Source organism: Chryseobacterium pennae, assembly GCF_003385515.1.
GTDB classification, from domain to species: domain Bacteria; phylum Bacteroidota; class Bacteroidia; order Flavobacteriales; family Weeksellaceae; genus Chryseobacterium; species Chryseobacterium pennae.
On record NZ_QNVT01000006.1, the window covers coordinates 1 to 57671 of the forward strand.

Sequence of the window (57671 nt, forward strand, 5' to 3'; positions counted from 1 at the left end):
CCAAAAAATCAGGTAACAATAATTTTAATAGCTCGTCGGGAATATGCATCCTCAAAGTTAATCTCTTATTTGTTCCTCCACAACTTTTAGCACTGATCCGTAATCTAGAGAGAAAAAACATTTATATTTTAGTTCTTTTAAATTGCATTCTGATTTTTCTGAATCAGGCATAAACTCGAGGATTAATACAAATCTATATTTTTCATTGAAGAAGCAGATTATTTTTCTTCGTAAAGAAAGATGATTCAAATGTTTTATTTTAGAGAGCTAAGAAGTGCTATTTTATAACTGTAGAAGTTTTGTGGCTATGAATTTGCTTGGCAAGAGTCAATAAAATTGATTCCATTCCTTTTTTCCTTAAGAATATGAGATAAGACGCTAATAAACTTTGCATCAAATTAAATTCCATACAAACAATATTATCCGGCAACTTTTAAGACTGATTCATAACCATCATAAAAATTTTCGTTAAATTCGTGTAAAATAATTTTTGATGAATATTCTTTTATTAGAAGACGACCTCATTCTTTCTGCGGAGCTTTGTCGGTTTTTGGAATCCAATAATTTTACCTGCGATAAAATTTATGACGGAGAAACCTTTCTTCGCCAGATAAAAAATAATTCCTACGATCTGTATCTGCTTGATATTAATGTTCCCAAAATAAACGGGCTGGATGTCTGTCAGACGATCCGTTCTTTTGATAAAAGCACCCCCATCATTATCATTTCCGCTTATGGAGATATTTCGGATAAGAAGGATGCCTTTACCCGTCTTGCAGATGATTATCTGGTAAAGCCTTTCCAGTTTGAAGAGCTTCTTTTAAGAATTAATTCTTTATTGAGACGGAAAATGCCATCTGATACTTCCGATCAGGATATTATCAGAATAGACGACCTTATTATCAATAAAACAGAACAGAAAGTGTATCGTGGCGGAAATGAAATCACCCTTACTTTAAAAGAATTCCAATTGTTGGCGTATCTGGCAGAAGCACAGGGAAGAACTGTTTCCAAGCAACAGATCACTGAGCACGTATGGGAGCATAATTTTAATACCAATACCAATACGGTGGAAGTGTACATCAATTTCCTAAGAAAAAAGATCGATAAAGACTTTAAAATAAAACTCATTCATACCCGCTCTGGTTTCGGATATTACTTAAGCCCACTATAAATGTCCTTAAAAAGAAAGATAGCTTTAACGATCAGTATCGCCTTTTCATTGCTTTTTGGAATGGTGATGGCTGTCATTTATTTATCTTTTAATGATTTCAGGCGAGATGAGTTTAAAGAAAGATTCAGACAAAGACTGGAATTTACCACGCATTTTATTTCAAAGTCCAAAGATTTTGAAGAAGAAGCACCTATTTTTTTCAATGAAAACTCAGATAATATTCTCCTTAATGAAAAGATCTTAATTTTCAATGAGCAAAAAGAATTGATCTACAGTACCATTAAAGATCGGAATGTTACCTGGGATACTACTATGCTTAAGGAACTGGATAAGAAGAAAATTATTTATACAGAAAAAACAGTTCCGGAGATTTATGCAGCACTGAGAAATATTAATGGGGAGGATTATTATATTCTTACCAGTGCCTTTGATACCAATGGAAAATCGAAGCTGAAGTATCTGAAATACCTCTTGATTGCTGCCTATGCAATGAGTACACTTCTTATTGGTTTTTTCAGCTATTATTTTGTAGAAAAATTCCTTCGTCCTTTGGAAGATCTGAATCAGGAAATTTCAGAAGTCACGGCTCATAAATTAACGACTCAGATTCCCGTGCAGGAATCTAATGATGAAGTGAACGTTCTTGCAAAATCGTTCAATACAATGATCGTAAGACTTAATGATGTATTCCAGTCGCAAAAAGATTTTACGGCAAGTGCTTCCCATGAGATTCGGACTCCTATCACAAGAATGGCTTTTCAATTGGAAAACCTGATTAAATTTGAAGAACATTCTCCGAAAACATTATCTTCTCTGCAGCAGATCCAGCGGGATGTTTATCAATTATCTGATCTGACGAATTCACTGTTGTTACTTACAAAGTTTGATAAAGAAAACATTCAGAGCATTTATGAAGATGTCAGAGTTGATGAAGTTATTTTTGAAGCATTTGATGCAGTTGAGAAAAGTTATCCTGATCTTAAGCTGGATTTTCTGATTACCGAAGATCCTTCTGAAAATGCTTTTCTTACCATCAGTGGGATTCAATCGTTATTGGTGATTGTTTTTATTAATTTATTCAAGAACGCTGCTGTATATTCTGATACTACTGAAGTAAAGGTTTTGATAACCGAGACCAGTGATCATCTGAGTGTTGATGTAACTTCTCATGGAGACACTATATCAGAAGAAGAACAATCCAAATTATTTGAAGCCTTTACAAGAGGAAATAACGCCCAGAATATTTCCGGTTCCGGCTTAGGGCTGAGAATTGTTAAACGAATTCTGGAATATCATGATGCGGAAATTATTTATTCATCTCCAACGGAATATATGAATACCTTCACAGTGATCTTTAAAAAATAAATTTTAAGGATAGGCTGTTATCCCAAAACAGTTGCAAATTTTTGTTAAACTTCAGATTAAAATTTCAAATAAAAATTCAATACCTGGAGAAAAATTTTCCTTTTAATTTTATTTAACCTTGTCGGAAATGACCTGTTTAAAGTGATTTTAATATTTTTTTAAGGCTCATTTAAGTTTCTTTTAATCGCATCCAAGCAATTTTGTAATTTAAAATAAAAAATAATGAACAGAATTGCAGTGCTGTGTCTGGCCGTTTCCTCATTCATGGCGGCACAACAGCAAATGTCTCTTTTGGAATGCGAAGAAGCCTTTCAGAAGAACAATCTCCAGCTGCTCGCCGAACAATACAACATCAATATGGCTGATGCTGATATTCTGCAGGCTAAAATCTGGGAATTGCCACAATTGAGTGGACAGTTTAATGCTTATAATCCTCAGGATAAAAAATTTTTTGATATAGGGCATTCAAAGGGAGCAGGAATTACCCAATTAATTTATATGGGCGGTAAAAAGAAAAATGAAATTGCCTTTGCAAAATCAAATAAAGAACTTGCCCAGCTTCAGTTTTCTCAGCTTCTTGTTGACCTGAGGGCCCAGCTCCGGACTGCTTATTTTAATCTTTATTACGAAAAATTAAAGCTTGAGAATACCGATAAGCAACTAGAGTATATGAATGACCTGTTAAGTGCCTATCGTGTACAGTCTGCAAAAGGGAATGTATCCCTTAAAGATGCGGTAAGACTTCAGAGTCTTGTGATCCAGCTGAATCATGACAAGCTTGAAATCAATAAAAATATTCTTGGCTTTGAGCAGAACTTAAAAGTTCTTACAGGAATTTCAGAAGACATAGAGCCTTTGATCCCTGAATCTGAAGCTAAAGAAGCATTAGGAGCCCAGCCTTTTGGAGGTGAAGAAGAACTGAAAAGTAAGGCATTGGAAAATAATGCGGATTATCGATATAACTTAAAATTAATTGATAACAGCAAACTGTACGCCCAGTGGCAGAAATCATTGAATGTGCCGGATCTTAATGTGGGAGCAGCATGGGATCAGGCAGGAGGAACCTTTAATAATGAAGCCAATCTGACATTGGGAATTCCTTTGCCCTTATGGAGAGCGAATCAGGGAAATGTAGAAAAAGCCAACTATGCAATCCAGCAGAATCAAAAAAATGCAGATTTTCAGAAACTCACTCTTGAAACTAAAGTACAGGCGGCTTATAAAACCTGGAAAGCACAATACGATCAGCTTTTGGATATAAAAACAACGGATCTGCAGAATATGGATCTGGTCTATAACGGGATGATGACCAATTTCAGAAAAGGAAATGTAAACCTTATCGAATTTACAGACTTTATGGACAGCTACCGGGAAACTGCTCTTCAGATCTATGATATGAAAAACGAAATTATGCAGGCGGCGGAACAACTTAACCAATTAGTACAAACGAAAATCTTCTATTAAACAATGAAAACTTATATTATTCCAGTATTGATGGTCTTATCGCTAATGGCCTGCTCAAAAAAAGAGGAAGAAAAAAATAACCAGGCCAAAAAAGGTTTTGAACTCAGCAATACCATGCTGAATTCCATTTCCCTGGCAAAGGTTGAACAGAAGAATATAGAAGATGAATATAGCTTTTACGGGAAGATCTCTGCAGACAAAAACAGTTATATAGATGTCTATCCATTGGTAGGTGGAAATGTGATGAGTGTAAACGTAGAACTTGGGGATTATGTGAAAAAAGGACAGGTACTGGCCACCATCAGAAGTACGGAGCTTGCAGAAATTCAAAAAGATGTCAGCGATTCTAAAACAGATCTTGTCGTCGCAAAAAATAATCTTAGGGTTGCTAAAGAGCTCTATGAAGGGAAACTGAATACCGAAAGAGATGTGCTGGAAGCAAAAAGCCAGCTGCAGAAAGCTCAGGACCAGCTACAGAGAGCTACAGCCGTAAGTACTGTCTATAACGTAAAATCAGGAAATATATACAGCGTGGTAGCGCCAATCAACGGATATATTGTTCAGAAGAGTATCAATAAAGATATGCAGCTGAGAAGTGACCGAAGCGAAAATATCTTCGATGTGGCTAATACAACCAATGTATGGGCGATCATGAACGTTAACGAGTCCGATATTGACAAAATAAGCCTTGGAATGAAAGCTCAGGTATCTACACTCTCTTACCCGGATAAGGTTTTTGATGGAAAAATTGATAAAATATTTAAAATCATTGATCCGCAAACCAATGCCATGCAGGCAAGAGTAGTACTGGATAATGCCAATGGACTGTTGATCCCGGACAGTAAAGCCACCATAAAAGTTTCCAGTCTGGAAAGCAATACAATGCTGACTGTACCTTCCAAAGCAGTAATTTTTGATGATAACAAAAGTTTTGTTGTGGTTTTTAAATCCAGAACAGATGTGAAGGTGAGAGAAGTGAAAGTACAGAAACAGGTAGGTGATGTTACTTATATTGTGGATGGCCTTAAAGAAGGAGAAGAAGTAATAACCAACAACCAATTGTTGATATACCGTTCTCTGAACAGCTGAAAATTGTAATGATTTAAAATAAATTCTCTCAACGGCTTTTTTAGGTCATCAATGTATCTATCATGAATAAATTCATAAAAAATATAATCGCTTTTTCATTAAAAAATAAAGCATTTACCTTTATCTGGGTTGCTATTTTGGCGATTGCCGGGTTTATAAGTTTCAAAAATATGCCTATTGAAGCTTTCCCGGATGTTACCAATACTCAGATTGTAATCATTACCCAATGGAACGGACGTAGTGCAGAAGAAGTAGAACGTTTTGTTACTACTCCCATAGAATTGGCGATGAGCCCGGTTCAGAAGAAAACCAGTGTGAGAAGTACCACTATGTTTGGTCTTTCCATTGTTAAGATTCTGTTTGATGATGGGGTGGATGATACTTTTGCCAGAAATCAGGTCAATAACCAATTAAGAACCATTAGCCTTCCTGATGAGGTAGATCCAGAAGTACAGCCACCCTACGGGCCAACCGGAGAAATTTTCAGATACACCCTGGAAAGTAAAACAAAAGATTCCCGAAAACTGCTTACCCTGCAAAACTGGGTGATAGACCGCGCTTTGAGAGGAGTTCCCGGAGTAGCGGATATCAATGTTTTTGGAGGACAGGACAAAGTATTTGAATTAAGTATTGATCCCAGAGCACTGGATAAATATAATCTGACACCTCTTCAGGTATATGATGCTGTTACCAAGAGCAATCTGAATGTCGGAGGAGATGTCATTGAAAAAAACGGACAGGCGTATGTCGTAAGAGGAATAGGGTTGGTAAAATCTATTGCAGATATCGGAAATATCACCATTCAGAATGATAGTGGAAACCCAGTTCTGGTAAAAAATGTAGCAGAAGTACATGAAAGCTCTATGCCTAGAGTAGGGCAGGCGGCCTTGAATACTCATGATGATACTGTAGAAGGAATTGTTGTGATGAGAAAAGGAGAGAACCCAAGAGAAGTTCTGATAGGGGTAAAAGCTAAAATTAATGAACTGAACGAGAAAATCCTGCCGAAAGATGTAAAAATGGTGACTTTCTACGATAGGGATAACCTGATGGATTTTACGACTAAAACGGTAATGCATAACCTGATTGAAGGGATTATATTGGTAACGGTGATCGTTTTGATCTTTATGGCAGACTGGAGAACGACATTGATTGTTTCCATTATTATTCCTCTATCCCTATTATTTGCGTTTTTATGTTTAAAACTGGCAGGAATGAGTGCCAATCTGCTTTCTCTGGGAGCTGTAGACTTTGGAATTATCATTGACGGAGCTGTCGTCATGGTAGAAGGACTCTTTGTAATGCTCGACCATAAAGCACATAAATACGGAAAGGAGAAATTCAATAAATTAGCGAAAGGAGGCTGGATTAAGCAGACGGGTACAGGTTTGGGTAAAGCAATTTTCTTCTCAAAGCTGATTATTATTACCTCTCTGATTCCCATTTTCTCATTCCAGAAAGTGGAAGGTAAGATGTTCTCACCTTTAGCCTTTACTTTAGGGTTTGCATTGATAGGAGCATTGATATTTACTTTAACACTCGTTCCTGTACTTTCCCATATTCTTTTAAATAAAAATGTAAAAGAAAAAAATAATCCGTTTGTGAATTTCTGGGACAGAATCGTTTTGAAAGGTTTTAATTTAACCTTTAAGCATAAAAGAACGAGTATGATCGTAGCCATCTCATTTCTGGCAGTTACCTTATTCTCCGGGAAATTTTTAGGAACAGAATTCCTGCCTCAGCTGAATGAAGGTTCACTTTGGATCACTGCCGAAATGCCAATGAGTTCATCATTAAAAGAGTCGCTGAAAACTGCAGATCTTTTGAAAAAGGATATCATGAGTTTCTCTGAAGTAACAGATGTACTGGCACAGACGGGGAGAAGTAATGACGGGACAGATCCGAACGGATTCGGTTTCGTACAGTTTGCTGTAAACCTTAAACCAAGAGAAGAATGGAAACGGAAGATCACTTATGATGAGCTCATCAATGAAATAGACCAGAAGCTGAGAAACTATCAAGGGATCACGTTCAATTATTCCCAGCCAATTTCAGATAATGTGGCAGAAGCAGTAGCTGGTTTTAAAGCTGAGAACGGAATTAAAATTTATGGAGATAATTTAGAAACCTTAGACAAATTAGCGAATGAGGTTTTAGCAAAAATTAAAGACGTTGAAGGAGTAAAAGATCCGGGTATTATTAAAAATATCGGTCAGCCTGAGGTAAGTGTGGTACTGGACAGAGATAAAATGGCAGCTTATGGAGTAATGCCAGCTGATGCACAGGCGGTACTGGAAATGGCCTTTGGAGGAAAAACGGCTTCTGAAATGTTTGATGGAGAAAGAAAATTCCCGATCCGTCTTCGTTACTCCCAGGAATACAGAACCAATGAGAATGATATTGCCGCTTTGATGGTTCCTACTCAGGACGGAGCAAAAATTCCTTTAAAAGAAATCAGTACTATCGTTAAAGATAATGGAGCTGCATTTATCTACAGGGATAATATTAAAAGATATATCGGAGTGAAATTCTCAATCAGGGATCGTGATTTGGGAAGTACCATCGCTGATGCTCAGAAAAAAGTGGCAGCGGTTGAACTTCCGGATGGATATTCCTTAGGCTGGACAGGACAGTTTGAAAACCAGCAGCGTGCTTCACACCGATTGGCCCAGGTGGTTCCGGTAAGTATTCTGATGATCTTCTTCCTTTTATTTATCCTTTTTGGAAATATGAAAGATTCTCTTCTGGTTTTAGCGAATGTTCCATTTGCTCTGATTGGAGGGATTATTGCCCTACATGTTACCGGAATGAATTTTGGAATTTCCGCAGGAGTAGGAATGATCGCTCTTCTGGGAATCTGTATACAGAACGGAGTTATTTTGATTACAGAATTCCATCAGAATGTTAAAAACGGACTGGATATAGATAATGCGATATTAAGTGGAGTAAAATCCAGAACCAGACCAGTCATTATGACCGCTCTGATGGCGTCTATAGGATTAATGCCGGCAGCCTTATCTACGGGTATCGGATCAGAATCTCAAAAACCTTTAGCCATTGTGATTATTGGCGGATTGATAACTGCCACAGTACTTACCCTGCTTATTTTTCCGATCATTTTCTGGATTTTCAACAGGACGAAAAAGCTCAGTCAAATTTAGATTATCTTTCATTTATATTAGTAAGAAGTGCGGAAAACAAAGTTTTCCGCACTTCTGCATTATTGAAATAAAATAGGATGAGTTTAAGTTTAAAATCCTAATCCCACTGTGAAAGCTTTTATGGTATTTGGATAATCTGAAACTGAAGTAGCGGCTCCGGTTGTTGTATTAATAGAGTAAATTTTTGTAGATGAACCTATTGATGCTGCTAAATAGGCCTTTTGGCTCATGCTTCCAATATCGAAACCATTAGCATTTGTAATATTAATTCCTAAAGAGCCTGTTTCTACTAAATTTCCGTTATTAGGAGGGTTTTGCTGATATAATTTATCTGTATTGTGATCAATGACAAATAGAGTAGTAGCAGTACTTCCCGCAAAATTATTAGTATAAGCAGCTGCGCTTATAAGGGGACTTCCTGGATTTAATGCAAGATCTACAGCAGCAACTGTTCCGTCGTTAGGATTTAGGCGAAGATTCTGTCCTGTGTTGCTTACTACCCTTATTCTGTCCACGGTAGGATTGAAATCGAAACCAAAATCTGTTCCGGAAAGCAAAGTAGAAAAAGATGAAGTGCCTACAGCTGTAGCAGCACCTGTTCCCAAATTGATGGTGTAAATTCTACTTGAACTTCCCAATGCATACAATTGTCCGTTTACAGGGCGGAAATCTATTCCTAAAATATTTTCACCACTTTGTAATCCAGCCACCGTCTTGGAAACAGGCATTGGACTGTTTGGATTGAAAATTTGGAGATTATTAGAATTGTCAATGGCATAGGCTACCGGTTCTGTAGGAATGGCAATATCGATAAGAGCTTGCTGAAGAAAGCCTACAAATGTTGCTTTTCCATTATTAAGATCCAGAACATGCAATTTATCACTGAAAGCTAATAGAGCAGTACTGTTATCAAATTTAATATCAAAAGCAGCCTGCCCTGTAAAAGTGGTTCCCACGCTTCCCACTTCCACTAAAGTTCCATTGTTGGGAGGATCTTGTTTGTATAATTTTCCTAATACCGGATCAATATCATAGAGTATAGTTGAAGTAGTTCCTGCTTTACTGTTTGTGTAAGCTAATCCTGTTATTGAGGGACCTCCTGTTCCGTTAATATTAGTATCAGTAGCGGCAGTAGCTCCTGTTTCCGGATGTATACGCAGATTTTGTCCGGTATTACTCACCAGACGAATTCTGTCAACAGTAGGATTGAAATCAATTGAAGCTATTGTCCCCGAAATCAAAGGAGTAAATGCTGTTGAACTTACAGGTCTTGCTGAAGCATTGGATGTATTGATTATATATAATTTGCTGGCATTTGATAATGCATATAATTCTCCTGTTGCAGGCCTGAAATCTATGCTTAACAATTTTTCTCCTGATACAACACCTGTTACAGCTGTTTTGGAGGTGAAGGTTTTCGGATTATTAGAATTAAAATAAACAAGCTCATTCATTGCTGTTATTCCGTATACCATAAGATTGGGACTCTGAGGGATGTTTTCTGACATATGGTTTTCATCTGAATTATCACACGAAAAAAAAGTTGTAATGACAAACAGAGCCAAGTAGAAGTGTAATAGTTTTCTCATAATATTAATATTAGTTGTTGTTTTTATATGTACGAGAAAAAGATAAACATGGATTTATTGGTAGACATACTTAAGTTTTTTGCCCATATATTGTATTCATAATTAGTAAGATAGTTTATATTTTTAATAAAACATTTCTAAGGATTTTTTTCAATCCGGAAAAATGTGTAAATTTGCAGTCTCAATACGTTGAAATATAAGGTTTGTCCTTCATTGGATAAGAATATTGAAAGTTTTTTGAATAAAAAGTTTTTGGTATTTAAAAATTCATTATATTTGCACACCGAAAATTTGAAAAACAATAAATAAATAATTTTAAATCATGGCAAAGGAAACGTTTAATCGTAACAAACCACACTTGAACATTGGTACTATTGGTCACGTTGACCATGGTAAAACTACTCTTACAGCTGCTATTTCTGCTGTATTAGCTAGCAAAGGTCTTGCTGAGAAAAAAGACTTCTCTGCAATTGACTCTGCTCCAGAAGAAAAAGAAAGAGGTATTACTATCAATACTGCTCACATCGAATACGAAACTGAAAAAAGACACTATGCTCACGTTGACTGTCCAGGTCACGCCGACTATGTTAAGAACATGGTAACTGGTGCTGCTCAAATGGATGGAGCTATCGTAGTATGTGCTGCAACTGATGGTCCTATGCCTCAGACTAGAGAACATATCCTACTTTGCCGTCAGGTAAACGTACCTAGAATCGTTGTTTTCATGAACAAAGTTGACATGGTAGACGATCCTGAATTGTTAGAGCTTGTTGAAATGGAACTTAGAGACTTATTGTCTACTTATGAATTTGATGGTGATAACTCTCCAGTAATTCAAGGTTCTGCTCTAGGTGCTCTTACAGCTGCAACTGCATCTCCTGCTAACACAGAAGACAAGTGGTTCAAAAGTGTAGAAGAATTAATGGATGCTGTTGATACTTGGATCGAGCAACCACCAAGAGATACTGAAAAGCCATTCTTGATGCCAATCGAAGACGTATTCTCTATTACAGGTAGAGGTACTGTTGCAACTGGTAGAATCGAGGCTGGTGTTATCAACACTGGAGATCCAGTTGATATCGTAGGTATGGGTGATGAAAAATTAACTTCTACTATTACAGGAGTTGAGATGTTCAGAAAGATCCTTGATAGAGGTGAAGCTGGAGATAACGTAGGTCTATTGTTGAGAGGTATTGAAAAAACTGACATCAAGAGAGGTATGGTTATCGCTAAGAAAGATTCTGTGAAGCCACACAAAAAATTCAAAGCATCTGTTTATATCCTTTCTAAAGAAGAAGGTGGACGTCACACTCCATTCCACAACAAATACCGTCCTCAGTTCTATGTAAGAACTACTGACGTTACAGGTGAAATCTTCTTACCAGAAGGTGTAGAAATGGTAATGCCTGGTGATAACTTAGAGATCACTGTAGAATTGTTACAACCAATCGCTCTTAACGTAGGTCTTAGATTTGCGATCAGAGAAGGTGGTAGAACAGTTGGTTCAGGTCAGGTTACTGAAATCGTAGACTAATCATCTTAAAATAAATTAAGCTTCCGAAAGGAAACTCTCGGAAGCTTTTTTAACTACGGGCATCGTCCAATGGTAGGATACCGGTCTCCAAAACCGTTGATCAGGGTTCGAATCCTTGTGCCCGTGCAAATATAAATTATGAGTTCATTTGTCGATTTTTTAAAAGGTTCTTATAACGAATTCAGACATAAAGTTGAATGGCCAAAATGGGCTGACCTTCAGTCGTCTACAATTGTAGTGACTATTGCGACAGTGATCTTGGCTTTATTTACTTTTGGAGTTGATGAATTGTTTTCAAAAGCAATCAGCAACATCATTGGAATGCTAATCAACTTGTTCAACTAATTAAAGTATTTTCCCATAATGAGCGAATTGAAATGGTATGTGCTGAAAGCAATCAGCGGACAGGAAAATAAAGTGAAAAACTATATTGAGACAGAAATCAAACGTTTAGGGTTTGAGCAGTACGTTACTCAGGTGGTTATTCCTATGGAAAAGGTTATTCAAATTAGAAACGGTAAGAAAGTTCCTAAAGAAAAGCCTTACTATCCTGGATACTTGATGATTGAAGCTGAACTGATGGGAGAAATTCCTCACGTTATCAAAAACATCCCTGGAGTTATTTCTTTCTTAAGTCTAACAAAAGGTGGAGATCCTGTTCCAATGAGAAAATCTGAGGTGAACAGAATGCTTGGAAGAATGGATGAACTTTCAGAATTCGCAAGCGATGTTGAGATTCCATATGTAGTAGGTGAAAACGTAAAAGTGATCGATGGTCCTTTCAACGGATTCAATGGTACAGTTGAGAAGATTCTTGAAGATAAAAAGAAAATTGAAGTTTCTGTATTGATCTTCGGTAGAAAAACTCCAATGGAGCTTAGCTACATGCAAGTAGAAAAAGTATAATAATTACTTACACAATATAAAAAAGACTGCTTTTAAGCGGTCTTTTTTCATTTTATAACATCCCCATTTAAGGATCAGAAATATAATTGTTAATAAGGATTGAATGCTTTCGTAATTAAAGATCAGTCTTTACTCATTATTTCTGAGAAACTGTAATAATTGGCTATTAGCTCTGGATTATCGGATACTTGATATAACTTTCAATAGAAGCGGAGATCCTAGCCTGCCTATCAGATAAAGCATTCCATCCATTAGTCTGACAAAACCCGATATTGATCCATTTAATGAATAATATGGAGCCAATTTTAAAGCCTTTCAACTATTCTTTTCCCTAAAATATTTCGATATTAATAAGAAACTATCATTTTTTACCTGTTTAATTTTGTTTTTTATAAATTTTAATTAATTATTTTATTGAAAATATAAAATCTGATTCACGTTAGCTGTTTCTATTAAGGACTTTACCAGAATTCAATACTCACTTTTATGGGATAACAGGTAGTTTTTCCTTTATTTAAAGGTGTTTCCAAAGGTTAATTCTCTTTTGATGGCATACTTCTTGTAAGTTATTCATCAATCAGCCCATAAAACTTATTGTTTTTCTCATACGTGCACTGTTTACAGATGCGCAGTATATTTTGTGTTTTAAACCGAAAATCTTAAATGTGATTCATGAGATGTGGGAGGAATGGAAATCTTAGCAAACACATAACGCACAATGACAAAAATTACTTCGATGATCCTTTTATTAGGTTCAACAGTATTATTAAATGCTCAAGTTGGTATAAATACTTCAAACCCGGAAAAGGAGCTTACGGTGAACGGTACGATGAAAACTTCAGGTATTGTTTTCAAAAAGCCAATGGAAAAATTGGGGACTGATGAAAATTATACTTTTATTATCAAATCTCCTGCTCCTGAAAATAAAATAACGGCGTACAATGATTCTTTTGTACCCAATTCGCCGGCACCCATCAATATTATACAGTTTAAAATTACCTGTGATCCTTCAGATAAAGACTGGGTAAAAGAGTTTGATACCAAAATTAATTCTAAAAAATTTCTGGTAGTAATCTCTTCCTTCGGATTTACCCAGCCTGTAAGAACCAATACCGCAGACTGGCTGACTCCGGTTCCTCAGATCTTTGCTTATTCAACAGGCACTACCTGGAAATTAAAAGCTGACTATGAAGGTTTTTCTCCCACGTCTACATTGCCAACAGGAGAATGGACGCTTAATTTATTGGTATATGACAGATCTTACGCAAAAGAATTTAACTCAACTCAATCCCTTAGAAACTCTACAACAGGTGCCGCTGCCGCTCCTTTAATTCAATAAAATACGACAATGAAAAAAATGATAACATTATTCTTTGTGACTATTGCTTCATTGGGAGTAAAGGCACAAATCGGAATTAATACTGCCAACCCAAAGGGAGTTTTGGATGTAGAAGGAGAAACTTTAGTAGAATCTTATCTTATCGATACTGAAAATGTAACGGCAAGAGGGAACTATTTACTGCTTACCCGTTCTAAGGATTCTTCTCCTGTAGGGAAAGTGAAGCTGCTTGATATTACACTTCGTAATGTAGCTCCGGTAAATATGTATAATGTAGTGCTGAAAAACGTAAAGCAGGACGAAGTAATTAACCTTAATACAGGGCTGGATGCAGATAAATATGTTGTAGCTATTACTGGTGCTGTTTTCACCGATGCCGTTTCTGCTACTACAACCTCTACTTCAAGACTGTACGGGGCGTATTCTACAGAAGTAACCAAAATACAAAAAAACGGGAAAAATTATCAGGCCGTTAATCTTAGTTTTAAGGGAGCGGGTACTGTATCTGCACAAAACGGGACATGGACACTTACCTTAAATGTATTTGAAAAATCTCTGGTAAAAGACTGGGGAACATTTGCCGGTTCTGTATCAGCTTCGGCGTCTTTTACCGGAGTATCTACCAACACGCCTCTAGGGCTTCAATAATAAAACATGATAAAACAAATTTATATTACAATGATGATAGGACTGGGAATCTTTCTGAATGCCCAGACCGGAAAAGTAGGAATCAAGACAGATAACCCTACAGAGACACTTGATGTAAACGGAAAGACTCATACCAATTCTTTATATCTCAGAAATCCGGGAGAACCTACCATGACAGGGGGAAGTTTTCTGGCCACATCAGAAAATGCATTACAGCTATATGATCCGAATCTGGAAAGCAGCGGATTATTCAATTATATCAAGCTTACGCTGACAGGAGTTTCGGGACAAGGAATTGCTGATTATGATACAAAAATTGATGCCAATAACTTTCTGGTTGTACTTCATAACTATTCTTTCAAGCTTAGCAATGGAAATACGAATGTAATGCTTGATTATGGTGATAACGGAGTTAATGACAACAAACAGGGATCACCTGATGTAACTGCGTTCAAAAGTAATGGAACATGGCATATCAAAGCAAGATTTACTGATAGCAGAATTATTGCCAACACTTCTGCGGGACCATCAAGAACTTATAATGATTTCACTGTTGATCTTTATCTGATGGCCTATAAAAGATTGATTACAAAGCATAATATCAATGAGGTTAATGCTAATCTTGGTGGAACTGATGGTTCTGCTCAAACAATTAATAAACCATCAGGTTTTTAATACAATAAAAACTTAGTTGATTAAGAAACCAGACTTTTGAATAAGAGTCTGGTTTTTTATTTTGATATTTTTACAGTTATATAAGGAATGTTTTGTCAATTTGTTAGGTGTAGTTGAATATTGTTTATTGCTTTTTCAAATGATTTTATAATTTTATATGGAATTATATTGAAATGGGAAAACGAATACCTTCTATATTATCATTACTGTTTTCAGTAGCGCTGTGTTTGGGGCAGAACAGAAAAGAGTATGAGCAATATATGAATACTGCCAATGGGCTGAAATTTAAAGATTGGAAAAAGGCAGAGTTTAATATACAGCAGGCAAGAAAGAAAGTTGATGAACGTGATTTAGGAGACTTTTATATCGAAGCTGCAAAAATTTACAGTGATGTAAATTATTTTGATCTGACTCTGGATTATTCCAACAAAGCTTATCATCTGTTTTTGGATAAAGATGAAGAGAAAATGGCTAAAATAGATGGTATTTTTGCTTATACTTACTCACAGCTTAATGATACCAGGCGGGCTATTTCTTATTACAAGAAACTTTTAGGATTTTATCAGAAGCAAAAACAGGAAACAGAAACCATTAAGCTTCTTAATAATTTGGGAAATGCTTATCTGGTGTTATCCAAACTGGATTCATCAAGATATTACTTTGAAAAAGCATTGGTGGCTTTTAAAACATATAATAATCCTGTTATCAAAGCATTTGTCTTCTCAAATTTGGGGAAACTTAATTTTCTGGAAGGTAACAATGCTAAAGCAGAGGAGTATCTTTTAGAAGCAGAAGCTATTGTGAAAATTAATAAGATTGAAGATCATAAATCCAACTATCAGGTTAATTATAACCTTGCCAATTTCTATATTGAAACAGAAAATCCTGAAAAAGCCTTACAGTATGCCGGAAATGTGGGAAACCATATCGTCCCCAATGCCATCAGCTTTGATAATACAAATTATTTAAGAACTTTATATAAGGCTTACCAACTCAATAAGGACTATAAAAACTCTGTAGAAACTTTTAAAAAATATGATTCTATACGGGAATTGCTGAACGTAGAGGAAAAAGCAGTGAATGTAGAGCGTTTAAAAGTAAGACATGATTATGAACTGCAGAAAAGAATGGACAAAATAGAGCAGGATAGAAAGAATATGCTGTATGTCGTGATGGTCATTATTCTTCTGCTGGTCGTAGCAATCAGTATTTTGCTGCTTATTAATTTCAGAAACAAGGCTGAAAAACTCCGCTTAGAAAAGAAGCTGATTGAAAACCGTGAGAAGCAGCTGGAAATAGATAATCAGATGAAAGAAAAAATGTTGGTATATAAATCTATGGAACAATCTAAAATAGAAGAAATTTTTAAATCTCTTCTGGAACAGGTCAATGTTTTGAAAACTAAGCTTAAAGACAGTGAGATCAATGAGGTTTCCAGGATTATCAACAAAATTAAGCTGAATACTAAACACGACTCATGGGGAGATTTTGAATACCATTTCCTGAATATCCATGAATCGTTTTACGAAAATCTGGATCGCAAACATCCTGGGCTGACCAACTACGATAAACGGCTGGCAGCTATGCTGAAGCTTAAATTGTCTACAAAAGAAATTTCAAATCTGCTGAATGTAACCCCAAAAACAATTGAAAATTCGAGAACACGCCTGAGGAAAAAAATGAATCTGACCAATACCAAAGAAGACCTTGCTCAATATTTAAATGAATTATAATGTGTTGATATTTAACATCTTGTTATTGTGTGTGTGGAAATGATGTGGTGTTTTTTTCCTTATAAGTGGTAATTGTGTGTGGTATTTTTATACAGGTTGGGTGGCAATGCATTCCTTTGTCTCCTATTTAAAACAATACCACTATGAAAAAGTTACTTATTTTTTTTATTGCTCTTTCAATATATTCTCCAGGAAAGGCACAATGGAATCCTGTATTGGATCAGAATTTTTTGGTAGCGAACGGAGGAGGATCTTCCTTTGCTGCCACTACAAGTGATGGGAAAACTTACATCGGATACTGGAAACGGGTTTCTGCACCGGTAAACTATGAATTATGGGTCCAGATTCTGGATCAGGCCGGAAATAAACAGCTGGGGCCGGAAGGAATCAAAGTAAGTGACCAGATTCCGATGAGTACCTATACTGTTATGGAAAGAACGGCAGTAGACTCGTCAGATAATCTGTATATTGGAGTTACAGGAACAGGAGGTGGAAATCCGGGTTATGTTTTTAAAATTACACCACAGGGAACTTCCATATGGCCAAACGGGATCAGTCTTGGGGAAGGATATCTTCCGACTATCCTGCCATTGCCTGAAGGAGATATTATTGTCGGATATTTTCCACCTAGCCAGAAGCATACTAAAGTACAAAGATTTAATGCTTCAGGGCAGCCGGTATGGACGAGTCCGGCTCAGATTGTTTCTGATGATAATACTAAGAATACAGTCCCGGCTGATCTTTTTAAACTCAAAGGAGATGAATGTGAAATTATTTTCCACAAACAAATGTCTTTTGGAACCACAAGTTACCTGTTCGCTCAAAAGTTAAACCTTATCAACGGAGGGCTATTATGGGATACAGCTAAACAGATCACGACTAAATCTACAGCCTATAATGCAAAATATAGCGGAGTCGTAGATAGTAATGTGGTATACTACGGATACAGTACTGGTGAAAATATGCGATTTGACGGGTATCTTCAAAGAATAAATCCTGATAGTAGCCTTCCATGGGGTATTTTTGGGGTAGACTTTGATACTCATCAGACTTATTTAGAAAAAGATATGAAAATTGCTTTTACACCAGGGTCTTCTTATATATGGTCCATTGCCAATTACAGTTCTTCATCTCAGGGAGACAATGGTGAATTTGTACAGAAGTTTGATAAAAATACCGGAGCAAGATTATTTACTGATAATGCAAAGCAGGTTTTTGCTGTGGATGATATGTCTATGTTCCATTATGATGGGCTGCAGCTGGTAAATGATAAGCCTTATTTTGTTGTACAGAAAAAAGTAGGAACTGCGCTCAATATATCTTTAAATGCTGTTCTACTGGATAGCAATGGCGATTTTGAATGGCCACAACATTATCTTCCTGTAGCAACTTTTGAGGCTTCTAAAGGATATATTTCCGTATTAAAACCTATTAATGGGCAGGGAGTAATTGTATTTCAGGAAACCAAAAATACCGAGACTAACTTGTCAGGTATCTATGCACAGAATCTGATGTTACCTAATGGTACGATGGGAACTCATGAAATTTCCAATAATAATTCCAATATCAAATTATATCCGAATCCTGCAGTGGATTTTATTCATATTGATGGAATGAAAGATCAGAATTTTAGTATTTATAGTGCTGTTGGACAATTGATAAAATCAGGACGTATGAAGCAGGGAGAAATTGATGTTAAAAATCTTATAAAAGGAATCTATCACGTAAAGGTAAAAGAAAAAAACATAAAATTTATCAAGAAGTAAGGATTCTATAATTGTAATAATAAGATTAAAGAAGAAGTCTTTGTATCAGCAGAATGTTTCGTGGAAAAGAAAGAAGATCAGGAGAGGCAGAGCTCTCGGATATTATTTTTTTGTCTAAACTTTTTAAAAATCAGCAATATCCGTTTGTAGTTTCAAAAATATTTTATACTTTTGCAGTCCAAAAAGCAGACTTATCATAAGTGAGTGCGATAATCTGCTGAATAATAAATGCTTCCAAACTCATTAATTATTCAAATTTAAAAAACAAACAATGGCTAAGAAAGTCTTTAAAATGGTAAAGCTTCAGGTGAAAGGTGGCGCAGCTAACCCTTCTCCACCAGTAGGTCCAGCATTGGGTTCTGCAGGTGTGAACATCATGGAGTTTTGTAAGCAATTTAACGGAAGAACCCAAGATAAGCCAGGGCAAGTTTTACCTGTAGTAATTACAGTATACGAAGACAAATCTTTTGAATTCGTTATTAAAACTCCACCTGCAGCGATCCAGTTAATGGATGCAGCTAAAATCAAGGGAGGTTCTGGTGAACCAAACAGAAACAAAGTAGGTTCTGTAAATTGGGAACAAGTAAAGAAAATCGCTGAAGATAAAATGGCGGATCTTAACTGTTTTACAATGGATTCTGCTGTTTCTATGGTTGCAGGTACTGCAAGATCTATGGGATTAAGAGTAACAGGAACTAAACCAACTTTTAACGCTTAATACTATTAGAAAATGGCAAAATTGACTAAAAAGCAAAAGGAAGCTTTAAGCAAAGTAGAAAAAGGAAGAATCTATAACCTTGAAGAAGGTTCAGCTCTTGTAAAAGAAGTGAACACTACAAAGTTTGATGCTTCAGTAGATATCGCTGTAAGATTAGGTGTAGACCCAAGAAAAGCAAACCAAATGGTAAGAGGTGTTGTGTCTCTTCCTCACGGTACTGGTAAAGATGTTAAAGTATTAGCTCTTGTAACTCCAGATAAAGAAGCAGAAGCTAAAGCTGCTGGTGCTGACTATGTAGGTCTTGACGAATATTTACAAAAAATTAAAGATGGTTGGACAGATGTTGACGTTATCGTTACTATGCCAGCTGTAATGGGTAAATTAGGTCCATTAGGTAGAGTATTAGGTCCAAGAGGTTTAATGCCAAACCCTAAATCAGGAACTGTAACAATGGAAATTGGTAAAGCAGTAACTGAAGTAAAAGCTGGTAAAATTGACTTTAAAGTAGACAAATACGGTATTATCCACGCTGGTATTGGTAAAGTATCTTTCGATGCTGCTAAAATCAAGGAAAATGCTCAGGAATTGATCTCTACTTTGATCAAAATGAAGCCAACTGCTGCTAAAGGAACTTATGTGAAGTCTATCTATTTGTCTTCTACAATGAGCCCAGGTATTGCAATTGATACTAAATCTGTTAACTAATAATAATCCTTAAGACAATGACAAAAGACCAAAAAGTTGTAGCAATACAAGAGATCAAAGATTTGCTTCAGGATGCAAAAGTAGTATACGTAGCAGATTTAGACGGTTTGAACGCTGGTAAATCTTCAGAATTCAGAAGACAGGCTTTCAAGCAAAATATTAAAGTGAAAGTTGTTAAAAATACACTTTTACAAAAAGCAATGGAACAAATCGAAGGAGTAGATTACTCTGAAATGTTCCCATCTTTCAAAGGAAACTCAGCATTAATGGTTGCTGATACAGCAAACGCTCCTGCGAAACTTATCCAAGGATTCAGAAAGAAAGAAGAAAAGCCAGCTTTAAAGTCTGCTTTTGTTCAAGAAGCTTTCTATATTGGTGACAACAACCTAGACGTGTTAGCTAATATCAAGTCTAGAGAAGAAATGATCGGTGAAATCATCGGATTACTTCAGTCTCCAATCCAGAGAGTTGTTTCTGCTCTTCAAAACAAACCTGAAACTGTAGAAGCTAAAGCTGAAGAAGCTGCTCCTGTAGTAGAAGAAACTCCTGCTGCTGAAGCTCCAGAAGCTGCTGCAGAAAGCACTGAAGAAACAAGTGCTGAATAATTATACTCAAAAAATTAAATAAATAATCAACAAAAACATTACAACAATGTCAGATTTAAAAAATTTAGCTGAAACGCTAGTAAACCTAACTGTAAAAGACGTAAACGAATTAGCTACTATCCTTAAGGATGAGTACGGAATTGAGCCAGCTGCTGCTGCTGTAGTAGTTGCTGCAGGTGGTGCAGGTGAAGCTGCTGAAGAAAAGACTGAATTCGACGTAATTCTTAAGTCTGCAGGTGCTTCTAAATTAGCTATCGTTAAATTAGTAAAAGATTTAACTGGTGCTGGTCTTAAAGAAGCTAAAGATATCGTAGATGGTGCTCCTTCTGCAATCAAAGAAGGTGTTTCTAAAGACGAAGCTGAAGCTCTTAAGAAGCAATTAGAAGAAGCTGGTGCTGAAGTAGAATTGAAATAATTTCAATTTTATTATAAATATAAGAAGCCTGAGCATTTGCTCAGGCTTTTTTTTGATCTTATCTGAATGTATTTTACGCTTTATCTATATGTGTATTGCAATATTATTGATGCCTATAGTTTAATATTTTATTATGGATGATTATTTCGTAAAAATTAGCATAATAAAATGATTTAATTATGTTAAATGAATATTTTTGTTGTATTTTTTTTTATTAAAACATTGTTTTAATTGAAAAAATACTATATTTGCATCAACGAAAACACAACATAATTGGATAGAAATTATTTTCTTTGCTATGGTCAAATAGCAGTTCTATTGCTGCTGTCGACTATAGGAAGACTAAATGCGAGGATTATATCTTCTACGGTGAGCAAGCCTGAACTGTTACATCGTGCGGATATAACCGATTCTGATTTTTACCTGCATTTATCTGATACTTTTTCACAGGAATCAATCAATTCTGTGAGTTGCAGACCTGCCCATCATTTAAAAATTAATGATAACTTTCAAGATGCTGTTTTATCCGGCAATATTCCATTTGTAAATGACCAGAACTTTGTGTTATTCTCTGTGAAGAATTTAAAGTTTACTTCTGGCTGGAATAAATGGAGGTGGCCCAATCCGGTCCATCATACCAATCCTATCGCAATATTTGAAATGGTAAAGACTTTTGATATGAACTCTTTTAAATTAGTCGATGGTTTTAAGTTTATTATTAAAATTCCTGATAAACTTACCGTCATTACTATACCGTAGTACTTCTGAAATTTTTACGATCCCCAGCCGGAATTCTCATTATTCATTTATATTATTTTAAATGAAGGGCTAAAGGATTGTCTTTTTATACCAAAATAAACACAACAAATATCAACTAAGAATGAAAAGCAAATTATTCACATTAGCACTTCTATCTGTCGGAGTTTCTATTTTCGCACAGGTAGGGATTAATAGTCCACAACCGCAAGCGAGCCTTGATGTGGTGGGTTTTCCATCGGATAAAAATAAACTGGATGGTATTATTGCTCCTAGAATTACTGGAGTACAGCTGAATGCTAAAAGCTATACAACTGCCCAGACTGGAGCGATTGTATATGTAACTTCAGCTGAAACTGCACCTACAGGACAAACTGTAGATGTTATAACGCCTGGTTACTATTATTTCGATGGAACAAAATGGGGGAATTTAAATGCCAATTGGCGTACTGTAGGAAACAGTGGTACAGTAGCGACTTCCTCAACGTTAGGAACAGATATTTCCGGAGGGAATTATCTTGGAACAAGTGATGGGCAGAGTCTGGTACTGGCCACTCAAAAAAATGTAAAAGGAATCCTTGATGTAAACGGAACACTGCAAGGTGGAAACTCTAATAATGCAACCGGAGCTTATGCTGCTTTTTCATGGGGGTCAAATAATACGACTAATTCAACCTCTTCGAATATTGCACTAGGAAGAAATAATACAGCTACTGCCATCAATGCTAATTTTCCAGCGGTAGCCATTGGTGCTAATAACTCAGCTACGAGTGGTGCTAAAATTATTGGAAACTCTAATACTGCAGTAGGAGCTAATCATCTTGTATTTGGAAATACAAATACTGTTACAGGTACAGCAGGGCTTACATTGGGGAATTTGCATACCAATAAAGGAGGAATTGCTATAGGGAGTGGCAATACAGTAGATTTAAACAGTATGGCCGTTGGTTCTGCAAGTTCGGCTACCGGAGGGCAGGCTCTGGCTATTGGTTTTTCTGGAACAGCAGGCTCTGGGCAAACGGTATTTGCTAATAAATCACATGCTTTTTTTAATGTAACGAACGGAACGGATACAATTGTAGGAATTAACATGGTGCCTACTGCTGACACCGCAACAGGAGCGGCACTTCAGCTGAAAGGTATTGCTACATCCGCAACTACCTGTTCAGGTAAAGAAGAAGGAGCAATCCGGTACAATTCTACAGCGAGAGTACATGAAGGATGTAATGGTACATCATGGAAAGCTTTATACTAATTCATAATAAACACAAACCTTATAAAATTAAAAAATGACCAAAAAATTATTCAAGAAACTGACCGCAGTGCTCATGACATTAGTGATGTCAGCTGTAGCATTTGCACAGCAGGGCTACGAGCCGATCCGCGGGATGGGCGTAGAAGCAAAACCGGTAAATAACTCCGGAATCTGTTTAGCATGTTATAACGGAAGTATGAATCCGGTGGTAGATGCTAATCTGGATAATAGTGTAAATATGGGAAACTTTGCTTCTTTGATAAGTGGCAACGGAATTTCCGTAAAAAACAAAAATACAGCTTACCCGGCAGGATATATTACCGGATTTAATGTGGATCTTGGGACAAGCTTTATTACGATTGATCTTTTAAGTTCTTTAAGAATCAGCACCTATAGAAACGGAGTGCTTCAGGAAACTACTTCCAGCAGTACCCTTTTATCGGTGCCGGCATTCGGAGGAAGCAAGAACAGAATCTTTTTACATTTTAAAACTTCTAAGGAGTTTGATGAAGTGAGATTGTATCAGACCAATGTTCTTTCTGTATTCAGTGCTATGAATGTGTATTATGCATTTGCATTTGATCCTGCAAGAGTACCTGTTGATAACAATGGTATTTGTGATGATATCATTGCAGGAAGTGGGGTGGACGGTAATGTATCAGGAAGCAGTAGTTTTCTTGCTCCGCTTTCTTACGTTCAGAACAAAGAAAATATAGGGGATGGAAATAAAAATTCATTTGGAAAAGTTGTTCTTCCAATTGGATTGTTAGGATCTTACTCAGTAGGAGTTTTAGATAAAAACCAGGTATACCCTGCAGGAAACAGAACAGGATTTGTCATTGAGCCTGATGATCAGGGGAAATTACTAAGCGCTGAATTTTTAAAGAATATCACTATTGAAACGTACTTATTCGGACAGCTTCAGGATTCTAAGCAGTTGTCTGATGGTGGTGGTTTGATTAATATTAAAGTTCTTGGATACGGTTCTGGAAAACAGAAAGTAACTTTAACAACTACTAAGCCTTTTAATGAAGTAAGATTAAAAATTACTCAGACGGTAGGATTTAATCTTGGAGCACTTAAAGTGTATTATGCTTTTGAAGAGCCGATCTCTTGTGAATGTGATGATAAAATTCAGACCAGTGGATCAGCAGTACCAGGAAATCTGGTAACGGGATCAAGCTGGACATCAGGGCCTGGATTCCTTGGTCTTATTTTGGCTAAAATGACAAATCCTGAAGCAATTGTGGATAACAATCCTTCTAATTATGCTACAGCAACAATTCCGGCTGCATCTATCTTCAGTATCTTCTCTGCATATGCTACAGTAAGCAGTAATACGACACTTCCTGCGAATACGATGGCTGGATTTACAGTGGAAAAAGCTGGAAACCTTCTTGGAGTAAGCGTACTGGAAAATATTACAGTAACATTATATAATGGGAATACTGTAACAGACAACTTTACAAGTTCAGGAAGTCTTATCAGTGGAAATTTCTTTACAACGAATTCCAATAAATTTTATGTAGGAGGAAAGGCTACAAAACCTTTTAACAGAATGAAAATTACTTTCAATAGCGGTACAGCAGTTCGTATTCCTCAAAACTATTACATCTATAATGCATTTGCAAGCAAAGATGATGATAATGATGGAGTGCCAAACTGTTTCGATCGTTGTCCTAACGGTGATGACAGTATTGATAATAATGGTAACGGTATTCCTGACTGTGCTGAAGGATGTACAGTGGTAAATGATAAATCGCCTACACTGGATACAGATGGTGACGGTATTGTAGATGCATGTGATTTTGATTCCGATAATGATGGTATTCCTGATTCAATGGAAGACTTTGATAAAAACGGAAAATTTGAAGATGATGATATGGAGGGTGATGTTCTGATTACGCCAATATTAGGAGATTCTGTGCCAAACTATCGTGATCTGGATTCTGATAATGACGGAATTTTAGATCTGTTTGAATCAGGTATTCCAACTTCAGTAATTGACCAGATTGATGCAGACCATAATGGTATTATTGACAGTGGTGTTGCAGTAGGGAAAAATGGTTTGGCAGATATCCTGGAAACTTATCCGGATTCCGGAACTTTAAAATACCCAATCAAAAATACAGATGGTGATAATCTACCTGACTTCCTGGATGTTACTTCTAACGGTTCAGACTTCGATCTGTATCAGATAGGAAAAGGTAACCTTGATACAATGGGCGGCGGATTTATCTCTACGATTAATGATGGTGATAAAGATGGTATTCAGGCTGTAGTAGATACAGATCTTGTGAAAAGAGGAGCGCCAAAGTCTCCACTTTCACCATATGCTTCATTGTTGAAAAATGCACAGACAGCTTCTGCAAAAATAGCAGGAAAGTCAGAAATAACACAAGCAGCTAATGATGTGAAGATTTATCCTAACCCTGTAAAAGCTGGAGAAAGCCTTATGGTTACAGCAGCAGAAGAAGGAACTTACACATTGTTCTCTGCAGAAGGAAAAGTCGTGAAGTCTGGTAAATTCTCTGCACGTACAGGTATTGATACCTCTGCATTGCCTACGGGAATTTATATTATTAACATAGATACTAAATCAACTGCAAAATCTTATAAAGTTATTGTGAAATAACCATAAGAATACTTAGTGTTAAAGAAGGGCTGCTCAGAAATGAGCAGCCCTTTATTTTTTTAATGACCTCAAAATGAGGGAGATTAATTTGTTATTGTGGATAACTTTTTGTATCTTTGCACCTCTTTTGGCGCGAAAAATTGTTTGTAATTTTATAAAATATTGAAAATCAACTCTTTCATTGTGTGAAACATGAAAGGGATTTCGTATTTGTAGATATTGCGGGTAATACCGTCTCAAAAGTAAGAAAAATATTTTGCATTACGCTGTGAAAAGATATACCAGTGTTGCAGTTAGGATTAGATTATTAAGAATAAAAAACAAAGAATAAAGACAATTTCTAATAGCGCCAAACATTTGAAGTCTTTTATCTTTTCTCTCTTTTCTTCTTTCTATCCTGATATTTTTAAATGAATCAAAATATTTTTTAACCCTTTCTTAAAAGTTTTATGAGTAAAACAAAATCAACAACTCAAGGAAATCCGAGAATTAATTTCTCATCAGCGAAAGGAAAAATCATCACTCCAGACTTCTTGGATATCCAAATCGAGTCTTTCAGAGAATTTTTCCAGCTTGATACACTTCCTGAAGCCAGAAAGATGGAAGCCCTTTACAAGACTTTCCAGGAGAATTTCCCAATTACGGATTCAAGAAACCAATTCGTATTAGAATTCTTAGACTATCTGGTAGATTCCCCACGTTATTCAATTGATGAGTGTGTGGAAAGAGGACTTACTTATTCAGTTCCTCTAAAAGCAAGACTTAAACTGTACTGTACTGACCCGGAACATGAAGATTTCCAAACAGTGGTTCAGGATGTATATTTAGGTCCGGTTCCTTACATGACACCAAGTGGATCTTTTATCATCAATGGTGCTGAAAGAGTTATCGTTACGCAGCTTCACCGTTCACCTGGTGTATTCTTCGGACAGACTTACCACGCAAACGGAACCAAACTTTACTATTCAAGAATTATCCCTTTCAAAGGATCTTGGATGGAATTTACAACCGATATCAATAGCGTAATGTACGCGTATATCGACCGTAAGAAAAAGTTACCATTAACAACTTTATTAAGAGCTATCGGTTACGAATCTGATAAGGATATCCTTCAGATCTTCGACCTTGCTGAAGAAGTGAAAGTTTCTAAAGCTGCCCTTAAAAAAGTGGAAGGGAGAACATTGGCTGCGAGAGTATTGAACACTTGGTTCGAAGACTTCGTAGACGAAGATACAGGTGAAGTAGTTTCTATCGAAAGAAACGAAATCATCTTAGATAGAGAAACTATCCTTGAAAAAGAACACTTAGATCTTATCCTGGATGCTGGTGTGAAATCTATCCTGATTCACAAAGAAAACAGCAATGAATTCTCTATCATCCAGAATACATTACAAAAAGACCCTACGAACTCTGAGAAAGAAGCAGTAGAGTATATTTATCGTCAGTTAAGAAACGCAGATCCACCAGATGAGGAAACAGCAAGAGGAATCATTGAAAAATTATTCTTCTCTGAGCAGAGATACTCTTTAGGTGAAGTAGGACGTTACAGATTGAATAAAAAATTAAGTCTGAACATCCCGACTACAACTGAAGTTCTTACTAAAGAAGATATCATTGCGATTGTAAGACACTTAATTGAGCTAGTAAACTCAAAAACAGATGTTGATGATATTGACCACTTATCAAACAGAAGAATTAAAACTGTTGGTGAGCAATTAGCAGGACAGTTCGGAGTAGGTCTTTCAAGAATTGCAAGAACAATCAAGGAGAGAATGAACGTTAGAGATAACGAAATCTTTACTCCGCTTGACCTTGTTAACGCGAAGACTTTAACATCTGTAATTAACTCGTTCTTCGGTACCAACCAGCTATCTCAGTTTATGGACCAGACCAACCCTCTATCAGAGATCACTCACAAGAGAAGATTATCTGCACTAGGGCCTGGTGGTTTATCAAGAGAAAGAGCAGGTTTCGAGGTTCGTGACGTTCACCATACTCACTACGGAAGAATTTGTCCGATTGAAACTCCGGAAGGACCAAACATTGGATTGATTTCATCTCTAGGGATCTATGCTAAAATCAACAGACTTGGATTCATAGAAACTCCATATAGAAAAGTAGAAGACAGTAAGATTAATCTTAATGCTGATCCTATTTATCTTAATGCTGAAGACGAAGAAGATAAAGTAATTGCTCAGGCAAACGTTGAATTGAGCGATAACGGAGACTTCTTAACAGACAGAATTATTGCAAGACTAGATGGTGACTACCCTGTAGTTGAACCAGCTCAGGTTAACCTTATCGACGTTGCACCAAACCAGATCTCTGGTATTTCCGCTTCATTAATTCCATTCCTGGAGCATGATGATGCGAACCGTGCATTGATGGGATCTAACATGATGCGTCAGGCCGTTCCTCTATTGAAGCCACAGGCTCCAGTTGTTGGTACAGGGCTTGAGCAGCAAGTTGCAAGAGATTCAAGAATCTTAATTAACGCTGAAGGTACAGGTACTGTAGAGTATGTAGATGCTGACAGAATCGTTATTAAGTATGAAAGAAGTGAAGACGAAGATTTAGTACAATTCGAGTCTGCTACTAAAACATATAAACTTACTAAGTTTAGAAAAACTAACCAGAGTACAACAATCACACTAAGACCAAACGTAAGAGTAGGTGATGTAGTAGAGAAAGGACAAGTACTTTGTGACGGTTATGCTACTGAAAAAGGAGAATTGGCTCTTGGTAGAAACTTAGTGGTAGCGTTCATGCCTTGGAAAGGATACAACTTTGAGGATGCAATCGTAATCAACGAAAAAGTTGTACGTGAAGACTGGTTTACTTCAATCCACGTAGATGAATATTCACTGGAGGTTCGTGATACTAAATTAGGTATGGAAGAACTGACAGCAGATATTCCAAACGTTTCTGAAGAAGCTACTAAAGATCTTGACGAGAACGGTATGATCAGAATCGGTGCTGAAGTGAAGCCTGGAGATATCATGATTGGTAAAATTACTCCAAAAGGTGAATCTGACCCGACTCCTGAAGAAAAACTTCTTAGAGCAATCTTCGGTGATAAAGCTGGTGATGTAAAAGATGCATCATTAAAAGCTGACTCTTCATTAAGAGGGGTTGTTATCAACAAGAAATTGTTCTCAAGAAACATCAAAGACAAAAAGAAGAGAACTGAAGAAAAGCTTAGACTTGAAGAAATTGAAAACACTTACAAGGCTAAATTTGATGAGTTAAGAAATACTTTAATTGAAAAATTAAATACACTGGTAAGCGGTAAAACTTCTCAAGGGGTACAAAATGACCTTGACGAAGAAATCATCGGTAAAGGGGTGAAGTTTACTCACAAATTATTAACTTCAGTTGAAGATTATGTAAACGTTAGTGGTGCAGACTGGACAGTAGACGCTGACAAGAATGAATTGATCAAACAATTGATTCACAATTACAAAATCAAATATAACGATATCCAAGGGGTTAAAAACCGTGAGAAATTTGCAATTTCAATCGGAGATGAGCTTCCAGCAGGGATCATGAAGTTGGCTAAAGTTTACATCGCTAAGAAACGTAAACTGAATGTAGGGGATAAAATGGCAGGACGTCACGGTAACAAAGGTATCGTTTCAAGAATCGTTCGTGAAGAAGATATGCCATTCCTTGAAGACGGAACACCTGTAGATATCGTATTGAATCCACTAGGGGTACCTTCCCGTATGAACATCGGACAGATCTATGAAACAGTTCTTGGATGGGCTGGTCAGAAGCTGGGAATGAAGTTCGCTACGCCAATCTTTGATGGAGCAACTCTAGATCAGATTACTGAATATACAGAGAAAGCAGGACTTCCTAAATTCGGACACACTTACCTTTATGATGGTGGTACCGGAGAAAGATTTACTCAGGCTGCAACAGTAGGTATCATTTACATGTTGAAACTAGGACACATGGTTGATGATAAGATGCACGCACGTTCTATCGGTCCTTACTCATTGATTACTCAGCAGCCGTTAGGAGGTAAAGCTCAGTTCGGGGGTCAGAGATTCGGAGAGATGGAGGTTTGGGCACTTGAAGCATTCGGTGCATCCAACATCCTTAGAGAGATCCTTACTGTGAAGTCGGATGACGTGATTGGTAGAGCAAAAACTTATGAAGCAATTGCAAAAGGTGAATCTATGCCTGAACCAGGTATTCCGGAATCATTCAATGTATTACTTCATGAGTTACAAGGTCTTGGATTAGACGTAAGACTTGAGGAATAAGTTCCATTTGAAATTATTTATTTGAAATTTGAAATTCTGTACGCAGATTTCAAACAAAAATTCAAAATAAATTTTTTAGGGATTATAAATCTCAAATTTCAAATGTCAAATCTCAAATTTAAAAAAAATGTCAAATAAAAATAAATCAAGTAGATTTAATAAAATAACCATCGGTTTAGCTTCACCGGAGTCTATTTTACAAGACTCAAGAGGGGAGGTTTTAAAGCCGGAAACTATTAACTACAGAACTCACAAGCCTGAAAGAGACGGGCTATTCTGTGAGAAAATCTTTGGTCCTGTAAAGGATTACGAATGTGCTTGTGGTAAATACAAGAGAATTCGTTACAAAGGGATCGTTTGTGACCGTTGTGGAGTAGAAGTTACTGAGAAAAAAGTAAGAAGAGAGAGAATCGGGCACATCAACCTTGTAGTTCCAATTGCACACATCTGGTATTTCCGTTCATTACCAAACAAAATCGGATACCTTCTTGGAATTCCTTCTAAGAAATTAGATATGATCATCTACTACGAAAGATATGTAGTGATTCAGCAAGGTATTGCTAAGAAATTAGACGGTTCTGATTTTGAAAATATGGAATTCCTTACAGAAGAAGAGTACCTTGACATCATGGAAACTCTTCCTGTAGAAAACCAATATCTTGACGATTCTGATCCAAACAAATTCATCGCTAAAATGGGTGCTGAAGCTGTTGAGGAATTATTAAAAAGAATCGATCTTGATTCATTGTCTTTTGACTTAAGACATAAAGCTCACAACGAAGGTTCTAAGCAAAGAAGAACTGAAGCTCTGAAAAGATTGAACGTTGTAGAAGCATTGAGAGGTGCTAATACAAGAATGATCAACAGACCAGAGTGGATGATCATGCGTGTACTTCCAGTTATCCCACCAGAACTAAGACCATTGGTTCCATTGGATGGAGGACGTTTCGCAACTTCTGACTTGAATGACCTTTATAGAAGAGTAATTATCAGAAATAACCGTTTGAAGAGATTATTGGAGATCAAAGCTCCTGAAGTAATCTTAAGAAACGAGAAGCGTATGCTTCAGGAATCTGTAGATTCATTATTCGATAACACAAGAAAATCTTCAGCAGTAAAATCTGAATCAAACAGACCATTGAAATCACTTTCTGATTCATTGAAAGGTAAGCAAGGTCGTTTCCGTCAGAACTTACTAGGGAAAAGGGTTGACTACTCTGCACGTTCGGTAATTGTTGTAGGTCCAAACTTACAGCTTCACGAGTGTGGTATTCCTAAAGATATGGCAGCTGAACTTTACAAACCATTCATCATTAGAAAACTAATTGAAAGAGGAATTGTAAAAACAGTTAAATCTGCGAAGAGAATTATTGACAGAAAAGAACCAGTAGTTTATGATATCCTTGAAAACGTGATGAAAGGTCACCCTGTTCTACTGAACAGAGCACCTACGCTTCACAGACTGGGTATTCAGGCTTTCCAACCTAAGATGATCGAAGGTAAGGCAATCCAGCTACACCCGTTAGTAACTACGGCCTTCAACGCCGATTTCGATGGTGACCAGATGGCAGTACACTTGCCGTTAGGACCAGAAGCGATCCTTGAAGCTCAGTTATTGATGTTAGGTTCTCAGAATATCTTGAACCCTGCAAACGGTTCTCCAATTACGGTACCTTCTCAGGACATGGTTCTTGGTCTTTATTTCATGACTAAAGAATTGAGCTCTACAGAAGATATGAAAGTGAAAGGTGAAGGTCTTGCATTCTATTCTCCTGAGGAAGCGGAAATCGCTTATGCAGAAGGTAGAGTTTCATTAAATGCTAAAGTAAGATGTAGACTACCAATTAAAGAAGACGGTGTAATCGTAACAAGATTGATCGAAACTTCTGTAGGTAGAATCTTATTCAACCAGATTGTACCGAAAGAGTCAGGATATATTAATGAACTTCTTACGAAGAAATCATTGAGAAACGTTATTGGTAAAATTCTTGCTGATACGGATTTCCCTACAACTGTGAAGTTCTTGGATGCAATGAAAGACTTAGGTTATTCAAACGCATTCAAAGGAGGTCTATCGTTCTCATTAGGGGATATTGTAGTTCCTGTTGAGAAAAAGCAAATGATTGCTTCTTCAATTGAAACTGTAGACGAAATTAGAGCTAACTATAACATGGGTCTAATTACCGATACAGAACGTTATAATCAGGTAATCGACGTTTGGACAAACACCAACGCAGGATTAACTGAAATGATCATGAGCAGAATGAAAACTGACCAAGGTGGTTTCAACTCTGTATATATGATGCTTGACTCTGGAGCGAGGGGTTCTAAGGAACAGATCCGTCAGTTATCAGGGATGAGAGGTTTGATGGCGAAACCGCAAAAAGCTGGTTCTACCGGTGCGGAGATCATCGAAAACCCGATTCTTGCAAACTTTAAAGAAGGTCTTTCCATCTTAGAATACTTTATCTCTACCCACGGTGCCCGTAAAGGTCTTGCGGATACCGCTCTTAAAACTGCCGATGCTGGTTACCTAACCAGAAGATTGGTAGACGTTGCACAGGACGTTATCGTTACAGAAGATGACTGTGGAACTCTAAGAGGTACAGAAGTTACTGCACTTAAGAAAAATGACGAGATCGTTGAAAAGATCTCCGAAAGAATCTTAGGTAGAGTTTCTTTACATAATATCTATGATCCTGAAAGTGATGAGTTAATCGCTGAAGCTGATCAGGTAATTAATGAAGTATTAGCTAAAAGAATTGAAGCAGCTGGATTAGAAGCTGTTGAGGTTCGTTCTCCATTAACTTGTGAGGCTAAGAAAGGTATCTGTGCGAAATGTTACGGTAGAAACTTAGCTACAGGTAAGATGATTCACATGGGTGAAGCGGTAGGTGTAATTGCAGCACAGTCAATTGGGGAGCCAGGTACTCAGCTTACGTTGAGAACCTTCCACCAAGGGGGTACTGCAGGAAACGTATCAGAAAACCCATCAATCGTTGCAAGAAGAGATGGTATCGTAGAAATGGATGAGGTAAGAACAATTACTTCTGAAGATGAAAACGGTAATACAGCTGAGGTTGTGGTTTCACGTTCAACAGAATTCAGATTAGTAGCTGATAACGAGTCTAGAACTCCGTTAATGGTTGCTAACGTACCTTACGGATCTATATTATCTGTAAAACCAGGTGATAAAGTGAAGAAAGACGATGTTATCTGTAGATGGGATCCGTATAACGCGGTAATCATTGCTGAAACTTCAGGTAAGGTAGAATACGAGGATATTATCCAGGGTATTTCATTCCAACTTGAAATTGACGAACAGACAGGATTTGAAGAGAAAGTAATCTCTGAATCTAGAAATAAGAAAGCCGTACCTACCCTGAAGGTGGTAGATTCTAAAGGAGTTGAGCAGAAAGCATACAACTTACCGGTAGGAGCCCACTTAATGGTAAACGATGGTGAGAAAATTAAGGCTGGTAAAGTCTTAATCAAAATCCCAAGAAAATCTGCAAAAGCAGGGGATATCACCGGAGGTCTTCCAAGAGTTACCGAATTATTCGAAGCAAGAAACCCTTCAAACCCAGCGGTTGTTACTGAAATCGACGGGGTAGTTTCTTACGGAAAAATTAAGAGAGGTAACCGTGAATTGATCGTTGAGGCTAAAACTGGAGAAAGAAAAATTTATTTAGTTAAATTATCTAACCAGATCTTAGTACAGGAGAATGACTTCGTAAGAGCTGGTTCGCCACTTTCTGACGGTTCAATCACTCCGGACGATATCTTAAGAATTAAAGGCCCAACAGCCGTTCAGGAATACTTAGTAAATGAAATTCAGGAAGTTTACCGTCTACAGGGGGTAAAAATCGACGACAAGCACTTTGAAATCATCGTAAGACAGATGATGACAAAAGTATCTATCGTGGATGGAGGTGATACTCAATTCCTTGAAGCAGCTCTTGAACATAAGTATGACTTCCTGGAAGAAAACAACAGAGTATTCGGTCTTAAAGTAGTAGTAGAAGCTGGTGATTCTAAAGAATTCAAACCAGGTCAGATGATTACTGCAAGAGAATTAAGAGATGAAAACTCTAAACTGAGACGTGAAGACCAAAGCTTGGTAGAAGTAAGAGAAGCTCTTCCTGCTACAGCAACTCCTGTACTACAAGGTATTACAAGAGCAGCTCTTCAAACGAAATCTTTCATGTCTGCAGCTTCATTCCAGGAAACAACTAAGGTTCTTAACGAAGCAGCAGTTGCTGGTAAAGTAGACAACCTTGGAGGTCTTAAAGAAAATGTAATTGTAGGTCACAGAATTCCTGCAGGTACAGGTCTTAAAGAGTATCAGAATGTTATCGTAGGTTCTAAGAAAGAATTCGAAGACCTTAACTAAAATTAATGATTTGAAATTTGGGATTTGAAATTATTTTTATATTTTCACAATCTCAAATTTCGAATTTTAAAAACATAATTTATAACAATGGACAACAATCAAAATCCACAAGACGGAAACATCAACATCGAATTAAACGAAATGGTAGCTGCTGGAGTTTATGCTAACTTAGCATTGGTAAACCACTCTCCATCAGAATTTGTAGTAGACTTTATTCAGTTGATGCCAGGTGTTCAGCAAGCTAAAGTAAGATCAAGAATCATTCTTGCTCCACTTCATGCTAAAAGAGTATTAAGCGCTCTTCAGCAGAACATCGCTAATTACGAGCAGCAGTTCGGAGAAATTAAAGAAGTTGAGCCTTTCGTATTAGGTGGAAACAACGTGCAAGCGTAAGATTTCTTTTACAATAAAATAAGAATGCCCCGGTTTTACCGGGGTATTTTTTATTCAGCTTTTCACTTACGAATTGGCTGATCATACATCTTATTTCTTTTATGATTTGAACCTGAAGTACAGATTCTGGTCTGAAATATAGATTCTGATAAAAATTGTTTCATTTATGGGACAATTTTTTTTATTTCAGATTGTTAATGAGGTGTATTATTTTATGGTAAATATTTATTTAAATAGGCTTTAAGATGGAGTTTGTTTATTAATAATGAAAGAAATTTATTTTTAATGAATCGTTGATCCTATTTTATATATTTGTTTCAAAATATTGACGAAAGGATATGGACAATCAATTTATTATTCAAAAATTCGGATTTTTGGGAAACGATTTTCTGGATGAGTTTCAGAAACATGCTGTTTTAACAGATATAAAATCAAAGACCGAAATAGTAAGAGAAGGGCAGAAAAATAAATATGTACCCTTTTTGATCAAAGGGTCTATAAAAGTTTTTACACTCAATGACGGCAGAGAGCTGATCTACTATTATATCAAGGAAAATGATAGCTGTCTGATGACCTTTTCTTCTATTTTTACAGATTATATAAGCAGGGTATACGCAGTTGCTGAAGAAGATTCCGAAGCATTGCTGGTTCCCGTTTCCATCATGCATCATTGGCTGTTGAAATTTCCAGAGATCAATAAATTGTTTTACCGTGAGTATGACAAACGATTTTCAGAAGTTATGAGTATGGTAAATGATGCTGTATTTCATCGTCTGGATAAAAGAGTTCTTAATTATATCAAACAACAGATTTCCATTACCGGGCAGGACCCTATCAAAATTACCCACAGAGAAATTGCCAATAATCTTGGTACTTCCAGAGAAGTAGTAAGTAGGGTTTTGAAAAAAATTGAAAGCGATGGAGATATCCTACAAACAAAGGAAGGGATTAAAGTAGTTGAAGATCAAAATTTTAGATTGGTTTAATTTATATTGTCTTATAATTTCTTAATTTATGATTGATAAAAACTATTTTCTTGGTGGCTTTTATCACATGTTTTTGAATTGATAACACGATAGATTTGTTATATCATAATTTAATATAAATCATAATATGACGAAGGCTCTCTTATTTTTGTCGGTATTATCATCAGTTTTTGCCTTTGCACAGGAAGATCTGCTGAAGGATATCGATACTCTCAAAACCAATACTGATACCTCACAACCTGCTTTCAAGGCACTGCAGATTGTGACCGGGCAATCTACTAAACTTGTAGCCAAAAAAGAATGGTATATGGTTGTTGCACACCGGTTTGGTAATATAAGTGATGGGTTTAAAAATTTTTTCGGACTGGATAATGCTTCCACTAAATTAGGGGCAATCTATGGAGTTACAGATGATATATCCTTAAGCCTGTCCAGAGAAACAAATATGAAAACCTTTGAGGGCGGCGTAAAATACAGATTGCTGAGGCAAAATGAGAGCTTTCCGGTAGATATTGTTGGGTATAATGTAATGGGGGTCAATACAAATCTTGATAAAGATAACTATCCACACCTTAGATTCAGTGACAGGATGTCTTATCTTACCCAAGCTTTGATTTCCAGAAGATTCAGTGATAAGTTTTCGTTACAGCTTACTCCTTCATACGTACATAAAAACCTTTACGAGCCCACTAATGAAGATAAAAATCAGTTTTTAGCAGGGTTAGGCGGGCGTTATAAAATTTCAAAAAGAATTTCTGTAAATGCAGAATATTTTGTGAATTTCGATAATCACAGTTTTTATAAGAATCCATTATCATTAGGAGTGGATATAGAAACCGGAGGACATGTTTTCCAGCTTTTATTTACAAACTCCCAAATCAATTCAGATATCGGATATCTTACCAATGCATCCGGAAATTGGGGAAAAGGAAATATTTTCTTTGGGTTTAATCTTTATAGAGTTTTTTAATATGAAAAAGTTAATATACCTACTGACCATATCATTTGCAGCAATTATTATTGCCTGTGAAAGCAGAACCTATGAGGAGATTTCAGAAAATACTCCCATCATATTGCCTGTAAAATATACAACAGATATAAAGCCGATTATGGATAATAATTGTATAGGGTGCCATTCTGCAACAAGTTTTAAACCTTTGGCTACTTATGACCAGGTAAAAAATAATATAGATGGTATCCTGAACCGAATTCAAAGAGCAAACGGAGATCAGGAAAAAATGCCGAAAGGAGGATCATTATCCACTACACAGATCAATACTTTCATTAAATGGAAAGCTGATGGTTTAACTGAAAACTAAAAAAGATTTGATATGAAAAAACTAACACTTCTTAGCGTATTTTTGCTTTTTACCGGTTACGCTTCCGCTCAGAAATACAGTTCCAAAACAGGTAAAGTAACATTTGAAGCATCAGTACCTCTGTTTGACGATATTTATGCTCAGGATGACAATAACCTTGTTATTCTTAATGCCGACACAGGAGAAATGGCATCCGTTTCTGCAGTGAAAAACTTTCATTTTAAAACAAAACTGATGGAAGAACACTTCAATGAAAGCTATGCGGAATCAGCCAAGTATCCAAAAGCAACATTTAAAGGGAAAATTGTAGCTTTTGATAAATCCAAACTGACTGCCAGTCCACAGAAATATACTATCCAGGGAACCATGAACTTTCATGGAGTAGATAAAACTGTAGCCTCTGCTGCTACAATTTATCTGAAAGACGGGAAAGTTTATTTGCAGGGACGTTTTGTAGTAAAACCAGCCGATTATAAAGTGACAATCCCTAAAATGGTTACTAAAAAGATTGCTGAAAATATAAATGTTGAGTACAACTATATCCTGATAAAATCATGAGAACCCTTATTGTAGCACTATGCATGTTTCTGGGCTCCTTATTGCTGGCTCAGGAAAAAACAAAATCGATATTTGATATTGCCAGAAGCGGAACCGTTTCTGAAGTAAAAGAACTGATGAAAACCAATCCGGATATCATCAATCAAACCAATGATGGAGGCTTTTCACCCCTTATTTTAGCTTGCTATAGAGGAAATATAGAAGTAGCAGAATTTCTGATAGATCATGTAAAGGATGTAAATTATAAAAGCAAAGAAGGAACAGCCCTTGCCGGCCTCTCAGTAAAATATAACAAAAAGCTGGTAGAAGATTTATTAAAGAAAAAGGCAGATCCAAATATTGCAGATGGCACAGGTGCTACACCTCTCTTTTGGGCAGTGAAATTTGGGAATAAAGAACTGATAGAGCTCTTACTTCAATATAAAGCAGATAAATCCATAAAAGATTCAATGGGAATGACTCCTTTTGAATATGCATTACAAACACATAAAGAAGACATTATTAACATCTTAAAAAACAACAAATGAAAAAAACTTTATTTACATTAGGATTACTCATCGCGAATTTTGCATGGGCACAGTTTTCCTCAGGAACGGTAGCCCTTTCGGCTACTAGTATGACGGTAAAATTAGATACAACTCCTACAGGGGTAACCCTTACATTAACCGGGGATAGTAATTCCATGCTGGGCATAGGATTTGGAACTATAGGTATGGCTTCAGGATCTGATGGATTTATCTATAATGCTTCTACTAACAGGGATTATACATTTATAGGAAAGACGATGCCTAATCCAGATACCAGCCAAGATTGGACGGAAACATCAAATACAGTATCCGGAAGTACAAGAACTATTGTGGCAACAAGAAGTCTTTCTGGTAGTGCTGGTGATTTTGCAATTGCAAATGCAGCGGGAACAATCAATATCTTTTATGCACGTAAGACCGGTACTACTTTAGGGTATCATGATGTAGGAAGAGACTATGCAACTTTAACAATGGCTTCCAGTACGCTATCAACAAATGAAGTTGCTGCTACTGAAAGTAAAAAAGTCTTAATTTATCCTAATCCGGCTAAAGAAACGGTTAATTTCAAGAATTTTGACAAAATAAAATCAATTGAAATTTACGAAGCCACAGGAAGAAAAGTGAAATCTGTGGCCTCTGAAAAAGAAAGTATCAGAGTAAATGATCTTAAGTCAGGAACTTATTATTTTGAAATCAGATTGAAAGATGGTAGCCTATCGTACGAAAAACTGATTAAAGAATAAAAAAACACATCCAAATATTTTCAAAAACATCTCCGAAAAACAGAGATGTTTTTTTGTTTGCTGAAAATAGGCTCTGGGGCTCATTATTCAAGGGTTTATGATTGTTTTTTTTATATATTTGTGTAGTAAGCGCCTGTCATGAAAATTACTTTTGAAGAATACAATCCATCCTGGAAAATTCAGTTTAAAACCATTAAAAATGAACTGAAAGAAAGTATAGGCTTTTTACATCCCAAAATAGAACATATCGGAAGTACTTCTGTAGAAGGTTTGTCTGCTAAACCTATTATCGATATTATGATTGGGGTAAAAGATGAATCAGAACTGGATCAAATTCCGCTTTTATTACAGGGAAAAGATTATGTCTACTATGAAAAATATAACGAAGATATGCCTTATCGCCGTTTTTTTATTAAACTGACAGATCAGCCTCCAAACCTGGGATTTCCAGAGATTATTCATACAGGAGAAGAAATTCCTGAAGACCTCCACAATCATCATCTCCGTATCGCTCATATTCATACAATTCCTGTATCATCAGAACACTGGCTCCGCCATATTGCCTTCCGTGATTACCTTCGTTCCCATCCTGAAGTGAAGAATGAATATCAGCAGCTAAAAGAGCAGCTCAGTACAATGGAATGGTTTGATGGTAATGATTATAACGAAGGAAAAGATCCTTTTATAAAAAGAGCAGAACAGAAAGCTATTCAATGGTATTTACATAATCAAAAACTTTAACAGCGACCCAATGAAAAAAGATTTAAAAGAAATAGCCAGACAGTTTGCTAAATCCAAAACGCTGAATGACTTTATAGAATATGGAGGAGTGGCTGCAGCTATTGAAACAGCAGATGGTAATATTTATACAGGAATCAGTATTGATACGGCCTGTTCTATGGGCTTTTGTGCTGAACATAGTGCCGTAGCGGAAATGCTGAAGAATGGAGAACACTATATCAAAGCTGTAGTAGCTGTAGGAAATGATGGGAATGCAGTTCCGCCCTGTGGACGTTGCCGAGAATTGATGAGCCAGCTGTCCAAAGAAAATCTTAACGCTATCATAGAAGTAAAAAATGGTGTTTTCGCGACTTTAAAAGAATTAATGCCTTATGACTGGAAAGAAGATCTTGACAGAGAATGGTAAATGTAGTATAAAAAATAAAATTAAAGATCCATGGAGTTTAAAACCTTAGCCAATGTAAATATAGAAGAGCTTTTAGCAGTATTCAATCATTCCTTTTCCGATTATATTGTTCCTTTTCATCTAACCAAAGAAGTTCTTGTTTCTAAAATTGAGACAGAAAAATTAGATATGAATCTATCAGTAGGAGCTTTTGAAGGAGGAAAACTAGTAAGTTTCATTCTTCAGGCAGAAAAACTGGAGAAGGGTCAGAAGATTATTTACAATGGGGGAACTGGTGTAGTGCCGGAAAGCAGGGGAAAAGGGTTAGTGAGAAAAATGTATGATTTTATCATTCCTATATTAAAAGAAAGAAACGCAGATATACTGTTACTGGAAGTGATTGAAGGAAACGCCGCTGCTATCAGGGCCTATGAAAACTTAGGTTTTAAGATAGTCAGAAGATTACTTTGTTTTAAAGGAGATATTAATTCAACAGCAGAAAATACTAAGATCACAATTAAAGAAATGAAGGATATCCAATGGGAGGAGCTACGTTCTTTCTGGGATATAGAACCTTCATGGCAGGGAGCCGTTTATGTACTGGATCCTATGCCGGAAAACTTTAAAACTTTGGGTGCATATACCGATGGAAATCTGGTAGGATATATTATTTACAGTCCGGTAACCAGGAAAATATATCAGATTGCAGTTCATAAAGACTACAGAAAACAGGGGATAGGTGCCGTACTTTTTACTGCTATTGCGGATGGACAGCCAATTGCTATTAATAACGTAGATGATGCATCCAAAGAAACCGCTGTATTTCTTGATAAAAAAGCAGGGCTGCAGAATTGGTTATCGCAGTTCGAAATGAAACGCAGCATTTAATAAATATTTTTCATTTGAATTTAAAAATAAAAGGTTTTAATATACTTTTAACCTCTTAAACTTTTCAGGGAGCAGTAGAGAATGTAACTTTGCCGAAAATTTTAAAATAATGAAGCGAGGATTACCTTTTTTACTGCTGTTTATTTCCTTAACGGTTTTTGCTCAGCAGGTAAATACAGATACTGCTCAGGTAGTAGTGCCAGGTCGTCAGAACAGTATTGAAAACCAGTCAAAACCTTATGTTATCATGATCTCTACAGATGGCTTTCGGTATGATTATGCTAAAAAATATAATGCTGAAAATCTACTGAAACTTTCCCATAATGGGGTAAAAGCAGATGCAATGATTCCAAGCTATCCAAGTATAACTTTCCCCAATCACTGGAGCCTTATTACGGGGCTTTATCCGTCTCATCATGGTTTGATAGATAATTTTTTCTACGATTATAAGAGAAAAGAAACCTATGCAATGAGCAATAAGAAAAATGCAGAAGACGGAAGCTGGTATGGAGGAACTCCGCTTTGGGGATTGGCCGAAAAGCAGGGAATGGTATCGGCATCCTTAATGTGGGTAGGTTCTGCGAGTGATGCAGGCGGAATGAGACCTACTTATTATTATCCTTACCATGAAAAATTTACTCCGTCTGAAAAAGTAGAAAAAGTGGTAGACTGGCTGAAACTGCCGGAGGATAAAAGACCGCATTTTATCTCATTATATTTCCCGGAAGTAGATGGAAGCGGACATCACTATGGTCCTGACACAAAAGAAACAGAAACAGCTGTGCATCTGATTGATCATGCAATAGGTGATCTGGTTCAGAAAGTTGATAATCTTGGATTGAAGAATGTTAATTTTATTTTTGTTTCCGATCACGGAATGATTAAGGTTGATGGGGGAACTCCATTGGAAATTCCAGCTCTTCTTTTTGATAAAAACAGATTTGATTTTTACAATTCACAGACTCTTTTAAGAGTATATGTTAAAAATCAGGATGAAGTAAAAGCTGTTTATAAAGAATTAAAAGCTCATAAAACAGGTGACTACGAAGTTTATTTGGATAAAAAATTACCAAAATATCTGCACTTTGCTACAAGAGATGATAAATACAGCAGGATAGGACAGATTCTTCTCCTTCCTAAAGCTCCGAAAATATTTTTGGAAAAAGGAAAGAAAACATCTGTTGGGAAACATGGGTACAATCCAGAAACAGTTCCTGAAATGAAAGCGACTTTCTACGCATGGGGGCCGGAATTCAAAAATAATATGGAAATTGGTGAATTTGCCAATATCAATGTTTATCCTTTGGTAGCTGAAATTTTAGGATTAACAATTGATCAGCCGATTGACGGGAAAATAAAAGTGCTGAAAAACATTATAAAATAAAGCAGTAAAGATGAGCTGAGGTAACCATTCAGTTTTCAGTAAGAGCTTGATATACAATTGAAATCAGTTTGAACTTGTCAGAATCACAATACTTTATGGTATTGTGATTTTCTTTTTTAGGTATCCCCTATATAGTTTCGGCGCGCCTTTGGCGCGCCGAAACTATATAGGGGATAAAGATTATGCTTTTTTGTTGTGTAATTATTAAATAAAACAAATATAAATTAAATAACTAATATGTTTTTATTTGGTTTTTTTATCAATTTCGTATTGTTATTTTTATATCTTTAAAAGTGAATTATTTTGAATAGTATGAAAACATTGATTAGTGTAATAATATTGTTTCTGATGAGCTGTCAACCTGCTGCCAAACCAAGTTATCCGGATAAAGACATGGAGGGTAAATATTCTAGGAAATTAAGTCCTGATCATCAATTTACTCTATTTTATAATTACGAAGAAAATTCTTTCAGTCCGGTCAAGTGGCTCAGCTATTATGTCACAGAAACGAAGACCAGTATTCTCAAAAAAGAAAAAACAAAGATCCTTGCAGATACTATTTACTGGAGGCCAGACAATGTTCTTGTAATAATCCCTTACCGGGAAGTGATAAAAGCACAGACCGGAGAGGATGAAAAAAGCGATGATGATCATATTTTAATACCCATAAAAAAAACCACAGAATGAAACAAAACTATGTCAGAAATGGAGTAATGGTAATAAGCGCTGTTTTTTTATTGAATGCCTGCCAGCATTTCAATACACAGACAGACACCAGCCGCCAGCGGTCATCAAATGTTGACAGAATGGTAAAAAAACAAGAAAAAAAATCAGAGGAACAGGATCAAATTAAAATTCCGGCTGATAAAAAAGTCTTGGCTCAGGGACAAAAAGAACAAAGCCTGAACAAGACACTTGCCTATAATGATCCAAAGTTTAATAAGGTATTTGAAAGCTTTGGTGACGGATCAGCGGAAATTCAGCTTAGAAAAGAATTACTGATGAGTATGGTAAAACCCGGAGAAATGGTGATGGGACATCGTGCTGATAAGAAATTAAGAGAAGAAAAATCCGGAACCAAAGAAAGGAAAGGAATTGAAGAGATGGCAGAGTACAGACGCCATATTACCATGCCTGTCGGGACTAATACCATGCTTTATGAAGATGGAAACCTACTGAAAGAGTATAATAAAGCTCTTAACAGTCCTACACTTAAGAAAGCGCAGCAAAAGTCTTCTGTTGCTTCAAAAAATGGTGTTTATTCTGTTAATAATGTTGTGTTTACTGAAAGAGCACCTAATAATATTCCGGGAAGAGACAGGAGTTTGGTGATTGCTCCTCAGAACCCTAATAAATGGTATGTAGGATCTGTAGGAGGCGGAGTCTGGATCACTGAAAATGCAGGGACAACCTGGAGAAACACCACTGATTTTGCTGTTCCTAACCTGGCCACTTCTACGCTTGCTATCTCTCCTCAAAATCCAGACATTGTTTACGCCGGAACAGGAGAGCCATTTGGTAATCTGGATAGAATAACCGGTGCTGGGCTGATCAAATCTACAGATGCAGGAGAACATTGGACACGCTTACTCAATACTGCTGCTTTTGGAGATGTTGGAAGGTTACTGATAGACCCTGTGGATCCTAACCATCTATTGGTGGGGACTTCAAAAGGAATCTATATGACTCAGGATGGAGGAACTACCTGGACTCAGACATTTACAGGATCAACTGTAGGAACAACAACCTATAGCAGCGCTCAGGATATTGTCGCAAATAGTGATTTTAGTGCCATATATGCTTGTGTTAATACTTTGGGTGTTCTTAAATCTACGGATGGAGGAGCCACCTGGACAAAAGTATTTGATCCCCTTGCTCTCAGTAAACCCGTTAAAAGGATGGAGATCACAGTATCCCCGGTTAATCAGAACAAAATTTACCTGAGCTGTGAGAATGGATCGATATATATGTCATCTGATGCAGGAGGTAGTTTTCAGGAGCTAGCTTATAAGTCAGGAAACAGTAAAGATATTCTGGGAACACAGGGCTGGTATGATAATGCTGTTGCAGCACACCCGTTTAATGAAAATATTATTTACATAGGCGGAGTTTCAGTTGCAAAAGTTACTGTAGATACCACAGATAATTCATATAATGTACTTTCCATTGCCAGTGGTTATAATAGTAGCTACCTTAATACTTCAGTGCATCCGGATCAACACGGTATTGTCTGCCAGATCAACCCCAATGATTCAACTAAGTTTAGATTGTTGTTAACCAATGATGGAGGAGTGTACTCTACCCAATATAAAATAAATCCCGGAGAAACTCAAGGGGATTGGTCTGCCCCTGTTATAGGGTTAAATACAACGCAGTTCTATGGCGCAGACAAAAAGAACGGAGCCGATGCTTACGTTGCAGGTGCCCAGGATAATGGATCATCAGCTACCCTTACAGCTCCTGCTTCCAGTACCTCAAATTATTTGTCATTATATGGTGGAGATGGTTTTGAGGTCTTATGGAACTATAAAAAAACTAATGAGCTGTTATTCGGATCGCAGTATAATAACTTTAGGAGGTCAGAACAGGGAGTCAGCATGAATAGTATTTTCTCAGCAACTAATCCGGATAATGGAAGCGCTAAATCCCCATTTTATTCGAAGTTAGCTAATGCAAATAATAATCCTGATGTTGTATTTACTGTTTCGTCAAGCGGAGTCTGGAGGTCTTTGGATTTTGGAAGGACATGGGGACTCACCAGCTTTACATCTGCAAACAATGGAAGTTGGGCTGGAAGTAACTCAGCTGCAACCGTTAAAGTATCAGTTGCAAACCCCGATGTAGTATGGGCCGGAGCTCAGGTTTCCGGAGGTACAGGTAGCACGTCCAAGATCAATGTATCAAAAGATAACGGACTGAGTTTCACAAAAACAACAGGGAGTATGCCGACAACAGGCACTTATAACATAAGCGGGATTTCTGCTTCCGGTACCAATGAAGCAAGAGCATATGTGCTGTTTTCTGTATCTAATCAGCCTAAAGTAGTAAAGACAAATGACTTTGGAGCAACATGGACGGATATTTCAGGATACAGCACAGGATCTACGTCTACAGGTTTTCCAAATGTTCCGGTACATAGCTTAATTGAAATGCCATTTGATGACAGGATTCTTTGGGCAGGAACAGATATAGGAATATTTGAAACGGTAGATAGCGGGGCAACCTGGTCTTTGGTAACCACTATGCCACCCGTCTCTATCTGGCAGATGAAAATTGTGAATGATCAGGTGGTGCTTGCAACCCATGGCAGAGGAGTCTGGACTGCAACTATTCCTGAGCTGACTACTTATACCCTTCCTGAATATGTAGAACGCCCCCTTATCAAGAGTGCCAGCCAGGTAGCAATTCACGATACAAAAGCAAAAGCAGTATTTAATTATGATAATCCACAGATTACAAGTCTGAAGGTTTTCGTAGATAATGCCTATATGTCAACAATTTCCAGTACCCAGGCGAATACAGATTACACATTCACTACCACTTCGAGTCTGGCAGAAGGAATGCATACTATTTCAGTCTTAGGAGTATATGCTAATGGAACTAAGGAAACCATTAAAGACATAAAACCTGTAGAGATCATCAGCTTTAATAGTGGATCATCAGCTATTAATACTCCTGCATTTACCACCAGCGATGTATATATCGGGGCAGGTAAATTTGTGGTAGATAATGTGTCTAATAAATTTACTTATAATGTATTGAATAATGTAGGTCATCCCTATGCAAACAATACCAATTATCAGACCTACATGAGAACTCCTGTGATTGTAGGACCTGCTTCTGCAATGACAATGAGACACATGGCACTTACAGAAGCAGGATATGACTTTGCCTATGTGGAAGGATCTAAAGATCTTGTGAATTGGACAACAATGGGGGTGTATGATGAAGCATCCTTTAGTAACTGGACAAATGGAGGAACTCCTCTTTCAGCAGCTAATGTGAATGAAACATTATTTCAGAATAGCTCTTTAAGTTTATCAGGATTTACTCCCGGTGATGAAATTGCCGTGAGACTTCGTATGACCAGTGACCCAGGCACAACATCTTATGGATGGCTCATAAAATCTATAATTCCTACTTCTACTCTTGGAGTAAAAGATAACACGGTGAAATCAGAAGAAGGGATCAGGCTTGCCCCTAATCCTGCAGATGATATTACAGCAATTATGCTTCCTGTAAATAATAAAGGTGATGTAGATGTTTATGTATATGATGCTTCAGGCAGACAGGTAATGTCTCTGAAAAAACAGAAAGGGCCAAAAATTGATATGAATGTAAAAGCGCTTGTAAAAGGACTTTATCTGATACTTGTAAAAACAGGTACAGAGAATAAAGCCCTGAAATTAATTAAAAACTAATTATTACCCTTATTTTTTATACAGGTAGACTTTTGAAGTTTGCCTCTTATTAACAAAGTAAAAATACTCTCCAATCTGGAGAGTATTTTGTTTTCTGACAATTTTATCAATAATAAAACTCTGGTTTTTCTTTTCCTGTCTAAAACTGAGAAGCAAACTCTTTAGCAAAATCCTCCAGTTTAGTACTTCCGGTAACAGGAGAATTGTGTTCAATAAAATCTTTTTGTACGGTTCCTGTTTTCATTCCCAATCCCATTTCAACGTATAGTTCGGCCATGTCTTGCGGTAAACCAGCCTGAAGCATTCCGCCTAAAGAATCCTCATCTGAAAATTCCACCCAAGGAAGTTCTGGTTTTTCAACTGCTGCTCCTAATATTTTAGCAAAATCAGAAGCTTTTCGGGAATCACTTACAATATATCTGATATTTTTGCCAGTCTCATTTTTCACCAATTCCTCTGCCGCTGCTTTGGCAATATCTGCTGGATGTACCACAGGGATTTCTGTGTTTTCAGGATAATTTCCTCCAATAATTCCTGCATTTTTAATCAAGGGAATATCATTAAAGAAATTAGTGTAAAAATAACCTGCTCTTAAAAATGTAAATGAAGTGTTCTCAACTTCATTATAAAGTTTCTCAATATGATGAAGCCCTTTGATAGGCCCGTTTTCTACAGGAGATCCCGCTCCGACACTGCTTAGCATTACGGCTCTTTTTACTCCGGCATTTTTTATAGCTTCTGCATACTTCTTTCCGGCATTGATGGTATTCTGAACAATATTGCCAGCACTTATGGCGGGTGGAGTCATCACAAATACTGAATCTGCCCCGCTAAATGTCTGTGTTAAGAACTCAACATCTGTAATAGATCCGATAGCAGGTTTTGCGCCTAAAGATTCAATATCATGTTTTCTGGCTTCATTGCTGCTGATAACAGTAATGTCATGTCCTTGTTCTATCAGTTGCTTTGTCAAAGGTTTAGCAACATTTCCTAATGATCCTGTGATGATAATTTTCATATGTAAATTTTTATTGTGATAGTTAGATGTAAACACTTAGTATTGATTGTTTTGTGTGAATTTAGCAAACTGTTGCGATTTCATCATAAATATTTTTTTATTTCCTGAGACAAAGTTATATTTGTACTTACTTTTATACAAGTACTTACCCTAAAGTGTGTAACTATGACAGCAATCAAAGAAAGTTCAACCATTCAGGAAAACAGAAAAATAACACAGGATTGTCCTGTAATGTATGTTATGGAGAGGATTGGAGGTTTTTGGAAACCTATTATCCTGTTCAACCTTTCCACAGGAGAAAAAAGGTATAGCGAGCTGAAGAAAGCTATTCCTGCTGTTACAGAAAAAATGTTGATTCAGCATCTGAAGCAACTTGAAGCGGATGGCTTGATCATAAGAACGGCAAAACCTGTTGTTCCGCCACATGTTACTTATAAATTAAGTGAGGCTGGAAATGAACTGGCCCCAGTTATTGATGCCATGGCAGAATGGGCATTTCAGGATATGGAAAGACATGATCATAAATGTGTTGAAGAAAACAGATATAAAGTTGATAAAAATCAAAATATCTTTAGTAACAATTTAAAACAATAAAAAAAGGTATTCCATTCGAATACCTTTTTTTACTATATCTGACAGAAAGAATTACAAAGACTGCATATCGATCACAAAACGGTATCTCACATCACTTTTCAGCATTCTTTCATAGGCTGCATTGATCTCCTGCATTTTGATCATTTCAATTTCTGAAACAATATTATGTTCCCCGCAGAAATCCAGTAATTCCTGAGTTTCAGCAATACCTCCGATAACAGATCCTGCGACAGATTTTCTTCCCAAAATTAAAGGAACTGTATTCAGAATAGGTTCAAGGCCTCCTAAATATCCTACAAGAACATGAGTTCCGCTAATATTTAAAGTCGTTACATAAGGGTTTACATCGTGTACATAAGGAACAGTGTCAATAATCACATCAAACTTTCCTTTCACTGAGTTCATTTGTTCTTCATCCGTAGAAATAATAACATGGTCAGCTCCTAGTTGCTTTGCATCCTCAGTTTTTCCCGGAGTTCTTGAAAATAAAGTCACTTCAGCACCCAAACCTTTTGCAAGTTTAATTGCCATATGTCCCAGTCCACCCAATCCTACAACAGCTACTTTAGAATCCGGACCTACATTCCAGTGTCTCAAAGGCGACCAGGTTGTAATTCCAGCGCAAAGAAGAGGAGCTACAGCAGCAGGATCAAGATTTTCAGGCACCCTTAAAACATGCTCAGAATCTACCACTACTTTTTGAGAATAACCACCAAAAGTATGACCTCCCAAATGCTTGTCTTTTCCATTATAAGTTCCGATGAATCCATTTTCACAATACTGTTCAAGATCATGCTGGCAGCTGTTGCAATGCCCACAAGAATCTACGATACATCCTACTCCTGCAAGATCACCTACTTTAAATTTCGATACCTCACTTCCTACCTTCGTAATTCTTCCTACAATTTCATGTCCGGGAACAGCAGGGTAGAGGGTTCCGCCCCAATCGTTTCTTGCTGTATGAAGATCCGAATGGCATACACCACAATATAGAATTTCAATTTCTACATCTTGGGAAGTAACCTCTCTTCTTTCAATATTCATTTCTTTCAGGTCTGCTGTAGTGGACTCTGCCCCATAAGCCTTTACTGTAAATGTGCTCATTTTTATTATTTTTTTAATTAAATTAATAAGTTGTGTTATAAATTACTATACTCCTCATCCGTTACAGGATCCAGCCATTCTACAATCCCGTTCTGCGTGTTGGGATTGATAGCGATGTGCGTGAATTCACTGTCGGGAGCCGCCCCATGCCAATGGATTACATTCGGTAATATATTTATGATATCTCCGGGATGTAAGATCCGTGCCGGTTTTCCTTTTTCCTGATAATAACCGGTTCCTGAAGTTACAATTAAAATTTGTCCGCCTCCATGAGAATGCCAGTTATTTCTGCATTTGGGTTCAAAGATTACATTTCCGATCTGACAGTTCAGTTGATCTTCATTAGGTTTCAGGATCTGAACCCAGGCTGCACCTCCTGAAAAATAATCTGATGGAGCTTTTTCCCCTCTCGGAAAAATGTTTGTATTAAAAGTTTCCATAACGGTACAAAATTCGAAACTTTCCGGGAAATCCAACTTATACAGATTACCGGATTACTTACCAATTTTACAGACAAGGTATCTGTTATGTCGAAAATTGGTAATTTTGAATTGTAAAAAAAAATACTTCATGGAAAATCAGGAGGTTGAAATCTATAACAGTGTTTCAGAATATAATAAAATGGCCCATCATGAAACATTGCATCCGTTGGTAAGTGTGATAGATTTTTCTAAATCAGATCCCATTTGTCAGTACAGAAGAAAATTTGGTTTTTATACCGTTTTCCTGAAAGATGTGATGTGTGGAGATATGCAGTATGGAAAACATAGTTATGATTATCAGGAGGGGACACTGGTTTTCATTGCGCCAGGACAAACCTATGGAATTTACAATAATGGAAAATCTGTACAGCCGGCAGGTTTTGCATTGATTTTTCATCCGGATCTTTTAAAAGGAACCCATCTTGGGAAAAATATAAAAGACTATAATTTCTTTTCCTATGATGTACATGAAGCATTACACCTTTCGGAAAAAGAAAGAGAGATTATTTTGGACTGTTTTAAAAATATAAAACATGAACTTGGGCAGTCAATTGATAAACACAGCAAGTCATTAATTGTAAATAATATTGAGCTGTTCCTGAATTACTGTATGCGTTTCTACGACCGGCAGTTTATGACCAGAGATCACATCAATCAGGGAGTGATCGGAAAATTTGAAAACCTTGTTGATGATTATTTAAAATCAGATAATCCTAAAAATATAGGTTTTCCTATGGTGAATTACTTTGCAGAAAAACTGAATCTCTCAGCAAATTACTTCGGAGACCTTATCAAAAAAGAATTGGGAATTTCCCCACAGGAATTGATTCACAATAAACTCATAGAGATTGCCAAAGAACAGATCATGGATCAGGGAAAATCAATCAGCGAAATTTCCTATGATCTCGGTTTTAAATATCCACAGCATTTCACAAGGCTTTTTAAAACTAAAGTCGGAATTTCCCCAAGCGAATACAAAATCCTGAATTGATATAAATATAGATCAGAAATAGTATTCAGTCTGATAAAATAATTCGTGTATTAGCGGCAAAAATAGATAGCCCCTAATGCACAAATATCATAATAAAAATTTGTTTTTTTATTATTGTTATCTGGGGTTAAAAAGCAACTTAAATTTTCTATTCTCAAGAAACAGCATTATCTTTAATGGTAAAAGTTTTCACCATTTCAAAATGAAACCACAGAATAAAGAAACTCATGTGTTCAATACTCGGTTTGGAATTATTACAGGATTGAAGGAAGAAGGAATAATAAGAGCTAAGAGCATTCGCTATGCCCGTTCAGAAAGATTTCAAAAGCCAGTTCCGGTTGAACATTTTATCTATGATAGCAGACTCGAGGATAAAACTCCGGTTTGTCCACAAAAATTAAGTCCGCTTGTGGAAAAAATGATTGGAGCAACGCCTGTTGAAGAATTTGAACCGGAAGAATCCACGCAATATCTTTCCATAGCCCGACCAAAAAACTTCTTTGAAAATGAAAAACTTCCCATTGTTGTCTGGATCCACGGTGGTTCCCACGAAATCGGATGTGGAGACCTTCCAACTGCTGATCCTGCAGAATGGGTAAAAGAACAGAACATTATTGTGGTTACGGTTTCTTATCGTTTGGGACTCTTTGGGTTTTTAGGTGGCGATGAAAAAAGACCACCTAATTTAGGATTACTGGACATAATTGAAGCATTGAAATGGATCAAAACCTATATTGTAGATTTTGGCGGAGATCCGGAAAATATAACCTTACTTGGTCAGTCTTCCGGAGGAGATGCAATAGCTCACTTAATGATTTCAGAAGGAGTTGATGATTTATTTCATCGGGTCATTATTCAGAGTGCTCCATTGGGATTGCGCCATAAAAGACAGAAAATGTCTGCAGAATTTTTAAAGAAAACAGAAGAAGTTAAAGATGAGGTGGATGTTTATAAGATGATGGAAGAGTATGGAAAATTCGTTCCTTCTGTTATAAAATATGGTTTGAAAGCGGCAATGCCTTTTGGTATTCAGTATGGATTTTCACCTTTATGTAAAGAAGAAGAATCCGTTGAAAAATGGCGTAAAAATGCAGCGAAATATGATGTGTTGATTGGTTTGAATAATGATGAAACCGCATTTTATCTCAAAACCTCAGAAGCTTTAAATAAATATTTTGGAAAAGGATTTGGGTTAAAGCTTATGGATAAAACAGTTGAAAAGACAACAGATATTATTTACGGAGCTCCAGCCCGGCAATTTGCAGATAACTATGCTAAAGGCGGTGGAAATGTCTATCTCTTCAGAATACATTCCAAATTAAAAGATAATCATATCGGAGCGCCACATTGCATTGATCTTCCTTTGATCTTTGGTAACGAATCTGCATGGAAGTCTTCGGAAATGCTGAAAGATATTCCCTGGGAACGTATTCATGAAAATGGTAAGAAACTAAGAACGCTTTGGGCAGAATTTGCCAGAACTGGAAAAATTTCTGATCAATCTGAGCGACCGGAAATTCTAACAATGGGAAAAATAAAATCTTAGATACTGACTGGAGTTGTTAATTTTTTTTTCATTTTAATATTCTTTTGTTGTTGTGTTTTAATCTTATTTCATTGTTTTGTAGTTGGTTGTGGTGGGTTTTTATTATATTTATGAAACAAATTTTTAAAATATAACCTTATGAAAACAAAACTTTTTCAGAACATGAGAAAACTGGATCGAAGACAATTGAAAAATGTAGATGGCGGAGTCATTATTGACAAAGTATGCTGTACAATGACAGAAGAGGGAGATTGCTGTGAATGGGCAAGGGACTTCAAAAGCTGTAAATTTATTTATTGCTAAACAAAATTATAGAATTTAAAAAAAGTCTTTAGGCATACATGAGCAGAAACATCTTTATTATGTGTGCCTTTGTTTTTTATTCCAAAATCCAGACACTCACATTTCCGGCAGGTACAGGAAAATCTCCCCAGCCATTTTCATCAATGATTACTTTATTTTTGAATCTTTTCAACAGATCTTTAAACTTTTTCCCTGCATAATGTTTCCCAACTTCCATAGGTTTGTTGTAAGCATCCTTATTACTGAGGACTACGGCACATCCTGCATGTTCGTTATCGCCTTCGCGTATCCATCCGAGGCAGTTGGCATCCTCAAAATAGTCCCGCTGTTCACCGTAAGCATGATCTTTTCTGGCTTGCAATAGCTCTTCAATACCATCTACTTTCGGCATAAATATTTCCTGGTCATTTCCCGCTCCATCTTTGTCAATATAATGAGCACCATACAAATCCGGATAAAAAATACATGGATAGCCATCTTTTCGCAATAGAATTAAAGCATAGGCAATAGGCTTAAACCACGATTCAACGGGAGCTTCCAGGTCCTGTAAAGGTTGAGTGTCATGATTGGCAACAATACTCACTGAATGTAAAGGATCTGCCTGGGTAAGGGTTTCTTCAAAAATTCTTCTGAGATCATAGGAGCCACCTTCTTTGGATGCATTATGAAAATTGTTCTGCAGTGAACTGTCAAAAAGACTCATGCAGCCTTCAGTGACTTCAATATACTTTTGAAGCAGATGAAGATATCCGGGAGCCCAGTATTCGCCTACGGCAAAAATATTTTTACCGGAATTGGAACGAAGCACAGTAAGCCATTCCTTGTAAAAGTCAAAAGAAATGTGCTTCAAGGCATCAAGCCGAACCCCGTCAAAATCCGTTTCATCAAAATACCATTTTGCCCATGTATTGAGCTCTTCCCGTACAAAAGGATTTCTGTGTTCAATGTCATTATACATCAGATAATCATAGTTTCCTTTCTCATCGTGGATCATTTCTTCCCAGTCGTCTCCATATTCAGACTGTATTTTATAAATATGAGACTCCATGTCTTCCGCATAATCTACGCCGCTGAAACAAGTGAAGTTCCATTCAAAATCAGAATACTTTTTTCCTCTTCCGGGAAAAGTAAACTTAGTATAGGATTCTATTTCCAGGACATCTGAAATCACCTTTTCCCTGTTATTTTCATCCACTTTTACCACCTTGAACTTTTCCAGTTCATCACCCCCTGCTTTATGGCCCAGAACAATATCTACAATAACCTCTATATTTTGGTTTTTTAAAGCTTTGATTGTTTTTAAATATTCCTTTTTAGTGCCATATTTGGTGGATATAGTGCCTTTCTGATCAAATTCACCAAGGTCGTAAAGATCGTAGGTATCATATCCTACCGAATACCCGCCATTTGTTCCCTTATAGGCGGGAGGAAACCATGCGGAAGTTATTCCCAATTTAGCAAGGTATTTGGCTTCTTTCTCGGCTTCTTTCCATAGTTTTCCGTCACCTTCAGAGTACCAGTGGAAAAACTGAATCATTGTTGGGTTCATATAATTTGCTGATTTGGTGAATACAAGTTAGCAAAAAATATTATCTTTTAATTTTCGAATTCTTTAAACGGGATTTTTAGTTGAACGGAAACTAGCTTTTTTTCTTCCGTATTCAGATGAGAAAGAGACAATCCAAGCAAACGAACTGCTTTATCAAAGGGGCGAAGTTCCCAAAGCTTTTTTCCTGTATTGAAATATTCTTCCGGAGTTGTAAAATATTCTTCCCTGGTGATACTTCTTGTAAAAAGCAAGAAATCTTTATACTTAATTTTTAAGGTTAAAGTTCTTCCGAGAATATTGTTTTTCTGTAAACGCTGATGAAGTTCCTGGCTAAGGCTGTCCAGCTTTTCATTGATCTGCTGTTCATCAAAAAGATCTTCAAAAAAAGTTCTTTCTACCGCAACACTTTTTTGGATCCGATGAGGTTTCACCTCCGAAGTATGAATACCACGAACTACATTGTAGTAATGCTGCCCTGATTTTCCAAAGATTCTTACCAGATCTTCAAGCGATCTTTTCTTTAAATCTTTTCCTTTATAAATACCTAAACTGAACATTTTGTTAGCCGTAACTTTTCCAACTCCATAGAATTTTTCCACGGGCAATTCTTCCAGAAAGTTTTCCATTTTATCAGGATGGATGGTTTTCTGGCCATTAGGTTTATTGATATCAGAAGCTACTTTGGCTAAAAATTTATTGACAGAAATTCCCGCAGAAGCTGTTAAGCCTGTTTGTTCAAATATTTTCTGACGGATTTCCCTTGCGATAAGGTTGGCAGATTCTATTCCTTTTTTATTTTCGGTGACATCCAGATAGGCTTCATCCAATGACAAAGGTTCTACAAGATCAGTATATTCATAGAAGATCTCACGGATCATTTTAGAAATTTCTTTATACCGGGTAAAACGTGGCGGAACAAATATCAGATCCGGACATTTCTCCTTTGCTGTTTTACTGGGCATAGCGGAACGGACACCATACTTTCTGGCTTCATAGCTTGCCGCTGCCACTACACCACGGTGCTGACCGCCTACTGCAATAGGTTTTCCTCTCAGGGCAGGATTATCATGCTGCTCCACGGAAGCATAAAATGCATCCATATCCACGTGAATAATTTTACGAAGCGGCAAAGAAAAATCCATATCACAAAGATATGGATTCCTGTATATTCATAGATTGTTTACTTATACCTGTAATCTCATTATGACTTCCAGTGTTTCGAAACCTGATTTTTCATAGGCGCTTATTGCTTTTTGATTTGAGCTGTATGCTTCTAATCTTATTTCAGAAATATTTTTTTCTTTTGCCCATTGAGTAAGTTCTAGGATTATCATTTGATTGATTCCTTTTCCTCTGTATTCTGGTTTCACGTACATGAAACCGAGATAAGCGTATTTTTTAAAACTATAAAAATTCCTTTCTATTTCCTTTATCATTGCATATCCTGATGCAACTATTTCATTATTTATTTCAGCAATTATAAGATTTGCATCTTCTGATGTAATTAAAAAATTTAAATCATAATAATTAACTTTATTTCCAATTAGAGTTTTGTTAAAAGGCCTTTCTGCTGAAATGACAGCCTGTTCAAATTCTAAAAGTACTTTTAAATCTTGTTCTTGTGCTTTCCTTAATACCATGTTTTTCGTGTTATTTTTCAAAGAGTTTTATATCTGGATGATTTTCCTGTGTAGTTTCTTGATATTGTATTGAAATATTATTTCAGCAGATTATTTAAGAATAAAAACAGGTAGTTTGTATTTTATTCTTAAATATGAGATGGTAAATCATGAAAGAACACTTATAAGTATTTATAGGTGTATTATTTTAAGTAAAAATAAATATATTAAATGAAAATATATCCAAGTTAAGGGACTTATTTTTAAATGTTACAAAAATATAATATTTAAGTAAGATTATGTACTCAGACAGTTTATGATTATTGATAAATCAAAGAAATAGGTAAGACTTTTACTGTAGATAATTAATGAATAGTTCTTATATAATAGCTGTTAACTGATTTGATATCCGTAATGTTAGATATTTGATAGCAATGAGTTTTCGTTTAAGGAATTATTATACTCTCTACAGAAATATAAAATAGGTCCATATCCACATGAATAATTTTTCGAAGCGGCAAAGAAAAATCCATATTGCGAAGATATGGATTCCATTATTTATAAAAGGGAAGCAAGAAGCTGGAAGAGGGAAGTTAATAAGGTCGATATAAAAGTATGACCAATTGATTGAAAAGTAATTAAAATGATATTTGGTTGTTGGTAACACTTAGATTACTTCCAGCCTCTATCTTCCCGCTTTCCGCCTTCTTACGGTTTCAGTCTCATCGTAAGAAGATGAGGTTCGAAACCTGCTTTTTCATAAGCTTTTACAGCAGATTCATTTTCAGCGTAAACATCCAGTCTTACTTCTGAAACATCTCTGGATTTTGCCCAGCTGATAAGTTCATCAGTAATTATTTTATTGATTCCTTTCCCTCTGTATTCCGGCTTTACATACATAAAGCCTAAGTAAGCATAGTTTTTAAATTTATTATAATCCTTCTCTGAATTTTTAATAAGCGCATACCCGGATGCAATAATTTCATCATGGTCTTCTACAACAATTAAAGTGGCATCTGATGATTGTATGAATTCATTCAGATCATAATAATGAATTTCACCATCAATTAAAGTACTGTTAAAAGGTCTTTCTGCAGAAACAATGCCCTGCTCAAAAGTTGAAAGGATTTCTAAGTCCTGCGCTGTGGCTTCTCTTGTGATCATGGTATAAAAAATAAATGAAGTTTAAACATTCCGTTTTTTATGGGATGTTTAAACTTCAGGGTTTTGATGTTTTAAAAATTATTTTAAAAGATTATCTATGGTTTGCTGAATCTCAGGATCTTCAGGAGAAATAGCATAATATTTTGCAATAGCAGATTTCTGATCAATAATCATATATCTTGGGATCCAGTTCAGGTCCACATAATTGTTGAAATCATTTTTCCAGCCGGAAGCAAACCAATAATTATCTTTTTCCTTCATATTGAATCTTACAAGGCTCTTATCAAAGCCTTCTTTAGATCTTTCCAGTGATAGGAACACAAAGTCAACGTTTGGATTGTTTTTTTCTAATATTTCAGCTTTTGGAAGTGCCTGAAGACAGTCTCTGCACCATCCGGCCCAAAAATCAATTACTAAAACTTTTCCTTTATGCTGATTCAGAATTTCCTCGATGGTAATCGCTTTTCCATCCTCATCTTCCAGCTTTTGTTTTAAAGCTTCTTTGGAAAATCCGGTTTTAAGAGCAGTAGGAATTTTTTGTGCATAGCTCAGTCCGAACAGACCTACCATAAAAATTAATAACAACTTTCTCATTCTACAATTTCATTTACACAAAACTAAGCAATGCATTGCAATCTGAGATTGATTTTTGATGAATTGGGAAAAATTTATATTATTGACAATTTCTATGAATATTGTATAGATCAAGGATAAACTCTCTCCGAGAGTAAACGTTAATTTTTAGAAAGAATATTTTTTG

48 protein-coding genes and 1 tRNA gene are annotated in these 57671 nt (G+C 36.5%); 40 read left to right on the forward strand and 9 right to left on the reverse strand.

Annotated features, from left to right (window positions below; genetic code table 11):
- Window positions 1–493 precede the first annotated feature (493 nt).
- The 5 genes from DRF65_RS07940 to DRF65_RS07960 all read left to right on the forward strand — a co-directional run bounded on the left by DRF65_RS07940 (window position 494) and on the right by DRF65_RS07960 (window position 8253).
- Entirely contained in the window at window positions 494–1174 is a 681-nt protein-coding gene (locus tag DRF65_RS07940) for a response regulator transcription factor (protein ID WP_115970237.1), read from the forward strand.
- The gene (locus DRF65_RS07945; protein ID WP_115970238.1) at window positions 1175–2539 is read left to right on the forward strand and encodes a sensor histidine kinase; all 1365 of its coding nucleotides are present in this window, start codon (window positions 1175–1177) and stop codon (window positions 2537–2539) included.
- A gap of 222 nt (window positions 2540–2761) precedes the next feature.
- A complete protein-coding gene (locus tag DRF65_RS07950; protein ID WP_115970239.1) occupies window positions 2762–4003 on the forward strand; it encodes a TolC family protein in 1242 nt (413 codons plus the stop codon).
- Between the two features lie 3 nt (window positions 4004–4006).
- Window positions 4007–5092: an efflux RND transporter periplasmic adaptor subunit gene (locus DRF65_RS07955; protein ID WP_115970240.1), complete on the forward strand. Its 1086-nt coding sequence runs from the start codon at window positions 4007–4009 to the stop codon at window positions 5090–5092.
- Between the two features lie 62 nt (window positions 5093–5154).
- Window positions 5155–8253, forward strand: a complete 3099-nt coding sequence (locus tag DRF65_RS07960; RefSeq protein ID WP_115970241.1) for an efflux RND transporter permease subunit — start codon at window positions 5155–5157, stop codon at window positions 8251–8253.
- An 89-nt stretch (window positions 8254–8342) separates the two neighbouring features.
- Here DRF65_RS07960 and DRF65_RS07965 read toward each other — a convergent pair whose 3' ends face one another.
- On the reverse strand, window positions 8343–9761 hold the full coding sequence (locus DRF65_RS07965) for a DUF4394 domain-containing protein (protein WP_228438576.1): 1419 nt from the start codon (window positions 9759–9761) through the stop codon (window positions 8343–8345).
- A gap of 403 nt (window positions 9762–10164) precedes the next feature.
- Between DRF65_RS07965 and tuf the strand changes: the two genes are divergently transcribed.
- From tuf to DRF65_RS08120, 31 genes are all read left to right on the forward strand, one after another.
- Window positions 10165–11376: an elongation factor Tu gene (gene tuf, locus DRF65_RS07970; RefSeq protein ID WP_089738146.1), complete on the forward strand. Its 1212-nt coding sequence runs from the start codon at window positions 10165–10167 to the stop codon at window positions 11374–11376.
- Between the two features lie 55 nt (window positions 11377–11431).
- Window positions 11432–11502, forward strand: a tRNA-Trp gene (locus DRF65_RS07975).
- Window positions 11503–11514: 12 nt separating this feature from the next.
- Window positions 11515–11721 carry a preprotein translocase subunit SecE gene (secE, locus tag DRF65_RS07980; protein ID WP_002976410.1) on the forward strand — a complete coding sequence of 69 codons (207 nt, stop codon included), beginning with the start codon at window positions 11515–11517 and terminating at the stop codon, window positions 11719–11721.
- Between the two features lie 18 nt (window positions 11722–11739).
- On the forward strand, window positions 11740–12282 hold the full coding sequence (gene nusG / locus DRF65_RS07985; RefSeq protein ID WP_115970243.1) for a transcription termination/antitermination protein NusG: 543 nt from the start codon (window positions 11740–11742) through the stop codon (window positions 12280–12282).
- A 718-nt stretch (window positions 12283–13000) separates the two neighbouring features.
- Window positions 13001–13621, forward strand: coding sequence for a hypothetical protein (locus tag DRF65_RS07990; RefSeq protein WP_115970244.1), 621 nt, complete (start codon window positions 13001–13003; stop codon window positions 13619–13621).
- A 9-nt stretch (window positions 13622–13630) separates the two neighbouring features.
- A complete protein-coding gene (locus DRF65_RS07995) occupies window positions 13631–14269 on the forward strand; it encodes a hypothetical protein (protein ID WP_115970245.1) in 639 nt (212 codons plus the stop codon).
- Window positions 14270–14275: 6 nt separating this feature from the next.
- Window positions 14276–14944: a hypothetical protein gene (locus DRF65_RS08000; protein WP_115970246.1), complete on the forward strand. Its 669-nt coding sequence runs from the start codon at window positions 14276–14278 to the stop codon at window positions 14942–14944.
- A 173-nt stretch (window positions 14945–15117) separates the two neighbouring features.
- Window positions 15118–16677, forward strand: a complete 1560-nt coding sequence (locus tag DRF65_RS08005; RefSeq protein ID WP_115970247.1) for a tetratricopeptide repeat protein — start codon at window positions 15118–15120, stop codon at window positions 16675–16677.
- 143 nt (window positions 16678–16820) lie between these two features.
- Complete coding sequence (locus DRF65_RS08010; RefSeq protein ID WP_115970248.1) at window positions 16821–18443, forward strand: T9SS type A sorting domain-containing protein; 1623 nt, start codon at window positions 16821–16823, stop codon at window positions 18441–18443.
- 271 nt (window positions 18444–18714) lie between these two features.
- Entirely contained in the window at window positions 18715–19161 is a 447-nt protein-coding gene (gene rplK, locus DRF65_RS08015) for a 50S ribosomal protein L11 (RefSeq protein ID WP_115970249.1), read from the forward strand.
- Between the two features lie 12 nt (window positions 19162–19173).
- Window positions 19174–19866 carry a 50S ribosomal protein L1 gene (gene rplA, locus DRF65_RS08020; protein WP_076354938.1) on the forward strand — a complete coding sequence of 231 codons (693 nt, stop codon included), beginning with the start codon at window positions 19174–19176 and terminating at the stop codon, window positions 19864–19866.
- Window positions 19867–19883: 17 nt separating this feature from the next.
- Window positions 19884–20471, forward strand: coding sequence for a 50S ribosomal protein L10 (rplJ, locus tag DRF65_RS08025; protein ID WP_115970250.1), 588 nt, complete (start codon window positions 19884–19886; stop codon window positions 20469–20471).
- 46 nt (window positions 20472–20517) lie between these two features.
- Entirely contained in the window at window positions 20518–20886 is a 369-nt protein-coding gene (gene rplL / locus DRF65_RS08030; protein WP_045501110.1) for a 50S ribosomal protein L7/L12, read from the forward strand.
- Between the two features lie 273 nt (window positions 20887–21159).
- Window positions 21160–21645, forward strand: coding sequence for a hypothetical protein (locus DRF65_RS08035; protein ID WP_115970251.1), 486 nt, complete (start codon window positions 21160–21162; stop codon window positions 21643–21645).
- Window positions 21646–21766: 121 nt separating this feature from the next.
- Window positions 21767–22897, forward strand: a complete 1131-nt coding sequence (locus tag DRF65_RS08040; RefSeq protein WP_115970252.1) for a hypothetical protein — start codon at window positions 21767–21769, stop codon at window positions 22895–22897.
- A gap of 34 nt (window positions 22898–22931) precedes the next feature.
- Entirely contained in the window at window positions 22932–25532 is a 2601-nt protein-coding gene (locus tag DRF65_RS08045; protein ID WP_115970253.1) for a T9SS type A sorting domain-containing protein, read from the forward strand.
- Window positions 25533–25981: 449 nt separating this feature from the next.
- The gene (rpoB, locus tag DRF65_RS08050; RefSeq protein ID WP_115970254.1) at window positions 25982–29803 is read left to right on the forward strand and encodes a DNA-directed RNA polymerase subunit beta; all 3822 of its coding nucleotides are present in this window, start codon (window positions 25982–25984) and stop codon (window positions 29801–29803) included.
- 127 nt (window positions 29804–29930) lie between these two features.
- Window positions 29931–34196 (forward strand): DNA-directed RNA polymerase subunit beta', encoded by a 4266-nt coding sequence (rpoC, locus tag DRF65_RS08055; protein WP_115970255.1) that lies wholly within the window; start codon window positions 29931–29933, stop codon window positions 34194–34196.
- Window positions 34197–34283: 87 nt separating this feature from the next.
- On the forward strand, window positions 34284–34589 hold the full coding sequence (locus DRF65_RS08060; RefSeq protein WP_034723398.1) for a DUF3467 domain-containing protein: 306 nt from the start codon (window positions 34284–34286) through the stop codon (window positions 34587–34589).
- Window positions 34590–34927: 338 nt separating this feature from the next.
- Entirely contained in the window at window positions 34928–35575 is a 648-nt protein-coding gene (locus tag DRF65_RS08065) for a Crp/Fnr family transcriptional regulator (RefSeq protein ID WP_115970256.1), read from the forward strand.
- 127 nt (window positions 35576–35702) lie between these two features.
- Window positions 35703–36545, forward strand: a complete 843-nt coding sequence (locus DRF65_RS08070) for a DUF5777 family beta-barrel protein (protein ID WP_115970257.1) — start codon at window positions 35703–35705, stop codon at window positions 36543–36545.
- A gap of 1 nt (window position 36546) precedes the next feature.
- Window positions 36547–36894: a hypothetical protein gene (locus tag DRF65_RS08075; RefSeq protein ID WP_228438578.1), complete on the forward strand. Its 348-nt coding sequence runs from the start codon at window positions 36547–36549 to the stop codon at window positions 36892–36894.
- A gap of 12 nt (window positions 36895–36906) precedes the next feature.
- Window positions 36907–37452: a YceI family protein gene (locus DRF65_RS08080; RefSeq protein ID WP_115970259.1), complete on the forward strand. Its 546-nt coding sequence runs from the start codon at window positions 36907–36909 to the stop codon at window positions 37450–37452.
- Window positions 37449–37979 (forward strand): ankyrin repeat domain-containing protein, encoded by a 531-nt coding sequence (locus DRF65_RS08085; protein ID WP_115970260.1) that lies wholly within the window; start codon window positions 37449–37451, stop codon window positions 37977–37979. Before DRF65_RS08080 ends, DRF65_RS08085 begins: the two co-directional genes overlap by 4 nt.
- Entirely contained in the window at window positions 37976–38722 is a 747-nt protein-coding gene (locus DRF65_RS08090) for a DOMON domain-containing protein (protein WP_115970261.1), read from the forward strand. Before DRF65_RS08085 ends, DRF65_RS08090 begins: the two co-directional genes overlap by 4 nt.
- Window positions 38723–38860: 138 nt before the next feature.
- Window positions 38861–39463, forward strand: coding sequence for a GrpB family protein (locus tag DRF65_RS08095; protein WP_115970262.1), 603 nt, complete (start codon window positions 38861–38863; stop codon window positions 39461–39463).
- Between the two features lie 10 nt (window positions 39464–39473).
- Entirely contained in the window at window positions 39474–39869 is a 396-nt protein-coding gene (locus tag DRF65_RS08100) for a cytidine deaminase family protein (RefSeq protein WP_115970263.1), read from the forward strand.
- Between the two features lie 30 nt (window positions 39870–39899).
- Window positions 39900–40736 carry a GNAT family N-acetyltransferase gene (locus tag DRF65_RS08105; protein ID WP_115970264.1) on the forward strand — a complete coding sequence of 279 codons (837 nt, stop codon included), beginning with the start codon at window positions 39900–39902 and terminating at the stop codon, window positions 40734–40736.
- Window positions 40737–40845: 109 nt separating this feature from the next.
- On the forward strand, window positions 40846–42120 hold the full coding sequence (locus tag DRF65_RS08110; RefSeq protein ID WP_115970265.1) for an alkaline phosphatase family protein: 1275 nt from the start codon (window positions 40846–40848) through the stop codon (window positions 42118–42120).
- A 348-nt stretch (window positions 42121–42468) separates the two neighbouring features.
- A complete protein-coding gene (locus DRF65_RS08115; RefSeq protein ID WP_123947293.1) occupies window positions 42469–42807 on the forward strand; it encodes a hypothetical protein in 339 nt (112 codons plus the stop codon).
- The gene (locus tag DRF65_RS08120) at window positions 42804–46541 is read left to right on the forward strand and encodes a VPS10 domain-containing protein (RefSeq protein WP_115970267.1); all 3738 of its coding nucleotides are present in this window, start codon (window positions 42804–42806) and stop codon (window positions 46539–46541) included. The genes DRF65_RS08115 and DRF65_RS08120 overlap by 4 nt, the downstream gene beginning before the upstream one ends.
- Window positions 46542–46680: 139 nt before the next feature.
- Here DRF65_RS08120 and DRF65_RS08125 read toward each other — a convergent pair whose 3' ends face one another.
- A complete protein-coding gene (locus tag DRF65_RS08125) occupies window positions 46681–47559 on the reverse strand; it encodes an NAD(P)H-binding protein (protein WP_115970268.1) in 879 nt (292 codons plus the stop codon).
- A gap of 165 nt (window positions 47560–47724) precedes the next feature.
- On the opposite strand from DRF65_RS08125, the gene DRF65_RS08130 reads away from it, so the two are divergent.
- The gene (locus DRF65_RS08130) at window positions 47725–48153 is read left to right on the forward strand and encodes a winged helix-turn-helix transcriptional regulator (protein ID WP_115970269.1); all 429 of its coding nucleotides are present in this window, start codon (window positions 47725–47727) and stop codon (window positions 48151–48153) included.
- A 51-nt stretch (window positions 48154–48204) separates the two neighbouring features.
- Here DRF65_RS08130 and DRF65_RS08135 read toward each other — a convergent pair whose 3' ends face one another.
- Together DRF65_RS08135 and DRF65_RS08140 are read right to left on the reverse strand one after the other, a co-directional pair.
- Window positions 48205–49257: an NAD(P)-dependent alcohol dehydrogenase gene (locus tag DRF65_RS08135; RefSeq protein WP_115970270.1), complete on the reverse strand. Its 1053-nt coding sequence runs from the start codon at window positions 49255–49257 to the stop codon at window positions 48205–48207.
- A gap of 35 nt (window positions 49258–49292) precedes the next feature.
- Window positions 49293–49697, reverse strand: coding sequence for a cupin domain-containing protein (locus DRF65_RS08140; protein WP_115970271.1), 405 nt, complete (start codon window positions 49695–49697; stop codon window positions 49293–49295).
- A 130-nt stretch (window positions 49698–49827) separates the two neighbouring features.
- On the opposite strand from DRF65_RS08140, the gene DRF65_RS08145 reads away from it, so the two are divergent.
- The 3 genes from DRF65_RS08145 (at window position 49828) to DRF65_RS28405 (ending at window position 52579) form a co-directional block, all read left to right on the forward strand.
- Entirely contained in the window at window positions 49828–50730 is a 903-nt protein-coding gene (locus DRF65_RS08145; protein ID WP_115970427.1) for a helix-turn-helix domain-containing protein, read from the forward strand.
- 202 nt (window positions 50731–50932) lie between these two features.
- Complete coding sequence (locus tag DRF65_RS08150; protein ID WP_115970272.1) at window positions 50933–52276, forward strand: carboxylesterase family protein; 1344 nt, start codon at window positions 50933–50935, stop codon at window positions 52274–52276.
- 138 nt (window positions 52277–52414) lie between these two features.
- Window positions 52415–52579 (forward strand): hypothetical protein, encoded by a 165-nt coding sequence (locus DRF65_RS28405; RefSeq protein ID WP_165852191.1) that lies wholly within the window; start codon window positions 52415–52417, stop codon window positions 52577–52579.
- A gap of 76 nt (window positions 52580–52655) precedes the next feature.
- On the opposite strand, the gene DRF65_RS08155 is transcribed toward DRF65_RS28405, so the two are convergent.
- The 5 genes from DRF65_RS08155 to DRF65_RS08175 all read right to left on the reverse strand — a co-directional run bounded on the left by DRF65_RS08155 (window position 52656) and on the right by DRF65_RS08175 (window position 57505).
- Complete coding sequence (locus DRF65_RS08155; RefSeq protein WP_115970273.1) at window positions 52656–54128, reverse strand: alpha-amylase; 1473 nt, start codon at window positions 54126–54128, stop codon at window positions 52656–52658.
- 47 nt (window positions 54129–54175) lie between these two features.
- On the reverse strand, window positions 54176–55270 hold the full coding sequence (gene dinB, locus DRF65_RS08160; protein ID WP_115970274.1) for a DNA polymerase IV: 1095 nt from the start codon (window positions 55268–55270) through the stop codon (window positions 54176–54178).
- Window positions 55271–55312: 42 nt separating this feature from the next.
- On the reverse strand, window positions 55313–55789 hold the full coding sequence (locus DRF65_RS08165; RefSeq protein ID WP_228438580.1) for a GNAT family N-acetyltransferase: 477 nt from the start codon (window positions 55787–55789) through the stop codon (window positions 55313–55315).
- A gap of 666 nt (window positions 55790–56455) precedes the next feature.
- Window positions 56456–56911, reverse strand: coding sequence for a GNAT family N-acetyltransferase (locus tag DRF65_RS08170; RefSeq protein WP_115970276.1), 456 nt, complete (start codon window positions 56909–56911; stop codon window positions 56456–56458).
- Window positions 56912–56989: 78 nt separating this feature from the next.
- Entirely contained in the window at window positions 56990–57505 is a 516-nt protein-coding gene (locus DRF65_RS08175) for a TlpA family protein disulfide reductase (protein ID WP_115970277.1), read from the reverse strand.
- Between the last annotated feature and the right edge of the window lie 166 nt (window positions 57506–57671).

Excerpts from the sequence above, each read along its gene's own strand:
- DRF65_RS07940 (WP_115970237.1), top strand. The coding sequence starts at position 494 with ATGAATATTCTTTTATTAGAAGACGACCTCATTCTTTCTGCGGAGCTT.
- DRF65_RS07945 (WP_115970238.1), top strand. The coding sequence starts at position 1,175 with ATGTCCTTAAAAAGAAAGATAGCTTTAACGATCAGTATCGCCTTTTCA.
- DRF65_RS07950 (WP_115970239.1), top strand. The coding sequence starts at position 2,762 with ATGAACAGAATTGCAGTGCTGTGTCTGGCCGTTTCCTCATTCATGGCG.
- DRF65_RS07955 (WP_115970240.1), top strand. The coding sequence starts at position 4,007 with ATGAAAACTTATATTATTCCAGTATTGATGGTCTTATCGCTAATGGCC.
- DRF65_RS07960 (WP_115970241.1), top strand. The coding sequence starts at position 5,155 with ATGAATAAATTCATAAAAAATATAATCGCTTTTTCATTAAAAAATAAA.
- DRF65_RS07965 (WP_228438576.1), bottom strand. The coding sequence starts at position 9,761 with ATGTCAGAAAACATCCCTCAGAGTCCCAATCTTATGGTATACGGAATA.
- tuf (WP_089738146.1), top strand. The coding sequence starts at position 10,165 with ATGGCAAAGGAAACGTTTAATCGTAACAAACCACACTTGAACATTGGT.
- secE (WP_002976410.1), top strand. The coding sequence starts at position 11,515 with ATGAGTTCATTTGTCGATTTTTTAAAAGGTTCTTATAACGAATTCAGA.
- nusG (WP_115970243.1), top strand. The coding sequence starts at position 11,740 with ATGAGCGAATTGAAATGGTATGTGCTGAAAGCAATCAGCGGACAGGAA.
- DRF65_RS07990 (WP_115970244.1), top strand. The coding sequence starts at position 13,001 with ATGACAAAAATTACTTCGATGATCCTTTTATTAGGTTCAACAGTATTA.
- DRF65_RS07995 (WP_115970245.1), top strand. The coding sequence starts at position 13,631 with ATGAAAAAAATGATAACATTATTCTTTGTGACTATTGCTTCATTGGGA.
- DRF65_RS08000 (WP_115970246.1), top strand. The coding sequence starts at position 14,276 with ATGATAAAACAAATTTATATTACAATGATGATAGGACTGGGAATCTTT.
- DRF65_RS08005 (WP_115970247.1), top strand. The coding sequence starts at position 15,118 with ATGGGAAAACGAATACCTTCTATATTATCATTACTGTTTTCAGTAGCG.
- DRF65_RS08010 (WP_115970248.1), top strand. The coding sequence starts at position 16,821 with ATGAAAAAGTTACTTATTTTTTTTATTGCTCTTTCAATATATTCTCCA.
- rplK (WP_115970249.1), top strand. The coding sequence starts at position 18,715 with ATGGCTAAGAAAGTCTTTAAAATGGTAAAGCTTCAGGTGAAAGGTGGC.
- rplA (WP_076354938.1), top strand. The coding sequence starts at position 19,174 with ATGGCAAAATTGACTAAAAAGCAAAAGGAAGCTTTAAGCAAAGTAGAA.
- rplJ (WP_115970250.1), top strand. The coding sequence starts at position 19,884 with ATGACAAAAGACCAAAAAGTTGTAGCAATACAAGAGATCAAAGATTTG.
- rplL (WP_045501110.1), top strand. The coding sequence starts at position 20,518 with ATGTCAGATTTAAAAAATTTAGCTGAAACGCTAGTAAACCTAACTGTA.
- DRF65_RS08040 (WP_115970252.1), top strand. The coding sequence starts at position 21,767 with ATGAAAAGCAAATTATTCACATTAGCACTTCTATCTGTCGGAGTTTCT.
- DRF65_RS08045 (WP_115970253.1), top strand. The coding sequence starts at position 22,932 with ATGACCAAAAAATTATTCAAGAAACTGACCGCAGTGCTCATGACATTA.
- rpoB (WP_115970254.1), top strand. The coding sequence starts at position 25,982 with ATGAGTAAAACAAAATCAACAACTCAAGGAAATCCGAGAATTAATTTC.
- rpoC (WP_115970255.1), top strand. The coding sequence starts at position 29,931 with ATGTCAAATAAAAATAAATCAAGTAGATTTAATAAAATAACCATCGGT.
- DRF65_RS08060 (WP_034723398.1), top strand. The coding sequence starts at position 34,284 with ATGGACAACAATCAAAATCCACAAGACGGAAACATCAACATCGAATTA.
- DRF65_RS08065 (WP_115970256.1), top strand. The coding sequence starts at position 34,928 with ATGGACAATCAATTTATTATTCAAAAATTCGGATTTTTGGGAAACGAT.
- DRF65_RS08070 (WP_115970257.1), top strand. The coding sequence starts at position 35,703 with ATGACGAAGGCTCTCTTATTTTTGTCGGTATTATCATCAGTTTTTGCC.
- DRF65_RS08075 (WP_228438578.1), top strand. The coding sequence starts at position 36,547 with ATGAAAAAGTTAATATACCTACTGACCATATCATTTGCAGCAATTATT.
- DRF65_RS08080 (WP_115970259.1), top strand. The coding sequence starts at position 36,907 with ATGAAAAAACTAACACTTCTTAGCGTATTTTTGCTTTTTACCGGTTAC.
- DRF65_RS08085 (WP_115970260.1), top strand. The coding sequence starts at position 37,449 with ATGAGAACCCTTATTGTAGCACTATGCATGTTTCTGGGCTCCTTATTG.
- DRF65_RS08090 (WP_115970261.1), top strand. The coding sequence starts at position 37,976 with ATGAAAAAAACTTTATTTACATTAGGATTACTCATCGCGAATTTTGCA.
- DRF65_RS08095 (WP_115970262.1), top strand. The coding sequence starts at position 38,861 with ATGAAAATTACTTTTGAAGAATACAATCCATCCTGGAAAATTCAGTTT.
- DRF65_RS08100 (WP_115970263.1), top strand. The coding sequence starts at position 39,474 with ATGAAAAAAGATTTAAAAGAAATAGCCAGACAGTTTGCTAAATCCAAA.
- DRF65_RS08105 (WP_115970264.1), top strand. The coding sequence starts at position 39,900 with ATGGAGTTTAAAACCTTAGCCAATGTAAATATAGAAGAGCTTTTAGCA.
- DRF65_RS08110 (WP_115970265.1), top strand. The coding sequence starts at position 40,846 with ATGAAGCGAGGATTACCTTTTTTACTGCTGTTTATTTCCTTAACGGTT.
- DRF65_RS08115 (WP_123947293.1), top strand. The coding sequence starts at position 42,469 with ATGAGCTGTCAACCTGCTGCCAAACCAAGTTATCCGGATAAAGACATG.
- DRF65_RS08120 (WP_115970267.1), top strand. The coding sequence starts at position 42,804 with ATGAAACAAAACTATGTCAGAAATGGAGTAATGGTAATAAGCGCTGTT.
- DRF65_RS08125 (WP_115970268.1), bottom strand. The coding sequence starts at position 47,559 with ATGAAAATTATCATCACAGGATCATTAGGAAATGTTGCTAAACCTTTG.
- DRF65_RS08130 (WP_115970269.1), top strand. The coding sequence starts at position 47,725 with ATGACAGCAATCAAAGAAAGTTCAACCATTCAGGAAAACAGAAAAATA.
- DRF65_RS08135 (WP_115970270.1), bottom strand. The coding sequence starts at position 49,257 with ATGAGCACATTTACAGTAAAGGCTTATGGGGCAGAGTCCACTACAGCA.
- DRF65_RS08140 (WP_115970271.1), bottom strand. The coding sequence starts at position 49,697 with ATGGAAACTTTTAATACAAACATTTTTCCGAGAGGGGAAAAAGCTCCA.
- DRF65_RS08145 (WP_115970427.1), top strand. The coding sequence starts at position 49,828 with ATGGAAAATCAGGAGGTTGAAATCTATAACAGTGTTTCAGAATATAAT.
- DRF65_RS08150 (WP_115970272.1), top strand. The coding sequence starts at position 50,933 with ATGAAACCACAGAATAAAGAAACTCATGTGTTCAATACTCGGTTTGGA.
- DRF65_RS28405 (WP_165852191.1), top strand. The coding sequence starts at position 52,415 with ATGAAAACAAAACTTTTTCAGAACATGAGAAAACTGGATCGAAGACAA.
- DRF65_RS08155 (WP_115970273.1), bottom strand. The coding sequence starts at position 54,128 with ATGAACCCAACAATGATTCAGTTTTTCCACTGGTACTCTGAAGGTGAC.
- dinB (WP_115970274.1), bottom strand. The coding sequence starts at position 55,270 with ATGGATTTTTCTTTGCCGCTTCGTAAAATTATTCACGTGGATATGGAT.
- DRF65_RS08170 (WP_115970276.1), bottom strand. The coding sequence starts at position 56,911 with ATGATCACAAGAGAAGCCACAGCGCAGGACTTAGAAATCCTTTCAACT.
- DRF65_RS08175 (WP_115970277.1), bottom strand. The coding sequence starts at position 57,505 with ATGAGAAAGTTGTTATTAATTTTTATGGTAGGTCTGTTCGGACTGAGC.